Here is a 55,288-nt window from a genome sequence, read left to right on the forward strand (position 1 = left end):
GTCGGGTTGGTGGCGAGGAACGACAGCAGGTGGTTGCTGTCGTGGTGGAACAGCTCGTGGGCGGCGTTCATGCTGGCGGGGCCGCCGAAGGCGTGGACCTCTGGCTCGTAGATGTCGGCGGTCCAGCGGACTCCATCGGTGAGCAGCGCGTGGGGGCGGTCGGTGGTCGTGTCGTACTGGCCGTCCGTGTCCTGCGCGGTCAGGTAGCGGATGCGCCAGGCGCCCTTGCGGATGAAGAACCAGGAGGTGATGAGCCCGTCCGCCTCGGCGCGGGGCAGGATGCGCGCCAGGTGACCGATGGCTTGGTCTTCCCGCCCGCGGGGCTGCGGGCCGGGGTAGCGGATGTTCAGCTGTTTCCATGGGGTCTCGTGCATGTCGGGCCTTCCGGTCAGCAAAGCAGGAGGCAGGCGTCCCAAGACGTCGTGGTCCCGGCCACGGCGAGCTCGGCCCCGGCCGACCCGTCGAGGAAGCCAGGGGATGCGTCCGCCGCAGCGGCGGTGTCCTGGTGCAGACGCAGCAGCGGTGCGAGGGCGATAGGGGTTCGCGCGTCGGCCGCGATCCGGCGTGCGGTGGCGAGTAGCCCGGCGGTCCCGTGGCAGAGGCCGGGTTCAGTGAGCCGGGCCAGTTGGGCCGGGTCGCGGATGCAGGCGGCGAACGCCGTTTCAGCGAGGTGCTCGCGGGTGGTGTCGCCGAGGGCGCGGGCGGCGAGCTGTTGGGTGCGGGCGATACCCGGAGCGCCGTAGCACCACGACGGCCGCAGCGGGCCGCGTTGGCGGGGCTCGCCGCGGTCGAGGTCGTCGAGCGTGACGAACTCCGGCCACCACGATCCTTCGCTGGCTGGCCGCCGCCAGGTATCGAGCCACTGGCAGATCGTCCTGAGCGCCTGTTCCTGTCCGTCGACTCGGACGCCGTCGAGCAGGGCGAGGGCCAGAAGCGCGGCGGGGCCCGTGACGCCGTGGGCGATCCCGTGGTTGCCATGCCCACCGGGCGGGCCGGCCTTCGTGCGGCTGGGCCGTGGGGGCACCACCAGCCGGGCAGGCCGTCGATCGGCTCCGTGAGAAGCACCAGGTAGGCGAGGACCTCGCGGAGCAGGTCAAGATCGTCGAGGCGGCGGGCTACGACGCCGAGCCCGGTCACCCCGCCGGGCCGGGCGGCCACATGACGGCGCCCGCAGCCGCACACGACCCGGTAGAGATCATGCTGGGTCACGGTCGACCCGGGCCGGGGTGAGATCGTGGGACTGGTGCGAACGGGCGACCCCCGCCGGCCTCGCCCCGGCCAGCGCCGCCCCGCAGTCACACACCCCGACCGGAAAATGCGCCTCGACCCGGGGTCCGGGTCCTCCCGCCAAGCCAGCGTCCACCCGTCCTGCCCGGCTGCTTACCACGTTTCTTCTTCCCGCCCCCGGCGGCACGGCGCTCAGCCCGGTTCGGCCCCACCCGGCCCGGCAGCACCCCGTCCGACGACGGCGGCAACGACGGGTTCCCCGAGTTCCGCGAGCCCGCCCGCCTCAACCGGTCGACCTCCGCCGCCAGCTCCTCGACCCGACGTTCCTGCCCAGCCAGCCGCTCCTCCCGCTCGGCGATCCCGGCCCGCAGCTGTTCGATCAGCCCCGCCCGCGCCACCACGAGAGCAACCAGCTCCTCACGCGACATCTCCTCCGGCGGCGGCACCCCACCACATCACCACACGCACCAGATCCGATGCGCCACACATCAGCCAACAGTCGGACCCGGAACGAGCGCCAACCACTCACAGCAACATCAACAATGAAGCTGAATGTTTACGACGGGCCATGGTGCGGATCATGGCCCAGTGGACGAAGGTGGCAGAGCTGGCCGGGTCGCGTTCGTAGTCCCGAGCGAGGCGGCGGTGGCCGGCGATCCAGGCCAGGGTGCGGTTCCACCACCCACCGCTTCGGAAGCGGCTGGAAGCCTTTCTGTCCTTCCTTCTTCCGGACGATCTCCACGGTGGTCTTCATGACGGTGGCGGCCCAGGTCACGAACCGGCCGGCGAACCCGCCGTATGCTCGGACTACTACGAGACCTCCGTCCCGCTCCACGGCCCTCGGCCGGCCACGAACCTGCCCGCCACCAGACAGGACAGAGGTTGTCGAGGAACGTGAGCAGGCTGTCCGGTGGCCGGTAGCGTTGGGCCTACGACTCTCGGACGCGAAGACCCGCGTACGTCAGGACTGCTCCCGCCCTTCCCGGCATGCCCCGGTCAAGGCTGTCCTCAGCTACGTCGTCCACGAACAGGAACCGGCAGCTGGGGGCGGTGAAGTAGTGGTCGACCAGCAGTTGGCGGGCGCCGTCGCGGTCCTGACGGTTCGTTCGTTCGGGCGCTGACGCATGGTCGGCGGCCGGTGGCGATCACCACCGATAAGGCACCTGTCTACCCGAGGCTCCTCGACGAGCTGCTGCCTGGGATGCCTGCCATGTCGACGCCGCCCGGGAGAACAACCGGATCGAAGCCGACCACGGCCGACTCAAAGCACGACGCCGCGCGGGCTGAAATGGCTGCGCTCGGTCCAAACTCTCAGCGCCGGACACGCCTTAGTCCAGAACGTCCGCCGCGGCCACTTCCGAACTCGGGATCGACAGCAACCCACAGCTGAGGCTGGCCGCCGCGTTCACCGAACTCGCTACCGCTATCTGACCGACAGACGCCCCGGCCCGCTGGCATGCCCAGCTTCCCCGTAACGCAACAGAGCCCCCGGGGATCACCCTCGGCTTGCTGGCAGGCGGACACGTCGCCGACGGCCACGTCCGCGCCGGCGCCGCCGTCAGTCCTTTCCGAACAGGCCGAGATAGCGGCGGGAGCTGTTCGGGCTCAGGTTCGGGTTGTGCAGGGAGGATTGCACGTTGTCAGCTTCCGCGTTGTTGTAGTAGGCCTCGTAGGCGAGGAGTCCGGCGTTCGCCGCGAAGAACTCGTGCATCTTCTCGATGTAGAACGGGTTGTCGCCGCCACCGCCGGTCGAGCGCACCAGTCCCCATTCGGGGACGGCGAACCGCTTGCCGTGGGCGCGGGCGAAGGCGGCGACGGTGCACAGCCCGGAACGCTGCTGGCATTGCCGGGTCCAGACCTGCTCCGTCGTGGACGCCGGATAGGAGTCGTAGGAGTCGATGCTGACGACGTCGACGTAGGCGTCGCCGGGGTAGGCGGACCAGACGTCCGCGCCGCTGCCGGGCAGGCTGTCGCGGTGCGCGGTCATGTTCCAGTCGATCTTCACGTGCGGAGCGGTCGACCGGATCGCGGTGGCGGCGTGTTGGAAGCAGCTTTTCCACGCCTGCGGATCCCGGACGTGCCACCAGAACCAGTCCCCGTTGAACTCCCAGCCGAGGCGCACGTAGGCGTCGCCGCGGCCGTACTTCGACAGAGTCTGCCCGAACTGGGCCCAGTAGCCGTCGTACTCACCGCGAGCGCACGCCTGTTCATTGCCGTTCTGCGGGTACAGCGGTTGCGCCACCGACAGCTCCCCGGGAAAGGCTGCCCGGGTGAACGCCCCGACCGGCCAGGACGCCGTGGTGATGCTCGGCCAGTTGGCGCGGTCCGTGAAAACGATCGCGAGGTCGACGGGACGGCGGGTCCACGCCGCCCACGCGGTCACGTCTGCCGGGAAGTTTCCATTGGCGCCGGATACCCAGCCCAGCCCGGACGGTGCCGGCTCCACGGCGGAGGGGGGCGTGGTGGTTGGTGACGGCCGCGGAGCGCGGGGACGCTCGGGCTGATCCGAGCAGGCCGCCACGCCCAGCACAACAGCCATCACCATCGTCAGTGCGGTCAGCGGCATCCATAACGGCCTGCCCGGGCGAGCCCGGTACCCGGCCCGACCTCGCTGCCGGGCCGTCACGCTGCACGTTCCATCGGGTCCCTCGGTCCTTCCTGGCGCTCCGGTACCACGAAAACCAACCATACCGTTACGTCAGTGTCGTATCGGACAGTCGTCGCGGATGTGGCGGGCGAGCCCAGGATCGATCATGCTGGCAGGTCGGTCGATCGCGGCGATCAGATGCCGGAGAACACCGAGCCCCCGCGGGTACTGCTCCACGGGGACACCTGGACCTGCTTGACTTCGATAAGAGTGGCGGCGTGCCGCCATATTTGCTCAGTTGACGGCACGCAGGCTGGTACCGCCCCTCCTGCGCAACCGGTTCAACGTGTCGGCGGTCGTGTCGTCGGCGGGAAGGAATACCACCAGCTGCTGAGCATCGGCGGGTGGGAGCTCCAGGACCTCGCGGTCAAGCCGCAGTTCACCAACCACGGGGTGTGTCCACCGCAGCGGACCGCGCCGTGGTAGCGCGTGCCGGTTCAGTCGCTGGGTGAAGTCGTCGCCGGCGACCGGAGCGAGTTCCGCCCTGAATTGGGCCGAGCGCTCGGCCGACGGGCCGTGCCACAGGTCGAAGGCTCGTTCGTCGGCGATCTGATCCCATTCCGGGAAGACCTCGCGGGCGCGCCTGTCGGTGAAGACGAAGCGCGTGAGGTTGGGCCTGTCGGTATCGAGCAGCCCCGACGGTCGGGCGACCAGGTCGAAGCCACTGGTGTACGCGAGGATGTCACCCAGGCGGTTGGTGACCAGTGCGATCCCTGGCTCGAGCTGGTCGAGCAGCTTGAGCACTGTCTGCCTGACCTCCAGCCGAGGTTGGGTGAGCGGGCCGATACACACGCCAGCAGCGATCTTGGCCAGGTAGCGCAGGTGCTCCCGCTCGGAGACGTCGAGGCGCAGCGCGTCGGCGAGCGCGTTGACGACGGAGGCCGATGGGTTGCGGTCGCTCCCCTGCTCGATCCGGACGAGATACTCAACGCTGATTCCTGCCAGCGAAGCCAGCTCCGACCGCCGTAGCCCCGGGACGCGGCGCCGGGGGCCTGCCGGCAGGCCGAGCGTCTCGGGCCGGGTGGCATCGCGCCTGGCGCGGAGGAAGTCACCCAGCGGCGTACTCACGCTCTTCACTGTAAGACCGGCACGGCCTCGGTACGCCGTCCGAGGCTGGCCCTATCAGGGCCAGCCTGCGCTCGGTCTGGCTGCCGCTGCCGGCGCGACCGAACATGTGACGCATGAGCGAAACCAGCAAACTTGTCATCGTCGTCGGCAGCGTGCGCGAGGCGAGGTTCGGACCGGTCGTGGCCTCATGGGTCGCCGAACAGGCCTCCGCGCATGGGAGCTTCGACGTAGAGGTCGTCGACCTCGCCGACTTTGAGATCCCCCTATCCCTGCCCGCCGCGTCGCCGAAGTACGCCGGAGACTCATACCCGCGCCCGGCGGGCATGGCACCCCTGACCGCGCGACTCGACGCCGCGGACGCGTTCGTCCTAGTAACCCCCGAATACAACCATAGTTACCCGGCGTCACTGAAGGCTGCCATCGACTGGCACTTCACCCAGTGGACCGCGAAGCCGGTCGCTTTTGTCAGCTACGGCGGCGCGGCGGGTGGTCGGCACGCGGTCCTGCACCTGGAGAACGTCCTCACCGAGCTGCACGCGGTGACCATTCGCGACGGGCTGGCATTCCCGAACTACTTCGTGAACTGGGATGCTGGCCGGCCAGCTGATCCCGACGCTCCCGGCTACGCCAAGACGTTGTTCAACCAGCTTGCCTGGTGGGCCGCCGCACTCCAGAAGGCACGCGCCGAGGTGCCCTACCCCGACTAGTGTCTCGTGATGATGGGCCCGCAGGCCCCCTCCTCGCGCAGCTGATCGGTGAGCTGTCGACAACGGACCCCGCAGGCGTGCCGTCGGGCAGGCCGACCGCGGCGCTGTGGACGTTGACGTGCATGACCCGGTTGGCCCCGTTCGGTGTTACCGGCCGCCCGCGGCGCCGCGGCGGGCGAACTCCTCCTGGGTGAGGTGTTCCGGGCAGTCGACCCGGATGTCGGACGGTCCGAGGCGGTAGTCGAAGAACGCGCAGCGGTGAACAGTGGGTTGGGCGTGGCGGGCGGGTCGGGCGTGGCGGGGTGCGGGTTCGAAGTGCCGGCAGGTGGTGCACGCGCGCGTCACGCTGATCAGATGTTCGGCGTGCAGGCATTCCAGCAGGTCCAGGAGGGTTGCGAGCAGGTGCTCGCCGTCCGGGCGGGGGATCCTGGAGGTCGCTACCTCGACCGGGGCGGTCCACCGGGAGACCGCGTGCGCGGTCCGTTGGCCGTCGGCGGTGAGGTGTAGCCGGTAGTGACGCCGGTCGGCGGGGTCCTGCTGGCGGCCTACGAGCCCTTTGCGGCGCAGGGCCGCCACGGCGTCGCTGACGGTGGGGTCGGCCACGTCGAGTTCACGTGCCAGCGCGCTGGTTCGGGCCGGCGGGGGTGGTCCCGCATAGATGCGGGCGAGGACCCGAAGCTGGGTGGGGGACAGGTCGTGCGCCTCGGCCAGGCGGCGGGCGAGCACCTGCAGGGCCTCGCCGATCCGGTCGAGGGCGGCCACGATCTTCGCGTCGAGTCCGGGGTGGCGTTCCTCGGGGGTGCCGGGCGGTCTCACGCGCACGGTCCGAACGCCGCGTGTATCGCCAGCACCGCTGCCTCCTGCCGTTGGGACTTTCCCGGGTTCGCGACGGCCGACCCGCCGCGAGGGTCGTAACGGGGAAGGTCGGAACCCGCGAGTGGACCTTAGCAATCCGATCCGCCCGGACCGGATCGTTAGGAGTCCTTGACATCAAAGGTCGTCCCGCACATAGTTCTCCTTGTCGACTGAAATTGTCGAGATAGCGGCCGATGCCGGGTTGGGCCGTGCGGCGCGGGAGCGTCGCCGGACCGGGCGGGTTCGGTTCGCGTCCGTGGGGGAACACCAAGGAGGCGAGCATGCCGAAGCTTGCCCGCAGTGACTGGTACGACCTTGCCCGCGACACCAACTGGTCGTTTGGCTATGTGTCCGAGCAGGACGTCTTCCCAGAGGAGCTGTCGGGGACGGGCCGGGTCCCAGCCGAGGGGTGGCTGGCCTGGGACGAGCCATACAAGATCACTTATCGGGAGTACGTGCACAACCAGGTGACGAAGGACACCACGACGTACTCGGTCAAGAACGCGATCGCCCGCTCGGCGCTGTTCGAGAAGCTCGACCCGGGATGGAAGTCGGTGATCCTGGCGCACTACGGCGCGATCACGATGCCGGAGTACCTCGCCTCCATCGGTGAGGCGCGGATGGGCCGGTTCGGGCGGGCGGCGGCGTGGCGCAATACGGCGACGTTCGGCACGCTCGACGAGGTCCGGCACGGCCAGATCCAGGCGTTCTTCCCCTATGGGTTGATCGGGAAGGAGCCGCGGGCCGACTGGGCGCTCAAGGCGTTCCACACGAACGACTGGATCGTGCTCGCGGTCCGGCAGCTGTTCGACGACATGTTCGTCGCCAACGACGCGCTGTCGATCGCGCTGCAGCTCACCTTCACCCTTGAGACCGGTTTCACGAACCTGCAGTTCCTCGGCATGGCGGCCGACGCGATCAAGGTGGGCGACCTGGAGTTCGGATCGCTGATCTCCAGTATCCAGACGGACGAGGCCCGCCATGCCCAGCAGGGCGAGCCGACCATCAAGATCCTTGCCGAGGGCGGCCACAAGGACTGGGGCCAGTTCCTCATCGATCACATGTTCTGGCGGTCATGGCGGGTGTTCGCGCTGCTGACCGGCCTGTCGATGGACTACTACACCCCGCTCGAGCATCGGACGATGTCGTTCAAGGAATTCATCGAAGAGTGGGTGATCAAGCAGTTCTCCGACCAGTTCCGGGACTTTGGCCTGGAGTATCCGTGGTACTGGGAGGAGTTCGTCAACGAACTCACCTGGTACCACCACGCGATTCACCTCGGGGTGTGGAACTGGCGGCCGACGGTCTGGTGGAACCCGGACGCCGGCGTCTCGGCGGACGAGCGGGTGTGGCTGGAGGAGAAGTACCCGGGCTGGAACCGCACGTTCGGCAAGTACTGGGATGTCATCGGCGACAACATCCGCGCGGGGAAGGTCGAGGCCACCTTCCCGGAGACGCTGCCGTTGGTGTGCAATCTGTGCCAGCTGCCGATCGTGCGGGCCGCCGGCGTGGAGGCCGGCGCGCTGGCCTCGGCCGCTCCGCTGCGCCACACCCACGGGGGCCGTGACTACCTGTTCTGCTCGGAACCCTGCAAGTGGATCTTCGCGCGGCGTCCGGAGCGGTTCGCCGGGCACCGGTCGCTGGTGGACCGGTTCCTCGCCGGCGAGATCAGCCCGCCCGACCTCGGCGGCGTGCTCGCCTACATGGGGCTGTCGCCGGCCGAGCAGGGACAGGATGCCACCGGCTACGCCTGGGCGCAGGCCGCGGCGGCGGGCGCAACCGGCGCCAGGGCGGCACGGCGATGACGTCTTGGGCACAGGTGACCCCCGGAGCGCGGGAGCACTGCCACGAGTACGTCCACGAGTACGTCCACGAGCACTCCGAGGGGGCCCGATGGCTCTGCTGCCGCTGAGCGCGGTTTTCGAACACGACTTCGTGTCGCTGCTGGTGGCGGTGGACGACGCCGACACCGTCGAGGTCGTCGGCCAAAAGATCGCTCACCACGTTGTGGGCCGGCGTCTGCCGGCCAGCGACGCGCCGGTGGGGATCCGCCACAACGGTCAGGTGCTCGCCCGCGAGGCGCGCATCGGCGAGGCCGGCGTCGGCCCGCTCGACCATGTCGAAGCCTTCTTCGATGAGTAGCGCGTTGGCGGGTGGTGCGTCGGCGGGTGGTGCGTCGGCGGGTGGTGCGTCGGCGGGTGGTGCGTCGGCGGGTGGCACCACAGTGGCGTGGACCGACGTCGCCTCGCTGGACGAGGTGTGGGAAGGCGATGTGCTCGAGGTGACCGCGGGCGCCGAGCAGGTGCTGCTGGCACACCTGCCCGGCGGGGCGCTACGGGCGTACCAGGCGGTGTGCCCGCACTCGCGGTTCCCGCTGGTCAACGGCGCCGTCGAGGACGGGGTGCTCACCTGCGCCGCGCATCATTGGGAGTTCGACCTGGCGACCGGCGAGAGCCTCAACCCGAGCGACTGCCGGCTGTACAGCTTCCCGGTGCGCGCCGACGGCGAGCGGATCATTGTCGGGATCCCACCCGACGGCCGACGTCATTACCACCGCTGCCGTGGCGATGCGACCGCGGCCCCGACGGGGAGACGATTTTCATGACCGCCGACTCCAGCCGCCTGGTAGGCCCCATCGTCCGCGGATTCGATCCGGACGTCGTCGAGGCACTGCACGCCGCGATCGAGAAGGACAACCCCGACCAGACGCTGGTCGTGGAGGACCGCAACGGCTACGTGCGCATCAACGCGCCCCGCTTCCTGCGGGTCACCCGCACCAGCCTGGAGGAGGCCGCCGGCCGGTCCGTCCCGCTCGCCACCCTCGAACCCGCCCTCGCCGGCTTTGCCGGGCGGATGCGGTACGTGAGCGACGACGAACTCGTCTGGTACCTGGACCGGAAGGACTGAGGATGACCACCTCCCCCACGGCGAGGCCCCTGCGCACCTGGAGTGTGTTCGACGGGGCCCGCCGCAAGCCCAACGAGTACGAGACCGTCACCGGCCACTTCCACTACCACTTCGGGCGGCAGCCGGCCCCGTTCGACCTTGATCCCAACAGTCCGATCAACCGGTGGTACCTGCGCTACCGCGAGGGCTCGCCGCTGCGGGGCGTGGACTGGGAGGAGTTCCGCGACCCCGCCCAGCTCAACTACCGCCGCTACATCGCCCTGCAGCACGACCGGGAGATCTACGCCGAAGGTGTCGTCGACCACTTCGAGGCCCTCGATGCGGATGCCGGCCTGGACCCGGTCTGGGTGGGCGTCCTCGCGCGGCTTTACCTGCCCGCCCGCTACCTGTTCCACGTGCTGCAGATCACCAGCCTGTACGTCGGCCAACTCGGACCCAGCGCCTACGTCAGCAACGCCGCGTTCTTCCAGGCCGCCGACGAACTGCGCGCTCTGCAGTGGATCGCCTACCGGGCCAAGGCGCTGTCGTTGGTCCACGGCGCCGACCTCGCCGACAGCCGGGTCACCCGACGGTTCTGGGAAGACGACCCGGCCTGGCAACCCGCCCGAGAGGCGCTGGAGCGGTTGCTGGTCGCCTACGACTGGGCGGAGGCCTTCACGGCACTGAACCTCGTCGTCAAGCCGGCGCTCGACACCCTGCTCAAGACCGCCCTCGCCGATCTCGCGGACGCCAACGGCGACGGCCTGACCGCCCAGCTGCTGCGCGAGTCCGGCGTCGACGGCGCCCGCAGCCGGGCGTGGAGCGCGGCCCTGGCCCGCCACGCCATCGCCGGACGCCCCGACAACGCCGCGGTTCTCGCCGCCTGGGAAGAAAACTGGCGCCCCCGCGCGGAGAAGGCCGTCGCGGGCTTGGCGGCCCTGTTCGACAATGCCCCGAACCCGGCCAGCCCGGCCGAGGTCGCCACCACCGTCGCCGCGACCACCGCGGCGTTCCGTGCCTCCTGGACCGGCACGGCGGATCCTGCCTGAACCGGCGGATCCCGCCTGAACCTCCGGCCTCCACCACCGATCCGCCCCCGGGAAGGACCCATGTCCGTCACCGACGACTACCTGACCAACAACGCCGCCTACGCGAAGACCTTCGCCGGGCCGCTTCCGCTGCCGCCGTCCAAGCACATCGCCGCCGTCGCCTGCATGGACGCACGGCTCAACGTCTACGCGATCCTTGGCCTGGGCGACGGCGAGGCTCACGTCATCCGCAACGCCGGCGGCGTCGTCACCGACGACGAGATCCGTTCCCTCGCGATCAGCCAGCGCCTGCTCGGCACCCGCGAGATCATCCTGATCCACCACACCGACTGCGGCATGCTGACCTTCACCGACGACGATTTTAAACGCTCGATCCAGGACGAGACCGGGATCAAACCAGAATGGGCCGTGGAGTCGTTTACCGACCTGGCCGAAGACATACGCCAGTCGATTGCGCGGATCAAGGCGAGCCCGTTCATCCCGCATACCGACGCCATCCGCGGCTTCATCTTCGATGTTGCCACCGGACTGCTCACCGAAGTCGCGTGATATCCGCCTGCCGCACCCTGCTGTTCAGCGCCTTCGAGTATCGACTCACCATTACCGGCATCATCATCGGTTCTTTCTGACGGCACCGTATTTCTGACGATGCCGTATTTCTGGCGGCACCGGGCTTCGCCCGCCGTCGGGGTGCTTCGGGGATCCGTACCGTCGATCCGCGAAGCACCCCTGGGGGCCAGGTGGGTGGGGTCGGTGGGCGGCACCGGAGCCGGTGATTCCCACCGGCCCGACCCACCGGCCCCACCCGTCACCTGGTCAGTGGGTCAGCCGCGCTTGCGGCCGGACTCACCGAGAGTGATCTGGTCGCCGTTGACGATGCCGGCCCGGCGCAGCGCCTCGGCGATCGCGCCGTCCGGCACGCTGGATCCACCGCGGCCACCGGAACCGTTCCTGCCACCGGCACCGCGCCCGCCGGCACCACCGGCACCGCGCCCGCCGGCACCACCGCGTTCGCCACTCGCGGTGCCCCGGCCGCCATTCCGCCGATCACCATGATCACGGCTTCCGCCGCGTCCGGCGCCCGCACTCGCGGTGCCCCGGCCGCCATTCCGCCGATCACCATGATCACGGCTTCCGCCGCGTCCGGCGCCCGCACCCGCGGCTCCCCGCCGGTCACCCTCGCCGTCCCGGCGGCCCGGGCCCCCGGCACCGGCCTCGTCGTCCAGCCGCAGCGTCAGCGAGATCCGCTTGCGGGGGATGTCGACGTCGAGAACCTTCACCGTCACGATGTCGCCGGGCTTGACGACCTCGCGCGGATCGCTGACGAAGTTCTTCGACATCGCCGACACGTGCACCAGGCCGTCCTGGTGAACGCCGATGTCGACGAAGGCCCCGAACGCGGCGACGTTCGTGACGGTCCCCTCCAGGGTCATGCCGGGGACCAGGTCCGCGAGCGTCTCGATCCCCTCGGTGAATGCCGCCGTCCTGAAGGCCGGCCGCGGGTCACGGCCGGGCTTCTCCAACTCGGCGAGGATGTCGGTGACGGTCGGCAGGCCGAAGGTGTCGTCGACGAACTCGCTCGGCTTCAGGGCTCGCAGGACCGCCCCGTTGCCGATGAGGGAGCCGAGGTCGCCGCTGGTCGCCGCGAGGATGCGCCGCACCACCGGGTAGGACTCGGGGTGCACGCTGGAGGCATCCAGCGGGTCGTCCCCGTCGGGGATGCGCAGGAAGCCGGCGCACTGCTCGAACGCCTTCGGCCCGAGGCGGGGGACGTCCTTCAGGGCGGCCCTGGTCTGGAACGGCCCGTGCGTGTCGCGGTGGCGCACCACGCTCTCCGCGAGGCTCGCCCCGATTCCGGACACCCGGGTCAGCAGCGGGGCGGACGCGGTGTTGACGTCCACCCCCACCGCGTTCACGCAGTCCTCGACCACCGCGTCCAGGGACGACGACAGCCGGGACTCGGACAGGTCGTGCTGGTACTGCCCAACCCCGATCGATTTCGGGTCGATCTTCACCAGCTCCGCGAGCGGGTCCTGCAGCCGCCGGGCGATCGACACGGCCCCGCGCAGTGAGACGTCGAGCCCCGGAAGCTCCGCCGCGGCGTAGGCGGACGCCGAGTACACCGACGCCCCCGCCTCCGAGACCGTCACCTTCGTCAGCGACAGCTCCGAGTGCCGGCGGATGAGGTCCTCGGCGAGCTTGTCGGTCTCCCGGGAGGCCGTCCCGTTCCCGATCGAGATCAGGTCGACGCGATGCTCCCGGGCGAGCCGGGCCAGGGTGGCGATCGACTCGTCCCACCGCCGCGCCGGGACGTGCGGATGAATGGTGTCGGTGGCGACCACCTTGCCGGTCGGGTCGACCACGGCGACCTTCACTCCGGTGCGGTACCCCGGGTCGAGACCCATGGTCGCCCGGGTTCCGGCCGGCGCCGCGAGCAGCAGGTCACGCAGGTTCGCCGCGAACACCCGCACGGCGGTGTCCTCGGCGGCCGTCCACAGCCGCATCCGTAGATCGATGCCGAGGTGCACGAGGATGCGGGTGCGCCAGGCCCAGCGGACCGTGTCGAGGAGCCACCGGTCCGCCGGTCGGCCCGCGTCGGAGATCCCGAACGCCTCGGCGATCCGCGTCTCGTAGTCGGTCGGCCCGGGCGGCGGGGCGGCGTCCGGCTCCGCCGGCACGTCCGGTTCGAGGGTCAGGTCGAGGATCTCCTCCTTTTCCCCCCGGAACGCCGCGAGGATGCGGTGCGACGGCAACGAGGTGAACGGCTCCGAGAAGTCGAAGTAGTCCGAGAACTTCGCCCCCGCCTCCTCCTTGCCCTCCCGGACCCGGGATACCAGGACACCACGCGACCACATCCGCTCGCGCAGCGTGCCGATCAGGTCGGCGTCCTCGGCGAACCGTTCGACGAGGATCGCCCGCGCCCCCTCCAGCGCGGCACCCGCGTCGGCCACACCCTTCTCCGGATCGACGTAGGCCGTCGCCGTGGCGTACGGGTCGAGCGAGGGGTCGCCCAGCAGGCTCTCCGCCAGCGGTTCGAGGCCGGCCTCCCGGGCGATCTGCGCCCTGGTCCGCCGCTTCGGCTTGAAGGGCAGGTAGATGTCCTCCAACCGGGCCTTGGAGTCGGCGGCGAGGATCTGCGCCTCCAGGGCGTCGTCCAGCTTGCCCTGCGACCGGATCGATTCGAGGATCGCGGCGCGCCGATCCTCCAGCTCCCGCAGGTAACGCAGCCGTTCCTCCAGCGTGCGCAGCTGCGTGTCGTCGAGGGTGCCGGTCGCCTCCTTGCGGTAGCGGGCGATGAAGGGCACGGTGGCACCACCGTCGAGCAGGTCGACCGCCGCCGTCACCTGCCCCTGGCGCACGCCGAGCTCCTCGGCGATCCGCTGATGGATGGAACGCTGCGGGACAGATGTCGTCGTCACAATCCCTGATCCGCCTTCTCGTCGATCTTCGGTCGCCGGGCCGGGGTCGGCCGCGTCGTCGCTCGGGCGCCGCGCGGTGAGACCCGCGCCGACGCCCTGACTGCGAGACTACGGGTGATCACGAGGTTTTCCGCCCGCGGGCGGCGGTCCCGGTGCGCGTTCCCGCGTTCCCGCGTTCCCGCGTTCCCGCGGCCTCCTGGTCTCGAGCGCCGGCCTCCTGGTCTCGGGCATCGTCCCCGCGTGGCGCGGTCACGGCGGCGACCGGCCCGGCCCGGCGTGGTCCGCCCGGCCGGAGAACCGGTTCCGGGCTGGTCGGGTCGTTTCCGCTACCAGCTCTGACGAGCTGGGCGGTCTGATTGCGTTGCGGGGTATATCCCATTGGTTCGGCATGACCTACGATGTGCCCGTGCACACTGGGGACGGGGCTGCCGGCGCGGGCCGCGTGTATTCTCGGCATTCCGCCGCCGAGGTCGCGGTGAGTGGGCGGGTGGGTTCCCACGGGGGCGACCCGCGTTTTGCCGCGCCGGGGTGTGAAGTGAGCCACGGGAGCACCCTGGGCTCCATCTGTGGCCCGGTCACCGGTGGAAGTGGGGCCGACGGGATTCGGCACGAGGCTTTCCTGTATCAGGGCGACGCCGGTTTCCTCAGCGCAACGCGCGATTTCGTGCTCGCCGGACTCGCGGTCGACGAGGCCGTCCTGGTAGCCGTGACACAGCCGCGGATACGCCAGTTACGCGCAGCCCTCGGTCGGGCCGCGCAGCGCGTCTCTTTTCTCGATATGGCCGAGCTTGGTCGTAACCCGGCCCGGGTTATTCCGGCCTGGCAGGATTTTCTGGATCTCGGTGTCGAGCGCGGTCGGCTGGTACGGGGGATCGGCGAGCCGACATGGCTGGCCCGGTCCGGCCCGGAGCGGCGGGAATCCATGCTGCACGAGGCGTTGCTCAACGAGGCGTTCGCCGCGCCGCCGGCGTGGCGGCTGCGGTGCCTCTATGACGTGGGCCGGATCGGCCCGGCGCTCGTTGACGAGATCTGGCGCACCCATCCCGCGGTGGTGGAGGGCGGGCTGGGCCGGATCAGTTCCCGGTATCGACCGCCCGGGTCCGCCGTCGCGAGTCCGGGCCCCGACCCGCTGGCCGAGGCCCTGCCGGACCTCGGCGTTCCCCGCGTCGAGTTCGCCTTCGGCCCGCGCGACTTGGGGCACGTCCGCGCCGAGGTGATCCGGGTCGCCCTGGCCTGGGGCCTGGGCGCCGAGCGGACCGGCGAGTTCGAGCTGGCCGTGCACGAGGTCGCCACGAACAGCGTGCACCACGGCGGGGGCCACGGAGCGGTCCGCCTCTGGACGGACGACGCCTGCCTGATCTGCGAGGTCCGCGACGGCGGCCGGCTGTACGACCGGTTGGCCGGACGCCGCCGCCCGGACCTGTCCCTGGGCGGCGGCCGCGGGCTGTGGCTCGTCAACCAGCTGTGCGATCTCGTCCAGCTCCGGTCGACCCGGGTTGGCACGACCGTGCGGATGTACATGTACGTCTAACGGGGCTTCGCCCCAGCCCGGCCGGGTCCGGCTCGCCGGCCGGGTTCGGTGGGCCGGGCAGGTTTGATGGGCCGGGCAGGTTTGATGGCGGCGGGGCCGACGCGGGAAGTATGGCCGACCCTGCACCGCTCGGCGGCCGGATCCTAGCCCCCGGACTGTCCGGCAACCTTGTCCAGGACCGCGGTGTGCAGCTTGCGGACGCCGATGGGGGCGAACGCGCGCTCGAAGAAGCCGCCGACACCGCCCGCACCGTCCCAGGTCGTCGTCGCCGTGACCAGGCTCTGGTCCGGCCCGGAGCCGTGGACGATGTGCCAGCGGGTGCACAGCGAGGAGTTCTGGTCCGCCTCGACGAGAGTGCTCGCATCGGGGACGGAGACGGTCGCGTCGATCTGACGCACCCGCTTGCGGGTTGCCTGGAGCCGATAGGCGATGCGGGTCCCGGCACCGTGGCCCCCCGCCAACACCCGGTACTCGGAGACGTTCTCTGGCCAGGCTCGGGCGCGGGCGCCCTGGTAGTCCGCGAGCTTCGCGACAACCTGCTCGGGGGTGCCCGGCACGACCCGCCTGACGACGACCTCGATCTGTCCCACCAGCTCCTCCTTCCTCGCTCCGGCCGGCTCTCGGCCGAAGTCCGCGTTCCTCCCGGCAGCCGTGCTCGTCCGGGAGAGAACCCGTGGCGCCACGGGCGGGCCGCCAGGCTCGCGTGCCCCTGACCGTCTCATCTGACCCGTAGTCCGTCGCCCTCGCCCGTCGCGCTTCCCGGCTTGACGGGCGCCGAGCGGCGCAGTTGATTACTTGGAGTTACAGTCGGCGAGCAGGTGGACGCCCACCAGAGCGGCCAGATCGCGCGCCGCCGGGCCGAGTGTGGCGAGCGCCGCCGAGAGCGTCGGGGACCGCTACCCCGGGTCGATCCCGCAATGCCGCCGGAGCCGGAGGATGAACAGCAGAATCACGAGCAGAGCCGCCAGCCCGGCGGCGGACCCCGCCGCCCGCGGGTTGTCGGCGGCCTTCTGCCGGCCGGCCGTGAGGGCGCTGCCCGCGGTGTCGCGCACCTGGCCGGCCTTCGCCGCCACCTGCGGGTGCGCCTCGAGCTGCTTGTGCACGGTCTGCGTGGCCGTACCCGCGGCGCTGCCGGCCGTCGCGCGGGCCTTCTGTGCGGTCACGGCGAGCTGCGGGTGGGCGTCAAGCTGCCGGCGTACGGTGGCCTTCGCCTGATCCGCCGTGTCCCGGGCCTTTTCGGCCGCGATCTCCGTCGTCGCCGCGACCTTCGGGCGGACCGCCTCGGTCGCCGTGGTCACCCGGCGTTTGATGTCCTGTGCGGTGCGACCGGCGACCTTCTGCGGGCTGACCCGGTCGGAGAGCTGGTCGAGGTCGCTGCCGAGCCGCGCCCGGGTCGCCTCGATGTCGGACCGGATCTTATCCGGACTCGTGCTTGTCACTGCGAACCTGACCTTTCTGATGCTTCTGCCGGTGGTTCCGCGGAAACACGGGGTGGTGGGCGGCACGGGAGTGGCGACACGGGGTGGTGGGCGGGTGGACGAACCCGAGGGTGGTGGGGGACGAACTACCCGCGGCGGCCCTGCGCCCACTGGACGTCCTCGCGCAGCGTCTCCACGGTCTGCGCCGGAGTGGGGTGGACCGTGCGCACGGTGGAACGACCCCTCATGGCCAGCACGGCCGCGACGACGCCGAGGACGACAGTGATGATGAGGGCGGCCCAGCCCAGCGCCATCACCTCCCCCAAGCCGAACATGACGGCCAACAAGGCGAAAAGCAGGGTGAAGTAACCGGCGCCGCCCGCTACGGCGAACATGCGGGCGCCCTTGCCGGCCTTCTCCACCTCCTCGCGCATCTCGGCCTTGGCGAGGGCGAGCTCCTGGCGGAACAGTGTGGAGATGTCCGAGACGACGTCGGACACCAGCTCCCCGGTTGATTCGTGGTTGCCGGTTGATTCGCGGTTGCCGGTCGATCCGTGGTTGCCGGTCGATCCGTGGTTGCCGGTCGATCCGCGGTCCCCGCTCGTGCTCCCGGCAGCCGGCGGGCCCGGCGCGGCCCGGAGAGCCTGGGTGGCATCCGATGAGGTCCGCACCCGTGCACCAGCCACGTACGGGGCGCTATCGTCCGGGTAGGGAATACCGATCGTTCCCGACTGCCGCCGGTGCGCACTCCTCATGGGTTCTCCTTGCGGCTTCTCCTGGCGGGGCGTCCGCGTAGCCGTACCCGCGGAACAACGTACGATCTGCGGATTCCCTAGGATCGGCGGCTTAACCCCGGCAGTCGCGCCACCTGGGACGAATTACCGTCTCGTCCGCTTTCCGCCGGGCTCCCGCGCCCGCGGCCGGCGCACCCGGTCGTCAGTCCACCCGTTCCTGCGGGGAGGAGTGCTCCCAGTCGGCGAGGATCGTCCGGATCCCGGTGACCAGTAGCAACGGCTGATCGAGCATGACGTGATGGCCGGCGAGCGGGATCTCGATCACCGGTGCCACCCGCCCGAGCAGGTTGTACATCTGGACACCGATGTCGGGGGTGAGCAGGCCCTTCTCGGCCCGAAAGAGCGCGACCCGGCAGTGCACCTTGCGTAGTACCTCGGGCGACGGGGTCCGGTTGCCGAACACCTTCGGGTCGAACTTCCACGTCCAGCCGCCCTGGACCGACCCGATCGAACCCCGGGCGACGTGATCGATGATGAACGGCAGCACGTAGGGCTGCTCCGGCACCGCCCGGAACCGGGCCAGCGCGTCGGTCGCTGTCGGATACACCCGCAGCGGGCCGAACGCCGTCCGGTCCCGGGCCGCCCGTTCCTCCGGGGTGAACTCCTGCACGGGGGAGTCGACGACGACGATGCCGGCGACCCGGTCCGGGTACTGGGCTGCGGTGGTGATCGTCACCCAGCCGCCCATGCTGTGCCCGATGATGATCGGGGGCGAGGCGACCTTGGCGTGGTCGATGACACCGATCACCTCGGCCGCCCAGGTACTGAGCGAGTAGTCCTCGCGCCGGTCGCTGTCACCGTGGCCGGACAGATCCAGTGCGATGACGCGGTACTCCCGCGGAATCATCGGCGCGATGTGGTCCCACCAGCCCGCGTGGGCGGCACCACCGTGGACCAGCACGATCGCCGGCCGGCCGCCCCTGCCCCAGCAGCGGTAACTGATAGTCGCGCCCGCCACCTCGGTCTCGTGCCGCTCCGGTCGGTGGTCAAGGGCGGCCTCGAACCAGGCCGGTGCTTCGTCATCCATCCCAGGTCTCTGCCGTTCGGTTCGTCGGGCGGGTGGTTCCATCGTCGCCGGCCGCGGCGACGTGTCCCACCCCTGATACAACACCGCCAGGCCTGCGTTCAGGCCGTTCGCGGCCGTGTTGTCGGATTGGCGATGAGACGGCCACCGCGGGGCGGCGATCATGTAATGCTGGACCGGCCTGCGTAGATGCGTCGGCGGTCGACCCGCCTCGGCCGATGCGCAGGACGCCCGACGCCGCCGGGTGCGAACAGCGCGTGTGCACTCGGTCCGGCGAGGTGACCGGTCCGGTACCGGAGCCCGGCGGCCCCGTGCGGCGTCACACCCGTTCCCGGGAATACGCGTCGTGTGCCACGGGCATCCCACCGCCGCGGATATTCCCGTGACCGCCGCCACTCCCTTCGCCGCACGGGGTGCAGCGAAGCATTCTGATGTTTCCCATGTGCAACAGAACCGGTAATCTAGCCCGAAATTTCGACCTTTCGGGGACTGCCGTCCGGCCCGGGCGAGCCGCCCGCCCCGTTGCCGACCCCGCCGGCCCTGGTGCCCGAGTCGTCCGTCTCCGGAGGTGCGGGGGACGTCGCCAGAACCCTGGCGATCAAAATCGGGCTGGCGTGGAGGCGGCCGTCCCACTGGCCGCCCTACGGCACACGCCGGTGCAAGATCGGTTTCCGGGAGACGGCATCGTGACCATTCTCGCCCCACGAGGCACACTGCGGCGCTCTTTGGCAAGAGTCGAGGGTGCGGAAACCGTTAGGGACCTTGGTCCCGTCGCGCCCGACAGATGGGGGTCGTACACTTTCACCAAGTCCCGACGAGGCCGTATACCTGCGTTCCCCCCGTACGTTGGGTGAGATGGTCTCGTCGGGACTACTTGTGTCCGGTTGCATCCAGACCGTTCCCGAGCGAACGGCCCTGGTTCGACCGTTGAGGATCTTTTCCTGGTCGCCCACTCCGACCGGGTGATTTCTCGACAGCCGGTCAGCCCCGGCCGGCCGCGTCATCCATCCGGTTCATCCGTCTTCAACTGATCGTCGTCCGCGTGCCCACGGGCGTGGTTCGCGTGGCGATCAGTGTCTGCCGCAGTGTCTGCTCGTTCCCGCCCTGCGTCCTCGGTCGAGGTCGCGGTTCATCGACAGGAACGGACAGCGGGGTGGCGTCCGCTGCCTCCGTGGCTACCTGGGAGAGTATTACTCGGAGTGATTGAGCGTTGCGCTGGGTATCGGAGGCGCGACGATGCAGGTCTCCCGGCCTTGGCCGTGCCCGGGAAGCGGCTGGTCGGGACCGGTGTCGTAACGGCGGTGCCGTAACGGCGGTGCCGTAACGACGAGGTCCGGACGGCTGCGGTGCTGGAGGAGCAGGTCTGGGTCGCCGTGGGCGGCCCCGTGGTCGTCGCGGTGAGTGGCGTCGCCGTCGATCACCACGTGTTGCGGGTTGGCGGTTTTTAGTGACGGATGCCTTTCCCCTCTTGCGGGAATATCGCCTTGCTGACAGGTCTGGCTACGTTCGGACAGATATGAGATGTTTCGTGGGGAGTGGCCATGGGCTGCGGACATGCCGGCGATCGGGATCGATAGCCTGTTTTGGGCATGTACCGACAAAGCCGATGGTTGCCTCCGTAGGGGTCGGAGGGAGCGCGGTAGGTCGCTGGCGGGAGGCCGGCGGAATTCGGAGTCGGTGATGCCGCGAAGGCCGCGGCTCGTCCCGACCGGGTCCTTCGTCGCGGCGCAGCCGCTATGGGGGCTGGCCGGCTCGCTCGCACGGGAATGACTCGGAAGGTAGGGGTGAACAGGTGCATGTCCCTGCGGCGCGTATCGTCTTCTCACCGGAGGATCGCGCGGAGATCGCATCGGCCGCGACCGAGATCCTGGCCACCGGTGCGCTGACCTTGGGCGTCCATACCGCTGAATTCGAGGCGGCATTCGCCGCGGCTCACGAGGCCCCGTTCGCGGTCGCCGTGAGCAGTGGAACAGCCGCATTGGAGATCATCCTTCGCAGTCACGGTGTCGAAGGCGCGGATGTCGTCGTGCCGACGAACACGTTTGCGGCGACCGCTTTCGCGGTGCTGCGGGCCGGTGCCATGCCGGTTTTCGCGGATGTGAGTTCGGACACCTTTGCCCTGACCGCCCGCAGTGTCGAGGCCGCGGTGACGCCGCGGACCCGCGCCGTTGTCCTGGTCCATATCGGTGGGCTGATCCCGCCGGACGTGGCCGAGTTGCGGGCCTTCTGTGACGATCGAGGCATCGCGCTGGTCGAGGACGCGGCACATGCCCACGGCAGCCGCCACGGCGACGGCCACGCTGGGTCGTTCGGGATCGCGGGAGCGTTCTCGTTCTATCCAACCAAGGTCATCACGAGCGGTGAGGGCGGAATGATCCTCACGTCCGATCCCGCCATTCACGAAGCCGCTCGGATCTATCGTGACCAGGGCAAAGCCGGTTTTCTCGGGAACGTCCATATCAAGCAGGGGTACGCCTGGCGGCTCAGCGAGATTCATGCGGTCACCGGCCGGGTGCATCTGCGGCATCTCGCTGACTTCCTGGCGACCCGCGCCGCCGTAGCCGCGCGGTACGACGCCGCGCTGGACACCCTGGGTACCGTCACCCGCCTGCAGGTGCCGCCGGATGGTCTCTGCAACTACTACAAGTACATCGTCCTGCCCCGCCCCGGAATCGACCGCGGCCGGCTGAAGAAGGAGCTGAAGGAACGCCACGGCGTCTCCCTGAGCGGTGAGGTTTACGAGTCGCCGCTGCACCGGCAGCCGGTCTTCGGCGACTATGCGCTCCGGTCCCTTCCGGTCGCCGAGGACATCTGCGCCCGGCACGTGTGCCTGCCCATCCATTCGGACATGACCGAGGCGGAGGCCGACCATGTGGTCGCGTCCTTCGCCGCCGCGCTGCAGAGCCTGAGCCTGGACGGATGACGATGAAGATCGCGGTAACCGGAGGGTCGGGTTTCATCGGCAGCCATGTGGTCGACCGTCTGCTTGACGCCGGTCACGACGTTCTCTCACTGGACGTCGAACACCGGCCGGTCGACCCCCGGGCTAGTTACCAGCACCTCGACGTGCTTGATCTGCCGGCGGTCACCGCCGCGCTGAGGGGCGTCGAGGCCGTCTTCCACATCGCGGGGATGTCCAATGTGGACTTCGCGTTCGCCGACCCGGTGCGCACCGTGCGGCTCAACGTCGAGGGCACCGGGAACATCTGCGAGGCGGCGCGGCAGGTCGGGGTTCGCCGGGTGCTGTTCGCCAGCACCGTCTGGGTGTACGGGGCGGTCGGTGACCGGGCCGGTTCGGCGCCGCTGACGGAGGACGCCGAGATCACGCTGGGCCGCGCCGGGCATGTCTACACCTCGACGAAACTGGCCGCCGAACTGCTGCTGCACAGCTATCAGCAGACCTACGGGCTGCCGTTCACGATCCTGCGTTACGGCATCCCCTACGGCCCCGGAATGCGTGACGAGCTGGTGCTGGCCCGCTTTGTCCGCAAGGCTCTGAACGGCGAGTCGCTGACGGTGGCCGGCGACGGTCTGCAGTTCCGCAACTACGTTTTCGTCCGGGACCTGGCCGAGGCGCACGTGCTGGCTCTGACCCCCGACGCGGCCAACACTACGCTCGCCCTCGAGGGCAGCGAATCGGTCAGTGTGCTGGAGATGGCACGGGCCGTCCAGGAGTACTTCCCCGGCACCGCCATCGAACACATGCCTGCGCGCCCCGGGGACTTCCGCGGTCGGGAGATCTCCGCGCAGCGGGCCGCGGAGGTGCTCGGATGGCGACCGACCACACCCTTCTCGGAGGGTGTCCGGCAGTACATCGAGTGGTATCTGGCAAATCGACGGCCTCCGGCTCAGGCGCTCCCGCCTGTCGGCGACCTCGATATCTCCGCGGCCTCCTCGGAGTGACCATGGCGCAGATCGGCGGTAGCACGGTGAATGGACCATCCGAAGATGATGTTGAGGCGGGGGTCGGCGGCCCGCCAGCCGCCGGCGAACCGGGGGTCACGGAACCTGTCCTGCCAGGGCCGGCCGCAGCGGGGGGACCGGTCGCCGGCGCCCTCCCCGCCGATCCGCGCACGCACGGCGTCGATGTCCGGCCCGCCGGGACGCCGACGCGACGCGGCGGCGCGCTGCTGCTGTCGGGCTCGCTCGGGATGGGCCACGACGTGATGGCACAGGCGTGCGGCGCGTCGCTCACCCGGCGCGGGTTCACCACCCGGACCGCCGACAGCCTGCGCATGCTCGGTGGGCGCAACGGCTCCCGGGGGGAGAAGGTCTTCCGTGGCATGATCGCCGTTCCGGGCCTGTATGATGCCGTGCACTTCTCACAGATGAGAACCGGTGGCCGGCTCGCCCAGGCCATCGAGAGGACCTCGAGCCGGTTCGTCGTCCCGGCATTGCGCGAGGAACTGGCCGCCCAGCCGACCGATCTCGTGATCTCGATCTTCGCTACCGGAGCCGCGGCGGCCAGCCGGGTCAAGGCCGAGTTCCCCGGCCTGGTGACGGCGGTGTTCTCCACCGACTGCTGCGTGCACCGGCTGTGGGTACACGACAACACCGACCTCTACCTGGTCACCTCGCAGACCGCCGCCCGGTACGTGCGGCGGTTCTCGCCGAACGCGCTGATCTCGGTGGTCCCGACCCCGGTCCGGGAACCCTTCTACGACCCGCCCACCCAGGAGGAGGCGCGGGCCGCGCTCGGCATCCCCGCGGACGCTCCCTGCGTGCTGCTGATGTCCGGCTCCTGGGGGCTGGGACCGTTGGTAGAGGGTGCCGCGGCCATGGCCGCGGCGGGCATCTACGTGCTTGCGGTGGCCGGCCGCAACCAGCGGTTGGCCGCGCGGTTGGCGTCTCTGTCGGAACAGCAGCACAAGGTCATCCCGTTCGGCTTCACCGATCGCGTCCCGGCGCTGATGGCGGCGAGCGACCTGGTCGTCACGTCGTCCGGGGACACCTGCAGCGAGGCTCGGGTGATCGGCCGGGACCTGCTGCTCATCGACGTGGTGCCGGGGCATGGCCGGGATAACCTTCAGAAGGAGCTCGAGCGAGGTCATGCCGAGGTGACGAACACCGACCCGGTGTCGTTGACCAGATCCGCGCTCGCGTGCCTTGACCGGGTCAAGCCACCGTCGGACCGGGTGGCGATCGGCCCGCACGCGTGGGAGCGGGCATTCGGGGCGGCTCTGGCGCAGATCGGTTTCGGCGCGGACTGGTGAGGCGAACCCACGGTTCGGGACGGATCCCGAGGGCCACGATGTTGGACGGGACATGAGCAGAGCCCTGGTGATCGGTCTGCCGACCGCGGTCGTCTCGGCGGCTCTCTACGGGATCGCGCCGCTCGTCCAGGCCCGCGCTGCCCGCCGGGAGGAGGAGAGCTCGGGGCTGGGGCTTGCGCTGCTGGCCCGACTGGTGCTGCGCCCCCTGTGGCTGATCGGCCTCGCCGTGGAGGCGGGCTCGTTCCTGCTGGAGGTGTATGCGCTGTCCGTGGCCCCGGTGGCGATGGTCGCCCCGGTGATGGCCCTCGACATGATCGTCTTCACCCTGCTGGCGCAGCGGGTGCTCGGCGAGAACATCAGCCTGACCGGCTGGCTGGGCGTGGTCGCGATGGTCGGCGGTATCGGCCTGCTCGCCTTCGCCTTCACGCGCCGAGCGGAGGTCGGCAGCTCGGCCAGCACCGATGTCCTGCTGGCCTTCCTGGTCCTCGGTCTGGTCTTCGCGCTGCTCTGCGCGTCCCTCGCCAACCTGGCCGCGGTGCGGGAGATGGTCGCGGGTGCCGCGTTCGGATTCGGGGCCGCGGCCGGGGTCAGCTACGCCATCGCCACGCTGGCGACCCGCCAGATCGGCCTGGCGGTGAACGAACGACGTGAGGGGCAGTCCACGCTGGTGGACCTGCTCACCACTCCGACGCCCTACGTCCTCGTGCTGTTCTCCGTGCTGGCGCTCGGTCTTCAGCAGCGTGGCCTGCAAGGGCGCGCCGCCGTCATCGCCTTCCCGGTGACCAGCGGGGTCTCCGCCTTCCTGCCGGTGACTCTGGGCCTGACGCTGTTCAGCGAGCCGGCGCCCGACGGCGTCCGCCGCGCGGCGTTCATCGTCGCGATGGTCCTGGTCGCGGCCGGAATCGCCGCTCTCGGCCGTGATCGGATGGCGGCAGACCGGTCCGTGGACGAACTTGAGAGCGTGCTGCGACCCACCCCCGACGACCGCGGGTTGGGGGACGGCGTCGCGCCCCTGGACGGCCGGCCGGAGGTGGTCGAGCCATCGGAGGCGGAGCCGGGGCAGCCGGCAAGGGCCCGGGACGAAGCGGCTTCTAACGCTCGTACCGGCACGGTTGCTCACCGCAGCGGCATGTCGAAGAACTTATAGTGATGCGCCGTGTGCTTTCGGTGAGATAGTCGTCGTGGCCGGCCGCTCGGGTTCACCCCCCGATCGCCCGGGCGCCCGGCCGTCTCCCGCTTGCCCGCCTCGCACGTTTCCCGCTCGCACGTTTCCCGCTCGCACGTTTCCCGCTCGCACGTTTCCCGCTCGCACGTTTCCCGCTCGCACGTTTCCCGCGTATCCCCGCCGCCCAGGTTTGCTGCCCGGCCCGGAGCAGAGCAGGCGCGGACCGGGCGATCAGGGTTTCCTCTCCGGCCGGGTCGTCGAGGCGCCGCCAGCCGCATCTCGACGACCCGGCTGGCTCGTCAGACCCCGAATCGCTGAAGGGCCTTGCGCACCCGCAGGTTCGCCTGCGCGAAGGAGATCTTTCCGTCCACGTAGGCCGACAGCGCCGCGCGGCGGACACGCTCGACGCGCTGATCTTCGATCGGAGTGTTGAGCAGGTTGGTCGTGGCGGTGGCCACGGCAATCACCTCCCAGTGGCAGGGAAACAGGGCATTGCAACTCGCGGGTGACCTCGGACGGCACACCGGACCGGAAGGCGGGGAACGAGGCGACGATGCCTCGGCCGATCCTTTCGACACGAGGTCGATCCGAGATCGGAGATGAGCAGATGGACCCGGAGAGCGGGCGGACGCTGCGCTGCGCCGCCTCGCTAGGAGGGCGACGGGATGGCGACTCTGCGCTCCGCCCGCCCCGGCTGACCGAGGATCCGGGCAGGTGCGTTATGGCGCCGCACGCGGGTAGCCGTATTATCACATATGGTCACAACGACTGCCCTCCTCCGCGTTGGGCGGGCGCTTGACGCCCGCGTGGCCTGTTCCGGTCGGGTGCAAGGTGGCCAGACGCCGACCTGCCGGGCTGTGACGGGAGACCGCAGGAGCCTTGTCACCCGATCGCCTCGCGGCGAGTGACGCGCTGCCGTATCCACATCACGTTACAATCATGTAACAACCGCGACAAGACGAACGTCCAGGCAACGAAGCTCGACCGAACATCTACAAGAGTGCGCGACCGGGAGGCATTGCGCAAGAGCCAACCGGCTCGTGGCGAGACTTCCTGAACAGGTATCTCGGCCCCCAGGCCGATGGAACGATGCCGTTGATCGAATCGTCTCCGCATGGCGGGTCCGGCCCGGCGCCGGTCCCGCTCTGAAACACCAGGGCCTGAAACACCAGGGCGGTGCATCCTGGCCCGGGCATCCCGGCCCGGGTAGGGGTTGACCGAGGATCACCCGGTTACCGGCGTGATCGGCGGGGTTACGGTCACCGGAGCGATGCGCATCGAACCGTGGGGGAGAGCCGAAAGCGGACGGCCCGGTTCCGGTCGCGACGTGCCGGAGCGACCGGAACCGGGCCGAGGCCGACCAGCGGCGATCTCGCTTTTTCCGATGGGATTTTTCGGTGGGAACAGGACATCCCACCCCATTCCCCCGGATCAGGGCTGGGTGGTGGTTCAGCCCGGGATGATCCGGCTCCGGTCGAACTCGCCGTCCCGCGCGCCGGCCAGGAACGCGTCCCACTCGGCCGCCGAGAAGGCGAGCACCGGCCCGGTCGGGTTCTTCGAGTCACGGACGGCGACGCCCCCGCCGAGCGCCGCGACCTCCACACACATACCGCCCGCGCCGTTGCTGTAGCTGCTCTTGCGCCAAGCCGCCTCGATGGCATTGTCGGTGATCGGCTTCATATATCTGATCATTTCATTTCCTCTGCGACCGAGAGTATCATCTGGATGGACTCTTCCGGCCGCAGGGCTGCCGCCAGAAGATGATCCAGCTTCACTCTATAGCGCCTGACTTCGGAGGGGCGCTCAATATAGAGACTTCCGGCCGCTTCCTCTATATAGACCACTTCGTTGTCTCCCGACTCGGGGAATCCGAGTATCGAGAATGTGCTTCCCAGGCTGGCATGCGCGCCCACGGAGAAGGGAAGTACCTGAATTGTCACGTTCGGCAGCTCGGACTGTTTGGCGAGGAACTCAAGTTGGCTTCGCATGACGGCTCTGCCGCCGATTGTCCGGCGTAGGACCGCCTCGTCCAGAATCACCCAGAGGCGAGGATGATCGGCGGCGGTGAGCCGGCGCTGCCGGTCCAGCCTGAGCGCGATCTTGCGTTCGACCTCGTCCTCGCTCACCTCCGGATCGTCGGCCCGGATGACGGGCCGGGCGTAGTCGCTGGTCTGCAGCAGCCCATGGACGAGCTGCGATTCGTAGACCGAGATCGAGGCGGCGTCGCCCTCCAGGCCGATATAGATCTCGAACCAGGCGGGGACCACGTCGTGGTAGGTGTGCCACCAGCCGTGGCGCCGGGACTCGCGGGCCAGGGCCAGCAACGCGTCCCGGCGTTCGTCGTCGGTCACGCCGTAGAGAGCCAGCAGGTCGGACACGTCCCGGGTGCGGACCGGCACGCGGCCGTTCTCCATCCGACTGACCTTGGAAACCGAACAGCGCAGCAGTTGGCAGACCTCGTCGACGGAGATGCCCGCCCCCTCGCGAAGTCGTCGTAACTCGGCGCCCAGGCGCCTTCGCCGCACGGTCGGACCGCCGCTCGTGGCCATCGCTCGTCCTTCGGGCTCTTCGGGGTGATGGATGCATCCTGCCACTTGTTCGCCACTCCTCACCCAGGGCGCGCATCGCTGGGTAGCGAAACTCTTACAGAAGCTCTTGCAGAAGAGGCGTGCAGGGGTCATGCTTACCTTGAGTAGCGATGATGCACCTCAAGGTGAGAGTGTGGGGCAGAGCTGGTTGCGGGGAGACGTCGATGGTCATCGCGCAGGGTCCGGGATGTCGGTAGGGAGACCGCGCCGAGACACGGCGCCCCGCACCTGTGGTGCCTCCATGCCCGGCGGCCGCGTCGCCGGTCCCGCATGTGTCGACGCCGGCGGCTGTCAGGCGTCACCCCTCAGGCGTCAACCGTCAACCGCCGGTTCCGGCTGAGTGGATGACGATCCTCGCCCGGAGCCGGCCATCTCGCCGTTGTCCGCCGCGCTGTCCCCGTCGTGCGGCTCTCCGTCGTGCGGCTGTGCGTCGCGCGGCTGTGCGCGGAGGGGATTTCTTCCGCGGCGGCTCCGGCGGGCAGATACACGATCATCATTATCGGACAATCACCGAAAGGCGCGACAATGACGACTCGCCAATTCCAGGTTTATGACGGCGATGGCGAACTGGTGGCCACCTTCCCGGAATGGGAGGCGGCGCACAACTGGGCTCATCTGCGCGCGAACGAGCCGGTGACCTCGCGGCCCGTGCAGATCGAGGATCGGGTCGAACGCCGTACCTGGACGATCGAGGCGGACCGCTGCCGGCTGACCGTGTGGCGGCGACGGGTCGAGTACGGATACTGCGGGAGTGGCGACCTGCGGCATGCCGCTAACGCTCGTAAGCACGCCCGGGCGTCCTGAGCCGGTCCACTCGTGGCTGCTGGTGACTCCCGCCTGCGGGTTGGCGTGGCCCCCGGCCCGTGACGGCTCCGGGGAAGTCCCGGCAAGTTCCGAGGCTTCTCTCAGGTAGTCCACAGCCTCTCCGGACATCGTCCGTCCCATGAGTTCGACGCGGCACCCGGCCCGATGGTCTCCCCACCTCGTGGTGCGTCTCGCCCTGGTGGCCTGGGGGATCGCCGTGGTGGCCCTGTGGTGGTTCGACACCTCCGCGTCCAGCGTCCACGGCGCCGGGCCCGCCATGACCGCGGTCGGTCGGGTCTGCGGCCTGCTGGCGGCCTATCTGGTGCTCGTGCAACTGCTGCTCATGGCACGGATACCGGCCTTCGAACGCGCCGTCGGTCTCGACCGGCTGGCCGCGTGGCACCGCGGCCTGGGCACGAACGTCATCCTGCTCATCGTCGTCCACATCCTGCTGACGGTGTGGGGTTACGGCTTGGCCGGGCATCATCAGCCGCTCGCCGAGCTCGTCACGGTGATCATGACATACCCGGAGATGTGGAAGGCCACCGTCGGCACCCTGCTGTTCGTGGCCGTCGGGGTCGCGAGTGCCCGGGCGGCCCGGCCGCGCATCTCGTACGAAGTCTGGTACGCGCTGCATCTCACCACCTACCTCGCCGTGTTCCTGGTCTTCTTCCACCAGACGGAGACCGGTGGGGACTTCGTCGGTCACCCGGTTAACCGGCTGCTGTGGACCGCGATGTACGTCTCCGTCGCCGCCTGTCTCGTCGTCTGGCGCCTGATCCTGCCGATCGCGGCCGTGGCCCGGCACCGGATGACGGTCGATCGGGTGGTGGAGGAGGCACCCGGCGTCGTCTCGGTGTGGATCCGCGGTCACGACCTGCACCGGCTCGGTGCGCGTCCGGGGCAGTTCCTGCTGTGGCGGTTCGCCGCCCGCGGGCATCTCGTGACCGCGCACCCCTACTCGCTGTCGGCCCCGCCGACAGCGCATCAGCTGCGTATCACGGTCAAGGCCGCCGGCGACCACTCCCGGGCGGTCGCCCTGCTGCGACCGGGCACACCGGTCGTGGCGGAAGGTCCCTTCGGACATTTCACCGCCGCGCGGGCCCACCGGGGCCGGGCGCTGCTCGTCGGCGGGGGCAGCGGAATCGGACCGGTTCGGGCGCTGGCAGAGGATCTTGCCGGTCGTGGCGACGACGTCGTGGTTGTGCACCGGGTGAGCCGGCCGAGCGATCTCGCGCTGGGACGGGAGTTTGAGGCGCTCGCCGAGAGCAGTCGAATGATCGTCCACCGGGTGATCGGTTCCCGGCGTGAGCTCGGATACGACCCGCTGGAGGCCCGCTTCCTCGATGCCGCCATCCCGGACGCCGCCGACCGCGACGTCTTCGTCTGTGGCCCTCGTGGGATGACCACCACGGTCGTCCGGGCGCTTCGCGGTCTCGGCGTTTCCCGTGACCAGATTCACACCGAGGAGTTCGATCTCCGTTGAACGACAACAACGACAACAACGACAACGCCGAAAAACCCTACCGGGGAAGGCTCGGTTTCGTGGCGCTGATGGGAGCCGCCATCCTCGTGGTCGGTGCGAAGGCCGCGACCGGACACGGGGAGCGGCTGGTGGCACTCGCCGCGTCGCCGACCGCCGCCGGGGCGACCCCTCAGCCCTCCGCCGGGGCGACCCCTCAGCCCTCCGCTCAGCCCGCTCAGCCCTCCGCGTCGGCGGGCACACCGGCCCCGTCCTTCTCCGCCACCGCGGGGTCCACAGGTTCGGGCTCCGCCGGAACGGTTACCACCCGGACGGTGACCGGGGACGCCATCGATACCCGCTACGGGCCGGTGCAGGTCCAGCTTGTCCTGGTCGGGAAGAAGATCACCGATGTGGTTGTCCTGCAGATGCCGGACCGGGAGCGGCGGGACATCGAGATCAACGAACGGGCCGTGCCGATCCTGCGCCAGGAGGTGCTCGACGCCCAGAACGCCCGGATCGACACCGTCTCCGGCGCCTCGTACACCAGCAACGGGTACGCGTGGTCCGTCCAGTCCGCCCTGGACAAGGCCGGTGCCTAGCCTGCCGGTGTCGGGCGGGCCGGTGCCGGTTCGGCCCGGACGGGTCCGCGCCGAACCGGTGATGGGCACCGTCGTCAGCATCGACGTCCGCACCCCGCTCGCCCCAGCGGATCTGGCGGCGGCGATCGAGGCGGCGGCTGCGGTCCTGCACCGGGCGGACGAGGATTTCAGCACGTTCCTGCCCGGGTCCTGGGTCTCTCGAATCCGGCGCGGCGAGGTCGACCTCGGTGCCTGTCCCGACCACGTCCGCGAGGTCTACCGGGTGGCCCGCGCCTGCCGGGAGCGGACCGGCGGCAGGTTCGACCCGGCGTGGCGGGGCGACGGCACGCTGGACCCCACCGGTCTGGTCAAGGGCTGGGCGGCCGAGGCGGCCTCCCGGGTGCTGACTGACGCCGGAGCCGCGGACCACTGCGTCAATGCGGCGGGGGACCTGCGGGCCAGGGGAGTCGCCTCGGCGCCGGGGCGACCCTGGCGGGTGGGGGTGTCGGATCCCTTCGACCGGAGCCGACTCGTCGCGGTGGTCGAGGGCACCGAGCTGGCCGTCGCCACCTCGGGGGTGTTGGAGCGGGGCGCGCACGTGATCGACCCGCGCACCGGCATCCCGGCGACCGAGCTCGTCGCGGTCACCCTCGTTGGACCGGACCTCACCCTGGCGGACGCCTACGCCACGGCCGCCCTCGCCGCCGGCCGGGACGCGTGGACCCTGCTTGTCGATCTTGCTCGGGAGGGATGGGCCTGGCTGATCGTCGACGCCGTCGGTCGGCTGGACCATTCGGGGGGATTCCCCGGCCAGGTGGCCGCCGCCGCGTCCGCACCCCCCGCATCACCCCCCGCATCGGACGGGTCCCGTTCCGCGTCCGCCGGATCCCGATGACCGGTCTTCCCGGCGAGCAGGACGAGACTGGGTGGGTGGACCGTCCGATCAGGGTCCTCGTCGTCGACGACGAGGAGGCGATCACCGACCTCGTGACCATGGCACTGCGCTACGAGGGCTTCGACGTACGCGCCGCGCACTCCGGGCAGGCGGCGTTGACACAGGCCGCCCTGTCCCCGCCGGACCTGCTCGTGCTGGACGTCATGCTCCCCGACATCGACGGGTTCGCGGTCTGCGAGCGGCTGCGGCGATCGGGGCAGGGCGTGCCCACCCTGTTCCTGACGGCCCGGGACGCCACCGAGGACAAGGTGCACGGACTGACCCTCGGCGGGGACGACTACGTGACGAAACCGTTCGCGGTCAGCGAGCTGATCGCCCGGGTCCGGGCGATCCTGCGCCGGGCCGGGGCCGCCGACGGCGCGCCCACGCCGCTGCGTTTCGCCGATCTCGAGCTCGACCCGGAGACCCGCGAGGTGCGGCGCGCCGGGCGGCACGTCGACCTCACCGCCACCGAGTATCGCCTGCTGCACTACCTGCTCGCGAACGCCCGCAAGGTGCTCACCCGGGCCCAACTCCTCGACCACGTCTGGGGACATGACTTCGGCGGTGACGCGCGGGTCCTGGAGACCTACGTCAGCTATCTGCGGCGCAAGATCGACGACGTGCCACCCCCGCTGATCCACACGGTGCGCGGCGTCGGCTACGTGCTGCGCCTGCCGCGTTGAGCCGGCCGGTCCTGTCCCTGCGGGCCCGGCTGCTGCTGGCCCTGGTGGGCCTGCTGGCCGTCGGGATGGCTCTCGGCGCCGTCGGCACGCGAGGGGCTCTGGGGGCCTACCTGCGTGGCCGGCTGGACCAGCAGGTCCGGGACGCCCATCCGCTGATGGAGCAGTTGCTCCTGCGGGCCGGCGGGGACGGGGACGGGGATGACCACTACCCAGGTTTCGGCACCACGTTCCTGGTGGGCACCTACGGCGCGTTGTACGACGGCGCCGGCCGCCGGCTCGCCGAGGCCAGCCCCGGCCCGGGTGGCCCGGGTGGTCCGGGTGGCCCGGCGGCGCCGACGCAGCGTCCGGCGGTGTCGGCACGCCTGCTCGCCACCGCCCGGCTGCATCCGGACCTCGCGACCGTCCCGCTGTGCACGGTGGGCGCCGAGGACCATGGCGGCCGGTTCAGGATGCTCGCGGAGCGCTTCGACAACGGGTATGTGCTGATCGTCGCCGTGCCCTTCGCGGAGGTGAACGCCACCCTTGACCGGGTCACCAGGATCGAGGTCGTGGCGACCTCGGTGGTCACGGCCGCGCTGGCCGTGCTGGCATACGTCATCATCCGGCTTGGGCTGCGTCCCCTGACCCGGATCGAGCAGACCGCGGACCTGATCGCCCACGGCGACCTGACCAGGCGGGTCGCCGACGCGGACCGCCGGACCGAGGTGGGTCGGCTCGGGCTCGCCTTCAACGCGATGCTCACCCGGATCGAGGCGGCGTTCCGGGCGCGTGAGGTCTCCGAAGGGCGTCTGCGCCGCTTCGTCGGGGACGCGAGCCACGAGCTGCGGACCCCGTTGACATCGATCCGCGGGTACGCCGAGATGTTCCACCGCGGCGCCGCGGAGCGGCCCGAGGACCTGGCGATGGTCATGCGCCGCATCGAGGAGGAGTCCGCGCGCATGAGCGAGCTGGTGGATGACCTGCTGCTGCTCGCCCGGCTGGACCAGCGACCGGTGCTGGAGCGCCAGCCGGTCGACGTCGCGGCGATGGTCCGTGACATCGTCACCGACGCCCGTGTGGTGAGCCCGGGACGGACGATCGAGGTCGACGTGCCGCCGATCCTCGAGGTGCTCGGCGATGAGGGCCGGCTGCGGCAGGCCGTCGGCAACCTCGTCCGCAACGCCGTCGTCCACACCCCGCCCGACGCCGGGATCTCCGTCTCCGTGGGCCCCCTCGAAGCCGGCTCCCCGGGGCCGACGGGCGATGGTCCCACCGACGGGATCGTGGTCTCGGTGGTCGACCACGGCCCGGGCGTCCCCGAGGATGCCGTGGCCCACCTCTTCGAACGCTTCTTCCGGGCCGATGCCGGGCGGTCCCGGGACGCCGGCGGGACCGGTCTGGGCCTGTCCATCGTCGACGCCGTCGCCACCGCGCACGGCGGGCGGGTCGAGTACCGGCCGACCCCGGGCGGCGGGGCGACGTTCCGTCTCGTCCTGCCCGGTCCGTCGCAGCCCGACTGACCTGTTCACCTTCGCCGGAAACGGGCCCGGAGACGTGGCGGGCGCGCGCTAGGCGGCGAAGGGGGCGGAGTTCTGGTTCATCACCTCGGTCGTGCTGGCCGGCGCCCTGGGCCCGCGGCGATCCGGATCAGATAGCTCGGGTAAGATGGCCGTCACCACAGGTGATCGTCTTGAGGGGGTGAGACCCATTTCCGCTGTGTCAGGGTGGGTGCTCTCCTCCCGCGGTCGCGCGGTTCGCTCGAGGTAGGCGATCGGGAGGGTGCCCTTCGGCATCCCGAAAGGCTTCCCGTGTCGACATCCGGCCCTTCTCCTTCCTTTCTCTCCCCTTCTCGTCCGTCCTTTCCCTCCTCTTCTCGTCCGTCCTTTCCCTCCTCTTCTCGTCCGTCTTCCTCACCGTTTTCGTCCCTGCCGCGGTCCGTCGTCGTCACGCGGCTGCGGGCCGCCGGCTGCGTCTTCGCCGAGGACGAGGCACGGCTGCTCGTCAATGCGGCCCGGACCCCGGGCGAACTCGCCGCGATGGTGCGGCGGCGCGTCGCCGGTCTGCCCCTGGAACACGTGCTCGGCTGGGCGGAGTTCCACGGCCTGCGGATAGCCGTGGACCCCGGGGTCTTCGTGCCCCGCCGCCGCACGGAGTTCCTTGTCGATCAGGCGGTCGAACGGGTTGCCGGCCGGTCCCGGCCGGTCACTGTCGTCGATCTGTGCTGTGGCTCGGGGGCGATGGGGGTCGCGCTGGTGGCAGCCCTGCCCGGGATCGAAGTACACGCCGCCGACATCGAACCGGCCGCGGTGCGGTGCGCCCGCCGCAACCTCGCCTCCGCCGGTGGCCAGGTCTACGATGGTGATCTTTACGAGCCGCTGCCAGCCGTCCTACGGGGCCACGTGGACCTGCTGGCCGCGAACGCCCCCTATGTACCCACCGACGCGATCGAGCTGATGCCGCCGGAGGCTCGCGAGCACGAGCCGCGGGTGGCGCTCGACGGCGGGGCGGACGGGCTCGATGTTCTGCGGCGGGTGGCCGCCGAGGCGCCGCGGTGGCTGGCCCCGGGCGGTCACCTGCTGGTCGAGACCGGCGAGCGGCAGGCGGCATCGATCGTCGAAGCCAGCGCCCAGGCCGGTCTGATCCCCACGGTCGCCAGTTCCGCCGACCTGAACGCCACCGTCGTCATCGCCACCAGGCCGGCCGCGGCTCCCGTGTCCGCGGTGGGCGCGGCAGCTGGACAGCTGCCGCCAGTCGGGTAGGCCCAGCCCTTATCCGCGGCTGCCCGCGGAAAGGCCGCGGGCAGCCGGATGCGGCCGGATGCAATGGATGCGGATGGACCGAAGCCGTCCTCGGTGAATCCCCGGGACCTGCTCGTCAGCCAACAGGAGATGTTTCAGGGCAGGACGTCGTAGGTGTAGGTGTCGGTCATGTCGAGCACGCTGCGGGGGGTCGCCGGGGTGCTCGGCGTGCTCGACGTGCTCGACGGGGCGAACGGGGAGACCAGCGGGTCGTCGATCCGATGGCCGAGGAGGCTTGCCGGGGCGGTCATGTCCGGCTGGTACACGCGGCCGTGACGCCGCATCCAACCCTCCCAGACACGGTCGACGTTGCAGTGGTGCACGAAGAAGACCGGGTCGTTGGGGGACGACGCCAGCGACATGTCCCTGCCCCCGCCAACCCAGCGGTGGACCTGGTTGTGCAGTCCGGTGCCGATGAAGCCTTCGAGACGGTTGCGGAACCCCCGCGAACTCACGTTGAAGGGAGCCTCGTCGTAGCTCGCGAGTGTCGGATCGGCGACGGTGTCGAAGGCTGCGGTGATATCGGCGTTGCTCGGCAGGATCGACGATCCGAACGTGGCGCTGCCGAATCTACGCCGCACGCCGCGTTCGGCGACCTGCTGGAGCGCGCCGCTGCTGCTGGTGGAGATCCGTACCCGGAAGCTGGTCGGGTCGGCGGGGTCGAAGAAGAACGCACCGCCGGGGATCGGGGTGCCCTGGCCCCCGAAACCGTCCGGGGTGTTCCGCCACAGTGCCGAAGCAGCGGGGTTCGGCGCCGTGGCGGGGGCGGAGGGTGTCCCGTCGCGCGCCCAGTCCCAGTAGGGCAGCCCGAAGTTCGGGTCGCCGAGAACGCGCTGGAGGTGCACTTCCAGCCAGCCAAGCATGACCCGGTGCCAGGGCAGGAAGACGGGGCCGGCGTGCGCGGCGTTGCGGTTGCTCGGTGACCCTCCCGGGGGGACGGGGGTGTTCATCGCGATGACATGCCAGATGACGAACAGGTCGTAGGTCCGTACCGGTCGGCTCGGACCGGGGATGCCGAACTGATTCGTGCGCAGCGTCGTAGGTTCGTGTTTGAGGAGCTTGATTCCGCGGATATAGGCCTTTCTCGCGTCGTCGTCGAGAAGGATGTCGCGCCGGACGACCGCCATGTCATGCCCCTTCCGGGAGCTCGTCGTGGGCGTCGTGGGCGTCGTGGTGATGGTGCTCGCCCGGATCGCCGTGCGGGCCATGGTCGTCGCCAGAGGCCCCGGGGGAGAACTCCTCGGGGAAGGCGGTGATGATCAGGCGTACCAGGTCGACGACCGAGGGGATCTGATAGTTGGGCAGGCCGTGGCAGTGTGCCGTGCCGTCGTTGGAAACCCCAATGTGGACGTTCAATGGTTGGCCGTCGACGGTGATCTCGTAGGTGGTCGTGATGACGACGTGGTGACCGTCGAAGTCGTCCTCGCGGACACTGCGGGCCGGGTCGCCATGTACGTGTTCCGGCCGGGGAAGGCTAGCAAGATAGTTGGCGAGAAAGGCGGGATGAGTGACGTCTGTCGGGTCCGGTGGCATGTAGTTCCCCCGAATTCCAGGCGGTGCGGTGAGGTGGTGAGGCGGTGAGGTGACCAAGAATCTACCGACGGTACGGGTCTGGCAACGAGGTGTCGTCCAGGCGTCTGTGCGTCACGTGGGCCGGCGACGCCGCGGCGCCGCCGGTGCCGGGGATGCGTCAACCTGCCGACCGAGGTGTTATCGGATGGTCGACAGCGCCTTGTTCACGTCTTCGGCGTCGAACTCGACCGGGTCGAACTCGACCGGGTCGAACTCGACCGGGTCGAACTCGTCTGCGTCCCGCAGGCCCAGCCATTCCAGGCGTTCGTCGTGTTCCGGATGGCCGGGGTCGCCGAGGACCTCGACGAGCTCGCCGATGCGGGCTGCTGATCGCGAGATCGTTGAGGTCCGCCTTGACCTGGGCCTCCGCCGTCGCTTGGAGAGGGCCGGGTAGCCGCCGCGCGGGATGATGTCATCACCGCGGCGGTCGCTCAGCTCGAGCCGATGCCCAACGTCCCGCCGGCTGCCGAGGTTCGGTCGATGAGAGCGGCGATGCCGTCGAGGATCCGGTCCACGCCGAAGAGAAACTCCTCGGTCTCCTCGAAGCCCGCCGGGCCGTCGCCGATCTCGCCCGCCCAGGCGATGCGGTGCAGCCGCGGATAGGTCCGCTCGTCGACGAGCTCGCGCAGCAACGCCTCGAAGCCCCAGACAGGCGGCGCGTCGCCCCCAGCCGGCCCTGCCTCCGCGTCAGCTCCAGCCCCAGCGCAAGGAGCCACAGCCGTCCGGGCCTGGGCGGCAGCCCGGGCGGCATTGTGGGCCATTCGGGCCTCGCTGAGGGCGTACGAGCTGAGCAGGCCGATCACGCGGAGTTTGTCGGCGTCAGACAGGCTGGTGCCGTCGAGGGTCTCCAGCCCCTTTTCGACGAAGGTCAGCGAATTCGGCGCAAGCGGGGGCGCGGCCATCGGCATCTGGGTGATCCAGGGATGGCGGTCGATCATCTGGCGCTGGACGATCACCCAGGCTCGCAGCCGGGCCCGCCAACCATCGCCCTCGATGACGAGGCTTTCGGCGCCCTGGGCGCTGGCGTTCCACATCATCTGGAGCAGCTCGTCCTTGGTGGCCAAGTGCCGGTAGAGCGACATCGTCGTGTAGCCGAGCTCCTTCGCCACGCGGGCCATCGACACCGCGTCCAAGCCCTCGGCGTCGGCGATCCGGGTCGCCGTCGCCACGATCGCGTCTACCGACAGCTCCGGCCGCGGCCCGCGCTGACCACGCTCGCGGCGGCCCCAGAGCAGGTCGAGGCCCGGCGGTAGCGGCGGTGACTTCTCGCTGACCATCGACCTCCCTCCTTGACTGCGAGAATACGGCTTGACGTCAACTGTATATGGCGCATACCTTTCATGTATGCCATACACAGTAATCGCGGACGGGATCCGCAAGTCCTACGATGGCCGGGCGGTGCTCGACGGCGTCGACCTGGCTATCGAGCAGGGTTCCGTCTTCGCGCTTCTCGGTCCGAACGGGGCGGGCAAGACGACGATGGTGCGCATCCTGGCAACCCTGGTCGCCCCTGACGCGGGGACGGCCGTGATCGCGGGCTGTGATCTGCTTCGCGACCCGGTCGGCGTCAAGGGCGCGATCAGCCTGACTGGCCAGTACGCCGCGATCGACGATCTGCTTACCGGCCGGGAGAACCTCGAGATGATGGCGCGGCTGCGCCACCTGCCCAGGCGCGTGGTCCGGTCCCGGGTCGACGACCTGCTGGCCGAGTTCGACCTGGCCGACGCCCGGGACCGCCGGGTGAAGACGTACTCCGGCGGGATGCGCCGGCGCCTCGACCTGGCGGCCAGCATGGTCAAGCGGCCCCTCCTGTGCCAGCGCGGGCACAGGCACCGCGGGCAGCGGACCTGCTCGCGTGACCGGGTGCCACCCTCAGAATGATTGTTCTCGATACCAATGTCATCTCCGAGCTCATGCGCGCAGCACCAGCCGACCGCGTCGTAAGGTGGGTAACCAGCCGACCCGGTGACGCCTTGAACACGACCTCGATCACCGTGGCTGAGGTCCGTTACAGCCTCGTCCGACTGCCATCCGGTCGCCGCCGTGAGTTGCTGATGGCAGCCGCGGACGATGTCTTCTCGGCGTTCCAGGACAGAGTCCTGCCCTTCGCGCCACGGCGGCCCGTCACTACGCCAGCCTCGTGGTCGAGCGTGAACAAGCCGGGACTCCGATCAGCGGCTTCGACGCCCAGATCGCGGCTATCTGTCGAGCCCGCAACGCCGTCCTGGCTACCCGCAACACCAGCGACTTCACCGGCCTGGGCTTGGAACTGGTCGACCCCTGGGAGGCCGAGGTGCTGCCCGCCGAACTGCAGGTTGCGTTCCGCCTCAAGCGCCGTCAGCAGGGCTAGCATCGGGCCGCCCACCGGCTGGTCCGTCGGCGGAGGTTCGTGGACGCCCGATATGATACGGGCTGCCCGTTCCGCTGCGTGCCCGAGGCGTCGCCGGGCGCTGGCCGTCACGCGCGGGACCGGGTAGCCGTCGTGCAGTCTGCTCGTGTCCGCATGGAGGAGCCCCGTGAGCACCCGGGTCGAGACGCTGGAGTTTCAGGCCGAGGCGCGTCAGCTTCTGCAGCTGATGGTCCATTCGATCTACTCGAACAAGGACATCTTCCTGCGGGAGCTGATCTCCAACGCGTCCGATGCCCTGGACAAGCTGCGCATCGCGTCGTTGGTCAAGGACGGCCCGCGGGTCGACAGCGCCGACCTGCGCATCGAGATCGAGGCCGACGTCAACGCTCGCACTCTGACCGTCCGCGACAACGGCATCGGGATGTCCCGCGACGAGGTCGTCGGGCTCATCGGCACCATCGCGAAGTCCGGCACGGCCGAGCTGCTGCGCAAGCTGCGGGAATCCGAGGACGGCGCGGCGTCATCCGATCTGATCGGGCAGTTCGGCGTCGGCTTCTACTCCACCTTCATGGTGGCCGACAAGGTCACCCTGCTGACTGGGAAGGCCGGTGAGAGCGGCGGCACCCGGTGGGAGTCCGACGGCGCGGGCACCTACGTCATCGAGACGGTGGACGACGCGCCGCGGGGAACCGCGGTCACGGTCCACCTGAAGCCCGAGGACAGCGAGGACCGTCTCTACGACTACACCGACGAGAACAAGATCCGGGAGATCGTCAAGCGGTACTCCGACTTCATCGCCTGGCCCATCCGGCTGGTGTCGGCCCCCGCCGCGAAGGACCGAGACTCGAACGACGACGGGACAGCCGAGTCCGGCGCCGGCGCCGAGAATGCCGGCGACCGGCCGCTCAACTCGATGAAGGCGCTGTGGGCCCGGCCGCAGAGCGAGGTCGACAAGGCCGAGTACGACCAGTTCTACCAGCACCTCAGCCATGACTGGACCGGCCCGCTCGAGGTCATCCACATGAAGGGCGAGGGGACGTTCGAGTACGAGGCCCTGTTGTTCATCCCGTCGCGAGCGCCGCTCGACCTGTTCACCCGGGATGCACGCCGCGGCGTCCAGCTGTATGTGAAGCGCGTGTTCATCATGGATGACTGTGCGGAGCTCCTGCCGAACTATCTGCGCTTCGTCCGGGGCGTCGTCGACACGCACGACCTGTCGCTCAACATCTCCCGAGAGATCCTCCAGCAGGACCGCCGGATCCAACTTGTGCGGCGCCGGCTGGTCAAGAAGATACTGGCCTCCATCAGGGCTCTTCAGGAGAACGACGCCGAGCGCTACCGCACGCTGTGGAAGGAGTTCGGCGCCGCCCTCAAGGAGGGCCTCCTCGAGGATGCCGACAACCAGGATGCGATCCTCGGCCTCGTCTCGGTGGACTCGACGCACGACGCCGATCGGCCGACCACGCTGCGCGAGTACATCGAGCGTATGAAGGACGCCCAGAACGAGATCTACTACCTGACCGGCGATTCGCGCGGAATGATCGAGAACTCGCCGCACATGGAGGCGTTCCGGGCCAAGGGCTACGAGGTCCTGATCCTGACCGACCCGGTTGACGAGGTCTGGGTCGAACGGGTGGCGGAGTTCGACGGCAAGCCGCTGAAGTCGATCGCGAAGGGCGAAGTCGACCTCGACACCGACGACGAGAAGAAGAGCAGCGAGGCCGAGCGGGAACAGCTGCGCAAGGACTTCGCCGCCCTACTGCCCTGGCTGGCGGCCAAGCTTGAGGACGACGTCAAGGAGGTCCGGCTGTCCAGCCGCCTCACCACGTCGCCGGCCTGCCTCGTCGGCGACACGTTCGACATGACGCCCGCGCTGGAGAAGATGTACCGGGCGATGGGGCACGAGATGCCACGCCCCAAGCGCATCCTCGAACTCAACCCGACGCACGCGCTGGTCATGGGCCTGCGCGCCGCACACGAACGGGACGCGGATTCCGCCGCCCTCGGCGACACCGCGGAGCTGCTGTACGGCATGGCGCTGCTCGCCGAAGGCGGAGAACTGCGCGATCCCGCGCGATTCACCCGCCTCCTCGCCGAACGCCTGGCGGAGGCGCTGTAGCGGCCGCCAACCGAGCGGGCCGTGTTTGTGCCGCGCGACGTATTCGACTTCGAGTGCGCCGAAGTGGCGCAGGCTGTCGACAGGAATCCTGCCGCGGTCCGTCAGCATGCAGGCGACCGCACACCGTAATGAGATTCGAACTCACTGTGAGGCGACAGCCCTGGCCGCGGGGCCGCGCCAAGTGCTGCGGGAAAATCCGAGCGCGACCCGTCAGCGACACCGGCGGGCGTTGAGCCGGGCGGCCTGGCGCGTCAGGTAATCGCGCTCGGCGAGGTTGGGTGCCTTGTGGGCCGCCTCGGCGTACAGCCGTGCCGCCGTCGCCAGGTCGCCGTCGCGCTCGTGGAGGTACGCCGCCACCGCGGCGTGGCGGGGCAGTGAGTCGTTCAGCGCCGCGAGCGCCGCCAGCCCGGCGCGCGGTCCGTCGGCCTCGCCGACGGCCACTGCGCGGTTGAGCCGGACGACCGGGCTGTCGGTCAGACGCGCGAGCTCGTCGTACCACTCGACGATCTGGACCCAGTCAGTCTCCTCGGCGGTGGGCGCGTCAGCGTGGAGTGCCGCGATGGCGGCCTGGGCCTGGAACTCGCCCAGCCGGTCGCGGGCGAGGGCCGCCTGCAGGATCTTGACGCCCTCGGCGATCAGCTCAGTGTCCCACCGGCTGCGGTCCTGCTCGGCGAGCGGCACCAGGCTGCCGTTGGGCGCGGTCCGGGTGACGCGCCGGGCGTGGTGGAGCAGCATGAGGGCGAGCAGCCCCGCCACCTCGGGATGGTCGACCGCGGCCGCGAGCTGCCGGGTGAGCCGGATGGACTCGGCGGCAAGGTCGACGTCGCCGGAGTAGCCCTCGTTGAAGACCAAGTAGAGGACGCGCAGCACGGTGGCGACGTCGCCGGGCTGGCCGAACCGCACGCCGGAGATGGTGCGCTTGGCACGGCTGATGCGCTGCGCCATGGTCGCCTCGGGCACCAGGTAGGCCTGGGCGATCTGGCGGGTGGTCAGCCCGCCGACGGCGCGCAGCGTGAGCGCGACCGCGGACGACGGCGTCAGCGAGGGGTGGGCGCACAGGAAGTAGAGCTGGAGCGTGTCGTCCACCGTGGGCGCGGGCCCGGGCGCCGGCTCCTCGTTGACGAGGTCCTCACGCCGGCGGCGGGCGGCGTCCGCCCGGGTCGCGTCGAGGAACCGGCGCCAGGCCACGGTGACCAGCCAGCCCTTCGGGTCCCGCGGCGGGTCGGCCGGCCAGACGCGGACCGCCTCGACCAGCGCGTCCTGCATGGCGTCCTCGGCCGCCGCGAAGTCGGCTCCGCGGCGGACGAGGATCCCTAGCACGCTCGGGGTGAGGCTCCGGAGCAGGGCCTCGTTTATCTGAGAGGTCACTCTGTGATGGTGGGCGGTGAGGTCAGGAACGGGCGCACCTCGAGCCACTCGTGGATCGGCTTCCCGCCCGCCCCAGGGGCGGCCGACAGGTCCCCGGCCAGCTCGATGGCGCGCTCGTAGCTGTCGACGTCGATCACCATCCAGCCGGCGATGAGATCCTTGGTCTCGGCGAACGGGCCGTCGGTGACCGGTGGGCGCCCCTCACCGTCGTACCGGACGAACGTCCCCTCGGGGGCAAGCGCCTGACCATCGACGAACTCGCCGGTCCCCTCGAGCCGGGCCGCGAAGTCGTGCATGTACTGCATATGCGCCGAGATCTCCTCCGGGGTCCACTGGTCCATGGGCACGTTGTTGACCGGAGCCGGAGCGCCGCGGTAGTGCTTGAGCAGCAAGTACTTAGCCATCGTGTTTCTCCTCGGTGCTGGTGCTACCCATTTTGGTCACGTTCACCGCGGGGACGGAGCCAGTCGCGGGTTCTCGACATCGCCGGTTGCATCCCGAGCGCCGGAGTCTCAGCCGGTAAGACCCAACGGACGGCGGGTACCTTGGTGGAAGGACCCGCCTCCATGGTGGACGGAGCCTTGACGGTGTTGAACATCAAAAATGAGGAAGCCCAGCGTCTGAGCCGCGAGCTTGCGGAGCTGACGGGGGAGACCGTCACGACGGCCGTGCTCGTCGCTGTCCGGGAACGCCTGGAGCGGATGCGCGCCGACCGCGACGAAGGTGAGCAGCGAGCGGCCCGCATCGTTGCCCTGGGTCGTCAGACAGCGGCCGCGGTGCCCCCGCCCGGCCTGAGCATCGAGGATCTCTACGATGAGCATGGGTTGCCAGCGTGATCGTAGACTCGTCGGCACTCGTCGGCACTCGTCGGCTCAAGGGTGAGGACTTCGTCCTCACTGATCTGATCGCCGCGGAGCTGGACGACGAATAGGCACACCGACGAATGACCGGCTGAGTAGGCATTCCGTTGGCTTCTGACGCACCAGGCTTTGCGGGCCAGCGCCGCTTCTCCCTTCGTTTTGGCTGGGGACTTGAGGATCTTGCCGTTCTTGCGCCAACAAGCGACATCCACGTCGTCGTGGACGTGTTGTCATTCAGTATGGCGGTGTCGGTCGCGGTCGGGCACGGGGCGCGCGTCTTTCCATACTTCAGCGAGAGTTTCTGGCCGCCGGGGGTTCTCGACGGCACGCTGTCCCTGCCCACCAGCGTGGTGGTGCTCACCAGCGCGGTGATGCCCACCAGGCCCGGCCTTCTTCCGCTTGATCGTGACAGCCTGCCGCATGTCCCCTTGGCTAGGGCCAGTCGTCGCTGCGGCCCGGGACGCCCGCATCGATCACTTGCACCTCGTCGGTCACTCGCTCGGCGCCGTCGTGGCCACGGCCACCGCAGGGCTGTACCCGACAGGGTACGGTCCCTGACGGCGCATGCCGGATGGATCAGCGCGGACCCGAGGATGGCGTTCCAGTTCGAGCTGTGGAAGCGGTTGGTGTTCGTCGACCCCGCGGCGATCGCGCAGCTGCTGTTGCTCACCGCGATGGGCAGGGAAACCCTGGACGCCTGGGAGCGGACCGATTTCGAGCGGGCGAGGGAGGCCTTCGTCGGCCTGTTGGACGGTGCCGCGGCCGGTTTCGCCCGGCAGTGTGATGCCGACACGACCATTGAGCCTTTCCGCGTAACCGATCGTCACGTTTAGTGATCACGTCGTTCGATCATGCTCGATGTGCAGGAGCACGAGAGCGGCGGCGACAATCTTCCCGATCTTCCACGGGCAGACGCTGACGTTGCGCAGCGCCTTGAACGTCATCTTCAAGAGCGAGTTCCCGCGTTCGCCGACGGCCCGTTGGGCGTTGTGCGCCTTGTTGGATGCTTTCTGGTCGTCGGTGAGCGAGCCACCCTTGGGCTTCAGCCACCCTTGGGCTTCTTGATCGCGACGGTCACGGTGTCGCGTTCGCCTTCGTAGCCCAGATCGCCCAGGACCGGCAGGCCTGCGGCGATCCAGACCGCCAGCGCCGGCAAGATCTGCGGGTGCGCGCGCAGCGCGGTGGTGTCGTGTTCGCGGCCGGGGCGCACCTCGGAAGTCCACAGCGGCCAGCCATCGGGCGCGGTGACGACCTGGATGTTCCCGCCGTGATTGGCATGCTTGCCCGACCACCACAGGTCCACTCCCGCGGTCGGGCCCGGGGTGGCGTTCCGGTCGGTCTCGATCAGCGTGCCATCGACACTGACGTGGCTGTGACCGGCGGCTTTCGCGGCGAGCAGGGCGGATTCCAGCTTCGGGGCGCGCTCGGCCAGCACGGCGATCCCTTCGTGGAGGTAGTCGTAGCCGGTCGACTTCTTGATCCCATGGTCGACGATCAGTTGGGCGACCTGGGTGGCGTCGGCGAACCAGCGCAGCACGAGCACCGCCTGCTCACGACTGGTGAGCTTCCGTGTCCCCTTCCGGGTGCCGCGGCGGACACGTTCCGCTTCCAGCAGTCCGGTGACGAACTCGACCGTGTGGTCCTGGAACGGCAGTACGGCCGTGTATGTCACACTCATGGCGCGCGGGACTCCCTGAAGCTGATCTTTGGTCGGAACAGACTTCTACCGGGGTCCCGCGTTTCTTCTTGCACCGCCCCCTTCGGACCGCCCTACCGCCTACCGTCCGTGATGCTCACGCAGAGCTATCGATCGTTGCGCGGAAAGGCTCAATGACTGATCCGTCCAGACGTGCCCGGCGGGAGACGATCCGAGCCGAGCACGCGGCCGAGGATGCCGAAGCCGCCGAGGCGGAGGCGGTGGAGTCCGAGCAGGCCGTCCCCGGTACGGGTGCCCACATCGTCGGCGGACGGGCTGCGCGTCCGCGAGGCGGCGGCAGGTCAATGATCGCCTTCGGCGAGTTCGTCGACGCCGAGCTCGGCCAGCAGCGTGGAACGCAGCCGGTCGAAGGCGGGGTCGGTCCGTCGCCGAGGGGACGCCACATCGACTGGAACGTCGAGGGAGAGCCGTCCCTCGGTGAGGACAAGCACCCGCTCCGCGAGCAGGATCGCCTCGTCAACGTCGTGCGTGACGAACAGTACCGCCGGCCGGTGGCGACGGCACAGCTGCTGGAGCAGGGCGTGCATCCTGATCCGGGTCAGGGCGTCGAGGGCCCCGAACGGTTCGTCGAGCATGACAAGGTCCGGCTCCCGAACCAGCGCCCGGGCGAGCGCGACCCGCTGTGCCTCACCACCGGACAGCGCCACCGGCCAGGACCGTTCCCGCCCGGCCAGCCCGACCTCTGCGAGCGCCACCCGTCCGCGTTCGGCGACGTCGCGGCCGGACAGACCGATCGTCACGTTGGCCAGGGTCCGCGTCCATGGAAGCAGCCGGGCCTCCTGGAAGACGACCGAACGCTGCCGGGTGGCCAGAACCTCGCCGGAGATGCCGCCGTCGAAGCCGCCGAGGATGCGGATCAGCGTGCTCTTCCCTGACCCGCTGCGGCCCAGCAGGGCGACGAACTCCCCGGAGGCGACCGTGAGGTCGAGGCCGTCGAGGACCGTGTGATTCCCGAAGGTGCGACGCAGGCCGCGGATCCGGATGGCGGCGCCGTCGGCACCGCGGGTTTCGGCGGTTTCGGCGGTGTGCTGAGCGTCGGCGGTGTGCTGAGCGTCGGCGGTGTGCTGAGCGTCGGCGGTGTGCTGAGCGTCGGCGGTGTGCTGAGCGTCGGCGGTGGCCGGGCGCTCCAGGGTGGCGACGGCCGTGGCCGCCGCCGTGGTGTTGGTGTCGGTGTCGGTGCTCAGGTTCCGTCGAAGCCGCGGCGCCATGACAGCAGCGTCCTTTCCAGGATGCGGACCATTCCGTCGCTGACGAGTCCCAGGATTCCGTAGATGACCAGGCAGAGGACCATGATGTCGGTCCGATTCCAGGACTGCGCGCTGTTGAGCAGGTAGCCGATGCCCTTGTCGGTGTTGACCTGCTCGGCGAAGACCAGCAGTAGCCAGGCGACTCCCAGAGCCCAGCGCAGACCGACGAGGAAGCCCGGGAGCGCGCCGGGAACGATGACTCGCCGGATGAGCCCGAACCGGCCGAGGCCGAAGGTCTGGCCGGCCTCCACCAGTTTGATGTCGACCCCGCGGATGGCGGAGTAGGTGTTCATATAGATGGGGAAGGAGACCCCCACGGTAATCAGGAATATTTTTGCTTCCTCGCCGATGCCGATCCATACGATGATGAGCGGCAGCAACGCGATGACGGGGATCGTCCGTAGGAAGTTCATCGCGGAGTCGACGACGTCCTGGCCGGCGCGGAAGAAACCGGCGATCACCGCGAGAGTCAGCCCGATGGTGACTCCGAGGATCAGGCCGACCCCGCACCGGTAGAGCGAGATGCCGAGGCTGTCCAGCAGCTCGCCGCTGTTCCACAGCTCCCGTCCCGCGCCGAACACCGCGGCCGGGGAGGCCAAGGACTGGTCGCTGACGAGGCCGAATCCCGTGACCGTCCACCAGGCGGCGAACAACAGCGCGGGACCGGTGAACCGGCGGACCTCCGGCGGAATCCACCGGCGCCCGCCGGAGCCGCGCGGCCCGGCCTCGGTCCGGCCGTCAGCGATGACGCCGTCGGGTAAGATGAGTTCGTTCACGTTTATCATCCCCTCGGATGGAACGTCCCGGTGCCCTGAGGTTCAGGTGGCCAGCGAGGCCTTGGTGAACGCGGCGGTCAGCTCGGCATTGAAACCCTTGTCGATCTCGTCGTTGACGTTCAGGGTCTTCGGCAGTTGGTCGACGTCGATCAGCAGTCGGGCCTGCACGCGCTGGCTCTCGATGAAGCTTTCGGAGACCGGCTTGTAGAGTGCCCGCGGCAGCGAGTCGAAGTACTTCCTCGCCGCCTGCGGGTTCTGCTTGAGCTGGCCCACGTAGTACTTCTTGATCCACTCGTCCTCATGGGCCTTCGGCCAGGCGGATGCCCGGGACAGGCGGATCAGGAAGTCCTGCACCGCCGTGCGCTTCGCCGGATCCTTGAGGGTGTTCTTCGATGCCAGCACGACCGAGAAGACCGGGAGCGGCTTGGTCTCGATCTCATAGGAACCGGGAGCCTGCTGGCCGACCGCGGCGACGTACTGCTTGGCGTACACGATGGCGTCGACCCGACCGGAGGCGAGTGTCGCTCCGAGGCTCGTGATGGGCACGTTCACCGGGGTGATGTCGCTCTGCTTCAGACCGGCGGACGCGAGCTGGTTGAGCAGATAACCGTGCAGGGAGGTACCGAGGGTGAGGGCGATGCGCCTGCCCTTGAGGTCGGCTGGCTTGTGAATCCCGGAGCCGGCCTTGACGATGATCGTCTGGGTGTTCACCGGGTTCTCCGCGACAGCGACCGCGGTCACGCCGGCGTGCGCCCCGTTCGCGAACAGTACCGGTGTATCGCCCATGAAGCCCACGTCGATCTTGCTCGCGCTGAACGCGGCGTTCATGTGCGGACCGTCGGCGAAGGTGTTCCAGCTCAACCCGTAGGAAGTGCCCCGCGCCTCGCCGGAGAGCGTGAGCGGCAGTTCCAAATACTTGCCCTGGTCGCCGATCCGCAGCGTCACCTGGCCACCCGTAGCGGCCGAACCCGCGCTGCCGCTGCCGCCGTCGTTCCCACAGGCGGCCAGGGTCACCGCGACGGCTGCGGCAAGTCCGGCGGCCAGGAGGGAAAGACGCCGCCCGCGCGGTCGTCGATGCTGCATCGGAAATCTCCCTATCGGGTCGTTCGGTCGTGATCCGGCGGACAGACGGTGGCCGTTCGGGGTGGCTTGTCGTTCGAGGTGGATCGTTGGTCGGGGTGCCGACAGCCGCGAGGGACTTGGCCCTCGCGGCTGTCAGCGGATTGCCGGCTCCGGTATTCGTGGTGTCCGCGGATATCGGCGGACAGCGGATCAGGAGCCGAGGAACGGTTCCCCGGCGACCAGTTCGGATTCCTTGCCGTCGACGCCGACCGGAATGTCGCCCTCGATGGTCACCCGGTACAGCACCCGGTCGAAGTCGAGGTGGCCCAGGTCCGACGGGCCGAGGTGGGAGGTCGCGCGGTTGTCCCAGAAGGCGATGTCACCGGGGTTCCACTTGAACCGCACCGTGAACTCGGGCCGGGAGATCTGCTCGTAGAACAGGTCGAGGATCCGGCGGCTCTGTTTCGGCGAGAAACCGATGATCTCGCTGTCCTTGGAGGTGAAGCTCGGGCTGACGAACAGCGCCCGCTCGCCGGTCTCCGGATGGACGCGCACCACCGGGTGGATCGCGACCAGCGGGTTTGCGGCGACCTTCCGCCCGTACTCGCTCTCGCTGGGGAAGTTTCCGAAGCTATGCCGGGCGCGCAGGCCGTTGGCCAGGTCCCGAAGCTGCTCGGGCAGCTCCTGGTAGGCGGCGACCAGGTTGGTCCACGCAGTGTCGCCGCCGTATGGCGGGACGATGCCGGCCCGCAGGATCGACGCGGCGGGCGGGTTCACCAGCGCGGTGACGTCGGTGTGCCAGCCATTGTCGTAGGTGACCTTCTTCTTCGTTCCGAAGAACCTGGCGTACCGCCGGCTGTCGATCGGCAGGATCTCCGGGAAGCCCGCCGGCGGCGCGTCCTCGTGCGGGTGGGCCGGGGTCAGCTTGCCGAAGCGTCGGCCGAAGGCGACCTGCTGGGCGTGGTCGATGTTCTGGCCGGGGAAGAAGACAACCTTCCACTGGTGCAGCGTGGAGCGGATCTCGGCGATGGTCGCGTCGTCCAGGTCCTCGCGCAGGTCCACTCCGTGAATCTCGGCCCCGATATAGCCGGAAAGCGGGCGGACGTCGAGTCCCAGAAGAGGGGTCGTGGTTGTCATCCTGTGTTCCTCCAGAGGTTGGGAAAAGATGCGAAGACGGCGGGGAGGGCAGCCGGAATTCCGGGTGACGGACCGGTGGGACGCGTTCTCGGGGAGTGCCGGGAACGCCTGCGCTATCGTGATCGGCACTATTGCGATCGACTACGGATTCTGTCGCGACGGACAGCGGAACGTGACGCCGGGCGGCAACATCGGCGACAACGAGCGCTGGCTGCGGGAAATCTTCCCGTACCGCCGTTCCTGGAGTCGCTCACCGGTCAATCTTCGGTCTCGCCCTTCCGGGCCGTCAACGTTTTGTGTTCTGGTGGAATTAATACCTCCGGCGGGCGGCTGCGGCGACTGTCGGTGTCCGTGATGGTGTCCGTGATGGTGTCCGCGACGGCATCGGGGCGGGCAGCGGGACGGGCAGACTGTGCGGGCGGCGGTGGACCGCGTCGAGGACGGTCGCTCCCGCCGCGACGGCCAGCACGTTCATGCCGAAGCTGCTCGGCAGCACCATCCGCTCGGGATCGGTGCACACACGTGAGTGCGCGGCGATCTCCTCGTGCAGGTCGACCAACAGATCCGGCAGGCAGAGCGCGGCGGCCTCGGTGAGAACGACGATTTCCGGGTCCATCATGTCCACGAGCAGGCTGATCATCCGACCCACCAGCCGGAGCCTGGCGCGCAACAGCGACAGCGCGCGCGGGTCGCCGGCGAGCCCGGCGTGCAGCAGCACCTGCAGGTCCGGACGGGAGATGATCCCGTCCTGGGTCGCCCGCAGCAGCATGGTCCGTTCCGACAGCGCCGCCTGCGCGCAGCCCGACCGGCCGCAGCGGCACGGGACGTCGCTGTCGGCGAGCCGCAGGTGAGCGATGCCGCCCGCAGCGGAATGCGGTCCGATGTGCACCGATCCGTCGGTGGCGAACGCGGCGTCGACCACGTTGCCGACGAACAGCTGCAGCAGGCTGCGCCGGGCGCGCGGGTCGCCGAAGAGGATCTCCGCCTGGGCCAGGGCGCGGGCGTGCCCGTCGACGTGCACCGGCATGCCCATGGCCGCCGCCAGCACCTCCCGGACCGGCACGTCATGCCAGTCCAGGGGCTCGTGTTCGATCACCACGCCGAGGTCGGGGTCGACCCGGCCGCCGGTGACGACGCCGAGGCCGAGGACACGGTTGCCCTGGGCGCGCCGGGCGAGGAAGTCGGGCAGATGTCGGGCGATCATCCGAAGGACGTCCGCCGGGCCCCCCTCCCGCGGCAACTGCTCCCGCGTCACCACCTGTCCACGCAGGTCGACAAGGCTGAAGGTGACGAACGGGACGGCGATGTGCACCCCGCAGGCCAGATGAAGGTCGGTGTCCACGTCCAGGGGCACGTGCGGCCGCCCGGCCCGGGGAGCCAGCGAGGAGGCGGGAAGCTCTCGGAGCAGACCCAGGGAGATCAGCCCGGCTGTCTGCCGGGAGACCGCCGCCGGGCTGAGCCCTGTTGCCCTCCCGATGGCGGTGCGGGCGACCGGACCGTGGTCGAGGACCGCCCGCAGGATCGCCGCCGCGGAGCCCGCGGGGCCGCCCGGGGCACCGTAACCACTGGGGGCGCCGGAGCCGCCGGAGCCGCCTGGGCTGCCTGGGCCGCCGGCAGTGGTTCTCCCGGCTCCAAGCCTGGAGACGACCCCCGCCGCGGCCCGCGGCCTTCCCTGCGCCGGCAGCGTTTCCCGCGCCGACATCTTGTCGCGTACTGGCGCCTTGTCGCGTACGGGCACGGAGAACCTCCTCGCGATGCGACCACGCGGCCGACGGGGCCTCTCGTCGCCGCGCACGCGCAAGGCGTGCAAACACAGGGCAGGTGGAACGCACGGAAAAGTCAGGACCGGGGGCCCGGCTGACCACAGGGACGGTGGACCGGAGGGAGGGGCCCACCCTTCGCTGACATCAGGTCGGCGGCCGTTGGCCGGCTCGGGTACGAGGCGGCAGGTGCCGTCACCGGGCGCCGGGGGCTTACGGTGACGGATGCCAGTCGGCGGAACGGGGCCTGATGATCAGCGGGATCGATGGTAAGGGTGACAGAGCGCGCTCGCGACGCGATGAAAGTCAATGTGTGCACGGCAGACCAGAAGCGGGCGCCGGCTCATGACGCTGACAGTAGATATCATTCCGCCGCTTGTCAATAAAAAAAGTAGAGATTATCGCCTTCCACTCAGCCGACTAGGAGAATAAGCGGGGGCGCGGCGAGCACGATGATCGCCCCGAAGTAGGCGCACGGCGGCATCCACCATGGCACTTCCGGCGGGTCGAGGAGCCGGGTGATCCGCGAGATGACCGGATTGGCCGTGCCGCGCCGGGGGCCGCCGCCGACCGGTCGTGTCTGGCCGGGCGCCGCATCGCCGGGCGCCGCATCGCCGGGGTCTGGCCCGCCGGCGTCTGGGTTGCCCGGGCCGGGCGGGCCGGAATCGCGGACGCCGACCGCCGTAGGCTCGTGGGAGCCGAGTGCGGGCAGCACAGCGGCCGGAGAATCGATGATCCCCAGCGCCCCGGCGGGGACCGGTGCCCTTGCCCCGCCCAGCCGGGCCAAGGCCCGCGCGAGCGATCGGCGGCTTGTCTGCCGGGCCGCCGCGTCGTCGGCGAGCATCTCGACGAGGAGCGAGACGGCCGCGGTCGCCTCCCTGGCCGGGTCCAGGAACGGGAAGGTCCGCTCCCACGCGACGAACGGCTGGATGACGAGGTCGTGACGACCGGCGACGTGGGCCGCCTCGTGGGCGAGCACGGCGTCCAGTTCGGTGGCGTCGAGGGTGTTCAGTAGCCCGCGGGAGACCACAACCCGGGCGTGCCGCACCCCCGGCACGCAGTAGGCGACCGCGACGGGATGATCGAGGATACGCAGTAGAATGCCGGCCCGGTCCCGGTGTTCGCACAGGCAGCAGCCGGTTGCGCCCCCGCCGTCGGCGGTTGTGCCAGGGTCGGTGGCCGCACCAGAGTCCGCGGCTGTGCCGGAATGATGGGACGCATGGCCGGGCGGGACGCAGGTCTCATGCCGGCGATGCCGACGGCCAGCCAGATCGACCAGGTCGCGGTGTCGGTGACGCTCGCGAAGGGTGGCGGCGCTGGAGGTGCCGAGCACCCCGAACAGCCGGGAGGCCAAGGCCGCCGCCACAGCGAGGCCGATGAGGTTGATCAGGCCCAGGCCCGTCAGCGGCGCGCCGGCCGCGATGTTGTCGAGATGGTCGACGATGGCGGTCGGGGTGTCGCCGGACAGCGGTGAGACGGTGAACGCGATCGCCGCGAGTAGCGCCGACACTCCGCCGGCCAGACCGACCGCCTGCCAGAGCACGATCGCCGCCCGTGGACATCGGTAGGGCCAGCGCGCGGCGGCCAGCAGGCGTGGGACCGGCCAGGCCAACACGCCCGCGAACAGGGCGAGAAGTGCCGCGGTCGTCATGTCCCGGCTAACGCTACCGGTGGTCGGGCGGAATCTGGGCCGTTCGATCCGGGTCGGTGGCTACCGTGACGATCTGCTCCGGGTCGTCGCGGGGCGGGTCTCCGATCGCCGGACCGCGCCGGGCCTCGGCGTGCCGGACCTCCGTGTGCGGATCCTCGGCCTGCGGATCCTCGGCGCGCGGGGCCTCTCCGCCAGGCACGAAGATGCCGGGTGCCCCGGAACCGACGGGTTCCAGGGCACGGCGAAGGATCTCGGCCTCCTCCGCGGACACCGACCCCACGAAGCGGACCAGGGCGGAACCACGATCGTCCGCCGTGCCGAGCGCCTCCATCATCGCCTCGGCCACGACGGCCTCGCGACTGTCGCTGGCCGCGTAGCGATGCGCGCGCGCCGAACGCTGACGCCGCACGAATCCCTTCCGTTCCAACCGTTCGAGCACGGTCAGCACGGTGGTGTACGCGAGATCGCGTTCATGCTGGAGACGGCCGGCGACCTCGCGGGCGGTCAGCCAGTCGTCGCTCGCCCACAACACGTCCATGACCGACCGTTCGAGGTCACCCAGGCGCGCCATGGTGCCAATCCTACGTGGCGTAGAACATTCGTGGAACCGAACGGGGTGCTTCGTTGAGGCCTGTTGCGTCACAGCCACGCGGCAACGGTGCCGGCCGTCGGGGAGGAACCGGGGAGGAACCGGCCTTCCAGCCCCCGATCTGCCTCCCGGCTCCCGATCGGCGCCCGGCTCCGGACCAGTGCGAACCCGCCGGCTGACTGATCCGCCGCCGTTCACGCGGCCCGAATTCCTTTACAAGGAAACATCTTCATGACTTAGGGGACTATCTATCCGCCGAACGGGCTATCCGCCGAACGGGCTATCCATCGAACGGGCTATCCATCGAACGGGCTATCCATCGAACGGGCTATCCATCGAACGGGCTATCCGCCGAACGGGCTATCCGCCGAACGGGCTATCCGCCGAACGGGCTATCCATCAAACAGGATGACGGCCGCAATGGAGGTATCTTTCGGTCCCGCCCCGTGCCGTCGACCGTGGCGCACGTCTCGACAGCGCCGTCGGTAGTGCCGTCGGTCTTGACCATGTCATCGAGCTCACTGCGCTTTGCTCGTCGCCAGGAGAATTGGCTACATACCGTAGAAACCTCTATGCCTCGTAGAGGATCGGTTGGCTCTCGGCCGATTTTTCCCCTCGCGGCCCACCGAAGGAGCTGTGCGCATGGTTCTCGCCGCTGATGCCGTCGACCTTGCCCGCGCCCAGACAGCGTTCTCCCTCGCGTTTCACATCTGTTTCGCCGTGTTCGGGGTCGGCATGCCGTGGCTGCTGATCTACACCGAGGGGCGTTGGGTGCGGACCGGTGACGAGACCTGGCTGGCGCTCACGAAGAAGTGGTCGCGGGCATTCGCCGTGCTGTTCGCGGTCGGGGCCGTCTCGGGAACGGTGCTCTCGTTCGAGTTCGGCCTGCTCTGGCCCGCGTTCATGTCGAAGTACGGCAGTGCGCTCGGACTGTCGTTCTCCCTGGAGGGCTTCGCGTTCTTCACCGAGGCGATCTTTGTCGGGATGTACCTGTACGGCTGGAAGCGCTTGTCGCCGCGCGCGCACTGGCTCACGCTATGGCCGATCGCGATCTCCGGCACCCTGTCGACGTTGTTCATCATCACGGTGAACGCCTGGATGAACGTGCCACGGGGGATCACCGAGGTGAACGGCAAGGTCGTCGCCGCCGAGCCGTTCGCGCCCTTTCTGAGCCCGGGGACTCCGCCCCAGGTGGTCCACATGCTGCTGGCCGCGCTGATGTGCACCGGCGGGGCCGTCTCCAGCATTTACGCGGTCGGCATGCTGCGCGGTCGCCGGGACGCCTACCACCAGCGCGGGCTGCGGATCGGCCTGGCGGTGGTGCTGGTCTGTGCGCCGCTTCAGCTGATCGTGGGGGACTGGGCGGCCCGGATCGCCGGGGCCAACCAGCCGTTCAAGCTGGCCGCGATGGAAGGGCTTTACCACACCAGGTCGCACGCGCCGCTGACCCTCGGCGGGTTCTACGACGACAAGAGCGGCGAGGTCCGCTACGGGCTGGAGATCCCCGGTCTGCTCTCGCTGATGGAGGGATTCAGTACAGATCACGTGATCACCGGTCTGGACGCCGCGCCGCCGGACGAGCGCCCGAACGGCCTGCTGGTGCACGGGTCGTTCGCGACGATGGTCGGGTTCGGTTCCGCGCTGATCGGACTGTCCGCTCTGACTGGTGCCGCCGTCGTCCGCCGGCGCCGTCGCGGCGAGAAGACGCTGCTGCCCACCGGACGGCCGTGGCTGTTCGCCGCGGCGGCCACGGGACCGGCGTCCGCGCTGTCGATGATGGCCGGCTGGGAGGTCACCGAGGGTGGTCGTCAACCGTGGATCGTGGGCGGTCACATGCGGGTTCACGACGCGGTGACGGGCGCCGACGGGGTCGCGCCGATGTTCGCCGGCTCCCTGGTCTTGTACCTGGGGCTCGCGGGTGCGCTGATCCTCATCCTGCGCCGGATGGCCACCGGCGGCCCGGCCGTCGCGGAGATCCGGTCCGGGCGGCCCGCCGCGGGCGTCCACCGCACGGCCGTCCACGGCGCGGGGCAGGCGAGCCCGGCCAGGCCCGGACGGACAACCGATTCCGATTCGCCATCCATCCCGAAGCCGCGACCCGAACCGGCGGCGGTTGAACCGGCGGCGGTTGAACCGGCGGTTGAACCGCCGGTCGAACTGCCGGTCGAACTGCCGGTCGAACCGCCGGTGGCCGGCAGGCGGCGCACCGGCGGCGGTCCCGAGGGATCCCGCGCTTCGGCGCACC

At 69.7% G+C, this 55,288-nt stretch carries 51 protein-coding genes and 6 pseudogenes (2 of these 57 only partly in view); 29 read left to right on the plus strand and 28 right to left on the minus strand.

What is annotated here, in order from left to right; all coding sequences use genetic code 11:
- The 4 genes and pseudogenes from BMG523DRAFT_RS05815 to BMG523DRAFT_RS26285 form a co-directional block, all read right to left on the minus strand.
- Window positions 1–374, minus strand: partial view of a thiopeptide-type bacteriocin biosynthesis protein gene (locus tag BMG523DRAFT_RS05815; protein WP_083282336.1) — the 5' end (the start) only. 460 nt of this gene lie to the left of the window's left edge; the window shows 374 of its 834 coding nt (coding positions 1–374); its start codon is at window positions 372–374; the stop codon falls past the left edge of the window.
- A gap of 14 nt (window positions 375–388) precedes the next feature.
- Window positions 389–1,140: pseudogene (locus tag BMG523DRAFT_RS05820) on the minus strand (lanthionine synthetase C family protein); the annotation flags it as partial.
- A 155-nt stretch (window positions 1,141–1,295) separates the two neighbouring features.
- Window positions 1,296–1,673, minus strand: a complete 378-nt coding sequence (locus BMG523DRAFT_RS05825; protein ID WP_035941041.1) for a hypothetical protein — start codon at window positions 1,671–1,673, stop codon at window positions 1,296–1,298.
- 79 nt (window positions 1,674–1,752) lie between these two features.
- A pseudogene (locus tag BMG523DRAFT_RS26285) lies at window positions 1,753–2,071 on the minus strand (transposase); the annotation flags it as partial.
- A 267-nt stretch (window positions 2,072–2,338) separates the two neighbouring features.
- On the opposite strand from BMG523DRAFT_RS26285, the pseudogene BMG523DRAFT_RS22700 reads away from it, so the two are divergent.
- Window positions 2,339–2,658: pseudogene (locus BMG523DRAFT_RS22700) on the plus strand (DDE-type integrase/transposase/recombinase); the annotation flags it as partial.
- 127 nt (window positions 2,659–2,785) lie between these two features.
- On the opposite strand, the gene BMG523DRAFT_RS05830 reads toward BMG523DRAFT_RS22700, so the two are convergent.
- Both BMG523DRAFT_RS05830 and BMG523DRAFT_RS05835 read right to left on the minus strand, forming a co-directional pair.
- Complete coding sequence (locus tag BMG523DRAFT_RS05830; RefSeq protein WP_308726837.1) at window positions 2,786–3,766, minus strand: glycosyl hydrolase; 981 nt, start codon at window positions 3,764–3,766, stop codon at window positions 2,786–2,788.
- A gap of 342 nt (window positions 3,767–4,108) precedes the next feature.
- A complete protein-coding gene (locus BMG523DRAFT_RS05835) occupies window positions 4,109–4,942 on the minus strand; it encodes a helix-turn-helix domain-containing protein (protein ID WP_011434677.1) in 834 nt (277 codons plus the stop codon).
- 113 nt (window positions 4,943–5,055) lie between these two features.
- Here BMG523DRAFT_RS05835 and BMG523DRAFT_RS05840 point away from each other — a divergent pair, with 113 nt between their 5' ends.
- Window positions 5,056–5,649 carry an NADPH-dependent FMN reductase gene (locus tag BMG523DRAFT_RS05840; RefSeq protein WP_011434678.1) on the plus strand — a complete coding sequence of 198 codons (594 nt, stop codon included), beginning with the start codon at window positions 5,056–5,058 and terminating at the stop codon, window positions 5,647–5,649.
- 147 nt (window positions 5,650–5,796) lie between these two features.
- Here the strand turns inward: BMG523DRAFT_RS05840 and BMG523DRAFT_RS05845 are convergent, their stop codons facing one another.
- Window positions 5,797–6,471, minus strand: a complete 675-nt coding sequence (locus BMG523DRAFT_RS05845) for a MarR family winged helix-turn-helix transcriptional regulator (protein ID WP_011434679.1) — start codon at window positions 6,469–6,471, stop codon at window positions 5,797–5,799.
- A gap of 314 nt (window positions 6,472–6,785) precedes the next feature.
- Here BMG523DRAFT_RS05845 and BMG523DRAFT_RS05850 point away from each other — a divergent pair, with 314 nt between their 5' ends.
- The 6 genes from BMG523DRAFT_RS05850 to BMG523DRAFT_RS05875 all read left to right on the plus strand — a co-directional run bounded on the left by BMG523DRAFT_RS05850 (window position 6,786) and on the right by BMG523DRAFT_RS05875 (window position 10,988).
- A complete protein-coding gene (locus BMG523DRAFT_RS05850; protein WP_043590629.1) occupies window positions 6,786–8,309 on the plus strand; it encodes an aromatic/alkene/methane monooxygenase hydroxylase/oxygenase subunit alpha in 1,524 nt (507 codons plus the stop codon).
- Between the two features lie 88 nt (window positions 8,310–8,397).
- Complete coding sequence (locus tag BMG523DRAFT_RS05855; protein ID WP_011434681.1) at window positions 8,398–8,646, plus strand: toluene-4-monooxygenase system B family protein; 249 nt, start codon at window positions 8,398–8,400, stop codon at window positions 8,644–8,646.
- Complete coding sequence (locus BMG523DRAFT_RS05860) at window positions 8,639–9,109, plus strand: Rieske 2Fe-2S domain-containing protein (RefSeq protein WP_152987830.1); 471 nt, start codon at window positions 8,639–8,641, stop codon at window positions 9,107–9,109. The genes BMG523DRAFT_RS05855 and BMG523DRAFT_RS05860 overlap by 8 nt, the downstream gene beginning before the upstream one ends.
- Window positions 9,106–9,411 (plus strand): MmoB/DmpM family protein, encoded by a 306-nt coding sequence (locus BMG523DRAFT_RS05865; protein ID WP_011434683.1) that lies wholly within the window; start codon window positions 9,106–9,108, stop codon window positions 9,409–9,411. The genes BMG523DRAFT_RS05860 and BMG523DRAFT_RS05865 overlap by 4 nt, the downstream gene beginning before the upstream one ends.
- 2 nt (window positions 9,412–9,413) lie before the next feature.
- Window positions 9,414–10,439 carry an aromatic/alkene monooxygenase hydroxylase subunit beta gene (locus tag BMG523DRAFT_RS05870; protein ID WP_011434684.1) on the plus strand — a complete coding sequence of 342 codons (1,026 nt, stop codon included), beginning with the start codon at window positions 9,414–9,416 and terminating at the stop codon, window positions 10,437–10,439.
- A 60-nt stretch (window positions 10,440–10,499) separates the two neighbouring features.
- Window positions 10,500–10,988, plus strand: coding sequence for a carbonic anhydrase (locus tag BMG523DRAFT_RS05875; RefSeq protein WP_011434685.1), 489 nt, complete (start codon window positions 10,500–10,502; stop codon window positions 10,986–10,988).
- A 275-nt stretch (window positions 10,989–11,263) separates the two neighbouring features.
- On the opposite strand, the gene BMG523DRAFT_RS05880 is transcribed toward BMG523DRAFT_RS05875, so the two are convergent.
- A complete protein-coding gene (locus BMG523DRAFT_RS05880; protein ID WP_011434686.1) occupies window positions 11,264–13,858 on the minus strand; it encodes a Tex family protein in 2,595 nt (864 codons plus the stop codon).
- Window positions 13,859–14,264: 406 nt separating this feature from the next.
- Between BMG523DRAFT_RS05880 and BMG523DRAFT_RS05885 the strand changes: the two genes are divergently transcribed.
- A complete protein-coding gene (locus BMG523DRAFT_RS05885; RefSeq protein ID WP_235462906.1) occupies window positions 14,265–15,389 on the plus strand; it encodes a sensor histidine kinase in 1,125 nt (374 codons plus the stop codon).
- A 143-nt stretch (window positions 15,390–15,532) separates the two neighbouring features.
- On the opposite strand, the gene BMG523DRAFT_RS05890 is transcribed toward BMG523DRAFT_RS05885, so the two are convergent.
- From BMG523DRAFT_RS05890 to BMG523DRAFT_RS05905, 4 genes are all read right to left on the minus strand, one after another.
- Window positions 15,533–15,979, minus strand: a complete 447-nt coding sequence (locus BMG523DRAFT_RS05890) for an SRPBCC family protein (protein ID WP_011434688.1) — start codon at window positions 15,977–15,979, stop codon at window positions 15,533–15,535.
- Window positions 15,980–16,285: 306 nt separating this feature from the next.
- Window positions 16,286–16,828 (minus strand): DUF3618 domain-containing protein, encoded by a 543-nt coding sequence (locus tag BMG523DRAFT_RS05895; RefSeq protein WP_023840147.1) that lies wholly within the window; start codon window positions 16,826–16,828, stop codon window positions 16,286–16,288.
- 125 nt (window positions 16,829–16,953) lie between these two features.
- A complete protein-coding gene (locus BMG523DRAFT_RS05900) occupies window positions 16,954–17,562 on the minus strand; it encodes a phage holin family protein (protein WP_043590601.1) in 609 nt (202 codons plus the stop codon).
- 181 nt (window positions 17,563–17,743) lie between these two features.
- Window positions 17,744–18,628: an alpha/beta fold hydrolase gene (locus BMG523DRAFT_RS05905; RefSeq protein ID WP_023840146.1), complete on the minus strand. Its 885-nt coding sequence runs from the start codon at window positions 18,626–18,628 to the stop codon at window positions 17,744–17,746.
- Window positions 18,629–20,417: 1,789 nt separating this feature from the next.
- Here BMG523DRAFT_RS05905 and BMG523DRAFT_RS05915 point away from each other — a divergent pair.
- From BMG523DRAFT_RS05915 to BMG523DRAFT_RS05930, 4 genes are read left to right on the plus strand one after another with little or no spacing between them, the layout of a single operon-like run.
- Window positions 20,418–21,548 (plus strand): DegT/DnrJ/EryC1/StrS aminotransferase family protein, encoded by a 1,131-nt coding sequence (locus BMG523DRAFT_RS05915; protein ID WP_011434692.1) that lies wholly within the window; start codon window positions 20,418–20,420, stop codon window positions 21,546–21,548.
- Window positions 21,549–21,550: 2 nt separating this feature from the next.
- Window positions 21,551–22,528, plus strand: a complete 978-nt coding sequence (locus BMG523DRAFT_RS05920; protein WP_035731106.1) for an NAD(P)-dependent oxidoreductase — start codon at window positions 21,551–21,553, stop codon at window positions 22,526–22,528.
- A gap of 2 nt (window positions 22,529–22,530) precedes the next feature.
- Complete coding sequence (locus tag BMG523DRAFT_RS05925) at window positions 22,531–23,838, plus strand: glycosyl hydrolase (protein ID WP_011434694.1); 1,308 nt, start codon at window positions 22,531–22,533, stop codon at window positions 23,836–23,838.
- Window positions 23,839–23,890: 52 nt separating this feature from the next.
- Entirely contained in the window at window positions 23,891–24,985 is a 1,095-nt protein-coding gene (locus tag BMG523DRAFT_RS05930; protein ID WP_011434695.1) for a DMT family transporter, read from the plus strand.
- Between the two features lie 317 nt (window positions 24,986–25,302).
- On the opposite strand, the gene BMG523DRAFT_RS25640 is transcribed toward BMG523DRAFT_RS05930, so the two are convergent.
- From BMG523DRAFT_RS25640 to BMG523DRAFT_RS05940, 3 genes are all read right to left on the minus strand, one after another.
- Entirely contained in the window at window positions 25,303–25,461 is a 159-nt protein-coding gene (locus BMG523DRAFT_RS25640) for a hypothetical protein (RefSeq protein WP_023840144.1), read from the minus strand.
- 991 nt (window positions 25,462–26,452) lie between these two features.
- Window positions 26,453–26,683, minus strand: a complete 231-nt coding sequence (locus BMG523DRAFT_RS05935) for a DUF397 domain-containing protein (RefSeq protein WP_232234982.1) — start codon at window positions 26,681–26,683, stop codon at window positions 26,453–26,455.
- An 8-nt stretch (window positions 26,684–26,691) separates the two neighbouring features.
- Entirely contained in the window at window positions 26,692–27,552 is an 861-nt protein-coding gene (locus BMG523DRAFT_RS05940) for a helix-turn-helix transcriptional regulator (protein WP_023840143.1), read from the minus strand.
- Window positions 27,553–28,116: 564 nt separating this feature from the next.
- On the opposite strand from BMG523DRAFT_RS05940, the gene BMG523DRAFT_RS05945 reads away from it, so the two are divergent.
- The 7 genes from BMG523DRAFT_RS05945 to BMG523DRAFT_RS05975 all read left to right on the plus strand — a co-directional run bounded on the left by BMG523DRAFT_RS05945 (window position 28,117) and on the right by BMG523DRAFT_RS05975 (window position 34,796).
- Window positions 28,117–28,395 (plus strand): hypothetical protein, encoded by a 279-nt coding sequence (locus BMG523DRAFT_RS05945; RefSeq protein WP_011434699.1) that lies wholly within the window; start codon window positions 28,117–28,119, stop codon window positions 28,393–28,395.
- 139 nt (window positions 28,396–28,534) lie between these two features.
- A complete protein-coding gene (locus tag BMG523DRAFT_RS05950; protein WP_011434700.1) occupies window positions 28,535–29,881 on the plus strand; it encodes a ferric reductase-like transmembrane domain-containing protein in 1,347 nt (448 codons plus the stop codon).
- Entirely contained in the window at window positions 29,878–30,459 is a 582-nt protein-coding gene (locus BMG523DRAFT_RS26290) for an FMN-binding protein (protein WP_023840141.1), read from the plus strand. The genes BMG523DRAFT_RS05950 and BMG523DRAFT_RS26290 overlap by 4 nt, the downstream gene beginning before the upstream one ends.
- Before the next feature lie 61 nt (window positions 30,460–30,520).
- Complete coding sequence (locus tag BMG523DRAFT_RS05960) at window positions 30,521–31,333, plus strand: FAD:protein FMN transferase (RefSeq protein ID WP_082456618.1); 813 nt, start codon at window positions 30,521–30,523, stop codon at window positions 31,331–31,333.
- Window positions 31,330–32,058 carry a response regulator transcription factor gene (locus tag BMG523DRAFT_RS05965; RefSeq protein WP_011434703.1) on the plus strand — a complete coding sequence of 243 codons (729 nt, stop codon included), beginning with the start codon at window positions 31,330–31,332 and terminating at the stop codon, window positions 32,056–32,058. The genes BMG523DRAFT_RS05960 and BMG523DRAFT_RS05965 overlap by 4 nt, the downstream gene beginning before the upstream one ends.
- Window positions 32,055–33,557 carry a cell wall metabolism sensor histidine kinase WalK gene (locus BMG523DRAFT_RS05970; protein WP_011434704.1) on the plus strand — a complete coding sequence of 501 codons (1,503 nt, stop codon included), beginning with the start codon at window positions 32,055–32,057 and terminating at the stop codon, window positions 33,555–33,557. The genes BMG523DRAFT_RS05965 and BMG523DRAFT_RS05970 overlap by 4 nt, the downstream gene beginning before the upstream one ends.
- Before the next feature lie 405 nt (window positions 33,558–33,962).
- Window positions 33,963–34,796, plus strand: coding sequence for a putative protein N(5)-glutamine methyltransferase (locus BMG523DRAFT_RS05975; RefSeq protein ID WP_049761034.1), 834 nt, complete (start codon window positions 33,963–33,965; stop codon window positions 34,794–34,796).
- 134 nt (window positions 34,797–34,930) lie between these two features.
- Here BMG523DRAFT_RS05975 and BMG523DRAFT_RS05980 read toward each other — a convergent pair whose 3' ends face one another.
- Both BMG523DRAFT_RS05980 and BMG523DRAFT_RS05985 read right to left on the minus strand, forming a co-directional pair.
- Window positions 34,931–35,962, minus strand: a complete 1,032-nt coding sequence (locus tag BMG523DRAFT_RS05980; protein WP_023840138.1) for a tyrosinase family protein — start codon at window positions 35,960–35,962, stop codon at window positions 34,931–34,933.
- Between the two features lies 1 nt (window position 35,963).
- Window positions 35,964–36,368 carry a hypothetical protein gene (locus BMG523DRAFT_RS05985; RefSeq protein WP_011434707.1) on the minus strand — a complete coding sequence of 135 codons (405 nt, stop codon included), beginning with the start codon at window positions 36,366–36,368 and terminating at the stop codon, window positions 35,964–35,966.
- 174 nt (window positions 36,369–36,542) lie between these two features.
- Here BMG523DRAFT_RS05985 and BMG523DRAFT_RS25210 point away from each other — a divergent pair, with 174 nt between their 5' ends.
- Window positions 36,543–36,737, plus strand: a complete 195-nt coding sequence (locus tag BMG523DRAFT_RS25210; RefSeq protein ID WP_043590605.1) for a hypothetical protein — start codon at window positions 36,543–36,545, stop codon at window positions 36,735–36,737.
- Window positions 36,738–36,838: 101 nt separating this feature from the next.
- Here the strand turns inward: BMG523DRAFT_RS25210 and BMG523DRAFT_RS05995 are convergent, their stop codons facing one another.
- Window positions 36,839–37,684 (minus strand): TetR/AcrR family transcriptional regulator, encoded by an 846-nt coding sequence (locus BMG523DRAFT_RS05995; RefSeq protein ID WP_011434709.1) that lies wholly within the window; start codon window positions 37,682–37,684, stop codon window positions 36,839–36,841.
- A 67-nt stretch (window positions 37,685–37,751) separates the two neighbouring features.
- On the opposite strand from BMG523DRAFT_RS05995, the gene BMG523DRAFT_RS06000 reads away from it, so the two are divergent.
- The 5 genes and pseudogenes from BMG523DRAFT_RS06000 to BMG523DRAFT_RS27250 all read left to right on the plus strand — a co-directional run.
- On the plus strand, window positions 37,752–38,288 hold the full coding sequence (locus BMG523DRAFT_RS06000) for an ABC transporter ATP-binding protein (protein WP_011434710.1): 537 nt from the start codon (window positions 37,752–37,754) through the stop codon (window positions 38,286–38,288).
- A 32-nt stretch (window positions 38,289–38,320) separates the two neighbouring features.
- Window positions 38,321–38,413, plus strand: a pseudogene (locus tag BMG523DRAFT_RS27245) (VapC toxin family PIN domain ribonuclease); the annotation flags it as partial.
- A gap of 134 nt (window positions 38,414–38,547) precedes the next feature.
- On the plus strand, window positions 38,548–38,757 hold the full coding sequence (locus BMG523DRAFT_RS25825; RefSeq protein WP_023840136.1) for a hypothetical protein: 210 nt from the start codon (window positions 38,548–38,550) through the stop codon (window positions 38,755–38,757).
- 166 nt (window positions 38,758–38,923) lie between these two features.
- Window positions 38,924–40,876 (plus strand): molecular chaperone HtpG, encoded by a 1,953-nt coding sequence (gene htpG, locus BMG523DRAFT_RS06010; RefSeq protein ID WP_011434711.1) that lies wholly within the window; start codon window positions 38,924–38,926, stop codon window positions 40,874–40,876.
- A 6-nt stretch (window positions 40,877–40,882) separates the two neighbouring features.
- A pseudogene (locus BMG523DRAFT_RS27250) lies at window positions 40,883–40,981 on the plus strand (RNA polymerase subunit sigma-24); the annotation flags it as partial.
- 105 nt (window positions 40,982–41,086) lie between these two features.
- On the opposite strand, the gene BMG523DRAFT_RS06015 reads toward BMG523DRAFT_RS27250, so the two are convergent.
- Window positions 41,087–42,232: an RNA polymerase sigma factor gene (locus tag BMG523DRAFT_RS06015; RefSeq protein ID WP_035731191.1), complete on the minus strand. Its 1,146-nt coding sequence runs from the start codon at window positions 42,230–42,232 to the stop codon at window positions 41,087–41,089.
- 8 nt (window positions 42,233–42,240) lie between these two features.
- Window positions 42,241–42,648, minus strand: coding sequence for a YciI family protein (locus BMG523DRAFT_RS06020; protein ID WP_011434713.1), 408 nt, complete (start codon window positions 42,646–42,648; stop codon window positions 42,241–42,243).
- A gap of 162 nt (window positions 42,649–42,810) precedes the next feature.
- Here BMG523DRAFT_RS06020 and BMG523DRAFT_RS06025 point away from each other — a divergent pair, with 162 nt between their 5' ends.
- Together BMG523DRAFT_RS06025 and BMG523DRAFT_RS25215 are read left to right on the plus strand one after the other, a co-directional pair.
- The gene (locus BMG523DRAFT_RS06025) at window positions 42,811–43,080 is read left to right on the plus strand and encodes a type II toxin-antitoxin system VapB family antitoxin (protein WP_011434714.1); all 270 of its coding nucleotides are present in this window, start codon (window positions 42,811–42,813) and stop codon (window positions 43,078–43,080) included.
- A gap of 617 nt (window positions 43,081–43,697) precedes the next feature.
- On the plus strand, window positions 43,698–43,937 hold the full coding sequence (locus BMG523DRAFT_RS25215; protein ID WP_023840133.1) for a hypothetical protein: 240 nt from the start codon (window positions 43,698–43,700) through the stop codon (window positions 43,935–43,937).
- 3 nt (window positions 43,938–43,940) lie between these two features.
- Here the strand turns inward: BMG523DRAFT_RS25215 and BMG523DRAFT_RS06035 are convergent.
- The 8 genes and pseudogenes from BMG523DRAFT_RS06035 to BMG523DRAFT_RS06070 form a co-directional block, all read right to left on the minus strand.
- Window positions 43,941–44,782 (minus strand): annotated as a pseudogene (locus tag BMG523DRAFT_RS06035) (transposase family protein).
- 320 nt (window positions 44,783–45,102) lie between these two features.
- Window positions 45,103–46,029 carry an ABC transporter ATP-binding protein gene (locus tag BMG523DRAFT_RS06040; RefSeq protein ID WP_023840131.1) on the minus strand — a complete coding sequence of 309 codons (927 nt, stop codon included), beginning with the start codon at window positions 46,027–46,029 and terminating at the stop codon, window positions 45,103–45,105.
- On the minus strand, window positions 46,002–46,844 hold the full coding sequence (locus tag BMG523DRAFT_RS06045) for an ABC transporter permease (protein WP_011434718.1): 843 nt from the start codon (window positions 46,842–46,844) through the stop codon (window positions 46,002–46,004). The genes BMG523DRAFT_RS06040 and BMG523DRAFT_RS06045 overlap by 28 nt, the downstream gene beginning before the upstream one ends.
- A gap of 42 nt (window positions 46,845–46,886) precedes the next feature.
- The gene (locus BMG523DRAFT_RS06050; protein ID WP_023840130.1) at window positions 46,887–47,927 is read right to left on the minus strand and encodes an ABC transporter substrate-binding protein; all 1,041 of its coding nucleotides are present in this window, start codon (window positions 47,925–47,927) and stop codon (window positions 46,887–46,889) included.
- Between the two features lie 189 nt (window positions 47,928–48,116).
- On the minus strand, window positions 48,117–49,043 hold the full coding sequence (locus BMG523DRAFT_RS06055) for a TauD/TfdA family dioxygenase (RefSeq protein WP_011434720.1): 927 nt from the start codon (window positions 49,041–49,043) through the stop codon (window positions 48,117–48,119).
- A 310-nt stretch (window positions 49,044–49,353) separates the two neighbouring features.
- Entirely contained in the window at window positions 49,354–50,745 is a 1,392-nt protein-coding gene (locus BMG523DRAFT_RS06060; RefSeq protein WP_043590631.1) for an ROK family transcriptional regulator, read from the minus strand.
- Window positions 50,746–51,215: 470 nt separating this feature from the next.
- On the minus strand, window positions 51,216–52,454 hold the full coding sequence (locus BMG523DRAFT_RS06065) for a M56 family metallopeptidase (protein WP_023840128.1): 1,239 nt from the start codon (window positions 52,452–52,454) through the stop codon (window positions 51,216–51,218).
- Window positions 52,455–52,467: 13 nt separating this feature from the next.
- Window positions 52,468–53,025 (minus strand): BlaI/MecI/CopY family transcriptional regulator, encoded by a 558-nt coding sequence (locus BMG523DRAFT_RS06070; RefSeq protein WP_023840127.1) that lies wholly within the window; start codon window positions 53,023–53,025, stop codon window positions 52,468–52,470.
- Window positions 53,026–53,685: 660 nt separating this feature from the next.
- Between BMG523DRAFT_RS06070 and BMG523DRAFT_RS06075 the strand changes: the two genes are divergently transcribed.
- Window positions 53,686–55,288 carry the 5' portion of a cytochrome ubiquinol oxidase subunit I gene (locus tag BMG523DRAFT_RS06075; protein ID WP_043590609.1) on the plus strand. 65 nt of this gene lie beyond the right edge of the window, so 1,603 of the gene's 1,668 nt are visible here — the first part of the coding sequence; its start codon is at window positions 53,686–53,688; the stop codon falls past the right edge of the window.

This window comes from Frankia sp. BMG5.23 (genome assembly GCF_000685765.2).
Classification (GTDB): Bacteria; Actinomycetota; Actinomycetes; order Frankiales; family Frankiaceae; genus Frankia; species Frankia casuarinae.

Excerpts from the sequence above, each read along its gene's own strand:
- BMG523DRAFT_RS05830 (WP_308726837.1), bottom strand. The coding sequence starts at position 3,766 with ATGGCTGTTGTGCTGGGCGTGGCGGCCTGCTCGGATCAGCCCGAGCGT.
- BMG523DRAFT_RS05840 (WP_011434678.1), top strand. The coding sequence starts at position 5,056 with ATGAGCGAAACCAGCAAACTTGTCATCGTCGTCGGCAGCGTGCGCGAG.
- BMG523DRAFT_RS05850 (WP_043590629.1), top strand. The coding sequence starts at position 6,786 with ATGCCGAAGCTTGCCCGCAGTGACTGGTACGACCTTGCCCGCGACACC.
- BMG523DRAFT_RS05855 (WP_011434681.1), top strand. The coding sequence starts at position 8,398 with ATGGCTCTGCTGCCGCTGAGCGCGGTTTTCGAACACGACTTCGTGTCG.
- BMG523DRAFT_RS05860 (WP_152987830.1), top strand. The coding sequence starts at position 8,639 with ATGAGTAGCGCGTTGGCGGGTGGTGCGTCGGCGGGTGGTGCGTCGGCG.
- BMG523DRAFT_RS05865 (WP_011434683.1), top strand. The coding sequence starts at position 9,106 with ATGACCGCCGACTCCAGCCGCCTGGTAGGCCCCATCGTCCGCGGATTC.
- BMG523DRAFT_RS05870 (WP_011434684.1), top strand. The coding sequence starts at position 9,414 with ATGACCACCTCCCCCACGGCGAGGCCCCTGCGCACCTGGAGTGTGTTC.
- BMG523DRAFT_RS05875 (WP_011434685.1), top strand. The coding sequence starts at position 10,500 with ATGTCCGTCACCGACGACTACCTGACCAACAACGCCGCCTACGCGAAG.
- BMG523DRAFT_RS05900 (WP_043590601.1), bottom strand. The coding sequence starts at position 17,562 with ATGAGGAGTGCGCACCGGCGGCAGTCGGGAACGATCGGTATTCCCTAC.
- BMG523DRAFT_RS05905 (WP_023840146.1), bottom strand. The coding sequence starts at position 18,628 with ATGGATGACGAAGCACCGGCCTGGTTCGAGGCCGCCCTTGACCACCGA.
- BMG523DRAFT_RS05920 (WP_035731106.1), top strand. The coding sequence starts at position 21,551 with ATGAAGATCGCGGTAACCGGAGGGTCGGGTTTCATCGGCAGCCATGTG.
- BMG523DRAFT_RS05925 (WP_011434694.1), top strand. The coding sequence starts at position 22,531 with ATGGCGCAGATCGGCGGTAGCACGGTGAATGGACCATCCGAAGATGAT.
- BMG523DRAFT_RS05930 (WP_011434695.1), top strand. The coding sequence starts at position 23,891 with ATGAGCAGAGCCCTGGTGATCGGTCTGCCGACCGCGGTCGTCTCGGCG.
- BMG523DRAFT_RS05935 (WP_232234982.1), bottom strand. The coding sequence starts at position 26,683 with ATGAAGCCGATCACCGACAATGCCATCGAGGCGGCTTGGCGCAAGAGC.
- BMG523DRAFT_RS05940 (WP_023840143.1), bottom strand. The coding sequence starts at position 27,552 with ATGGCCACGAGCGGCGGTCCGACCGTGCGGCGAAGGCGCCTGGGCGCC.
- BMG523DRAFT_RS05945 (WP_011434699.1), top strand. The coding sequence starts at position 28,117 with ATGACGACTCGCCAATTCCAGGTTTATGACGGCGATGGCGAACTGGTG.
- BMG523DRAFT_RS05950 (WP_011434700.1), top strand. The coding sequence starts at position 28,535 with ATGAGTTCGACGCGGCACCCGGCCCGATGGTCTCCCCACCTCGTGGTG.
- BMG523DRAFT_RS05960 (WP_082456618.1), top strand. The coding sequence starts at position 30,521 with ATGGGCACCGTCGTCAGCATCGACGTCCGCACCCCGCTCGCCCCAGCG.
- BMG523DRAFT_RS05965 (WP_011434703.1), top strand. The coding sequence starts at position 31,330 with ATGACCGGTCTTCCCGGCGAGCAGGACGAGACTGGGTGGGTGGACCGT.
- BMG523DRAFT_RS05980 (WP_023840138.1), bottom strand. The coding sequence starts at position 35,962 with ATGGCGGTCGTCCGGCGCGACATCCTTCTCGACGACGACGCGAGAAAG.
- BMG523DRAFT_RS05985 (WP_011434707.1), bottom strand. The coding sequence starts at position 36,368 with ATGCCACCGGACCCGACAGACGTCACTCATCCCGCCTTTCTCGCCAAC.
- BMG523DRAFT_RS05995 (WP_011434709.1), bottom strand. The coding sequence starts at position 37,684 with ATGGTCAGCGAGAAGTCACCGCCGCTACCGCCGGGCCTCGACCTGCTC.
- BMG523DRAFT_RS06000 (WP_011434710.1), top strand. The coding sequence starts at position 37,752 with ATGCCATACACAGTAATCGCGGACGGGATCCGCAAGTCCTACGATGGC.
- BMG523DRAFT_RS06020 (WP_011434713.1), bottom strand. The coding sequence starts at position 42,648 with ATGGCTAAGTACTTGCTGCTCAAGCACTACCGCGGCGCTCCGGCTCCG.
- BMG523DRAFT_RS06025 (WP_011434714.1), top strand. The coding sequence starts at position 42,811 with ATGGTGGACGGAGCCTTGACGGTGTTGAACATCAAAAATGAGGAAGCC.
- BMG523DRAFT_RS25215 (WP_023840133.1), top strand. The coding sequence starts at position 43,698 with ATGGCGTTCCAGTTCGAGCTGTGGAAGCGGTTGGTGTTCGTCGACCCC.
- BMG523DRAFT_RS06040 (WP_023840131.1), bottom strand. The coding sequence starts at position 46,029 with ATGGCGCCGCGGCTTCGACGGAACCTGAGCACCGACACCGACACCAAC.
- BMG523DRAFT_RS06050 (WP_023840130.1), bottom strand. The coding sequence starts at position 47,927 with ATGCAGCATCGACGACCGCGCGGGCGGCGTCTTTCCCTCCTGGCCGCC.
- BMG523DRAFT_RS06055 (WP_011434720.1), bottom strand. The coding sequence starts at position 49,043 with ATGACAACCACGACCCCTCTTCTGGGACTCGACGTCCGCCCGCTTTCC.
- BMG523DRAFT_RS06060 (WP_043590631.1), bottom strand. The coding sequence starts at position 50,745 with ATGTCGGCGCGGGAAACGCTGCCGGCGCAGGGAAGGCCGCGGGCCGCG.
- BMG523DRAFT_RS06065 (WP_023840128.1), bottom strand. The coding sequence starts at position 52,454 with ATGACGACCGCGGCACTTCTCGCCCTGTTCGCGGGCGTGTTGGCCTGG.
- BMG523DRAFT_RS06070 (WP_023840127.1), bottom strand. The coding sequence starts at position 53,025 with ATGGCGCGCCTGGGTGACCTCGAACGGTCGGTCATGGACGTGTTGTGG.